At 30.4% G+C, this 57671-nt stretch carries 55 protein-coding genes, 2 tRNA genes, 4 riboswitches and 1 other annotated feature (2 of these 62 running past the window's edge); of the genes, 44 read left to right on the forward strand and 13 right to left on the reverse strand.

All coding sequences use genetic code 11. The annotated features are described in order from the left end of the window. From glmM to metE, 5 genes are all read left to right on the forward strand, one after another. Positions 1 to 824: the 3' portion of a phosphoglucosamine mutase gene (glmM, locus tag MTX53_RS01535; protein WP_244834433.1), read on the forward strand. The gene continues 526 nt to the left of window position 1, outside the view; the window shows 824 of its 1350 coding nt (coding positions 527–1350); its start codon lies beyond the left edge, outside the window; the stop codon is at positions 822 to 824. 165 nt (positions 825 to 989) lie between these two features. Beyond that, positions 990 to 1235 carry a hypothetical protein gene (locus tag MTX53_RS01540; protein ID WP_244834434.1) on the forward strand — a complete coding sequence of 82 codons (246 nt, stop codon included), beginning with the start codon at positions 990 to 992 and terminating at the stop codon, positions 1233 to 1235. Position 1236: 1 nt separating this feature from the next. After that, positions 1237 to 1443, forward strand: coding sequence for a hypothetical protein (locus tag MTX53_RS01545; RefSeq protein WP_244834435.1), 207 nt, complete (start codon positions 1237 to 1239; stop codon positions 1441 to 1443). Positions 1444 to 1799: 356 nt separating this feature from the next. Next, entirely contained in the window at positions 1800 to 2249 is a 450-nt protein-coding gene (locus MTX53_RS01550) for an Hsp20/alpha crystallin family protein (protein WP_244834436.1), read from the forward strand. Positions 2250 to 2303: 54 nt separating this feature from the next. Then, positions 2304 to 2410: riboswitch (SAM riboswitch) on the forward strand. An 81-nt stretch (positions 2411 to 2491) separates the two neighbouring features. Continuing rightward, positions 2492 to 2678, forward strand: a riboswitch (cobalamin riboswitch). 30 nt (positions 2679 to 2708) lie between these two features. After that, positions 2709 to 4997 (forward strand): 5-methyltetrahydropteroyltriglutamate--homocysteine S-methyltransferase, encoded by a 2289-nt coding sequence (metE, locus tag MTX53_RS01555; protein ID WP_244834437.1) that lies wholly within the window; start codon positions 2709 to 2711, stop codon positions 4995 to 4997. 42 nt (positions 4998 to 5039) lie between these two features. On the opposite strand, the gene MTX53_RS01560 is transcribed toward metE, so the two are convergent. Together MTX53_RS01560 and MTX53_RS01565 are read right to left on the reverse strand one after the other, a co-directional pair. After that, a complete protein-coding gene (locus MTX53_RS01560; protein ID WP_244834438.1) occupies positions 5040 to 5198 on the reverse strand; it encodes a hypothetical protein in 159 nt (52 codons plus the stop codon). A gap of 60 nt (positions 5199 to 5258) precedes the next feature. Then, a complete protein-coding gene (locus tag MTX53_RS01565) occupies positions 5259 to 7319 on the reverse strand; it encodes a methyl-accepting chemotaxis protein (protein WP_244834439.1) in 2061 nt (686 codons plus the stop codon). 730 nt (positions 7320 to 8049) lie between these two features. Between MTX53_RS01565 and ilvN the strand changes: the two genes are divergently transcribed. The 9 genes from ilvN to MTX53_RS01610 all read left to right on the forward strand — a co-directional run bounded on the left by ilvN (position 8050) and on the right by MTX53_RS01610 (position 18870). Then, positions 8050 to 8553: an acetolactate synthase small subunit gene (gene ilvN / locus MTX53_RS01570; RefSeq protein ID WP_244834440.1), complete on the forward strand. Its 504-nt coding sequence runs from the start codon at positions 8050 to 8052 to the stop codon at positions 8551 to 8553. A gap of 31 nt (positions 8554 to 8584) precedes the next feature. After that, positions 8585 to 10183 (forward strand): citramalate synthase, encoded by a 1599-nt coding sequence (gene cimA, locus MTX53_RS01575; protein WP_244834441.1) that lies wholly within the window; start codon positions 8585 to 8587, stop codon positions 10181 to 10183. Between the two features lie 16 nt (positions 10184 to 10199). Continuing rightward, positions 10200 to 11468: a 3-isopropylmalate dehydratase large subunit gene (gene leuC / locus MTX53_RS01580; RefSeq protein ID WP_244834442.1), complete on the forward strand. Its 1269-nt coding sequence runs from the start codon at positions 10200 to 10202 to the stop codon at positions 11466 to 11468. Between the two features lie 16 nt (positions 11469 to 11484). Beyond that, entirely contained in the window at positions 11485 to 11973 is a 489-nt protein-coding gene (leuD, locus tag MTX53_RS01585; protein WP_244834443.1) for a 3-isopropylmalate dehydratase small subunit, read from the forward strand. A 207-nt stretch (positions 11974 to 12180) separates the two neighbouring features. Beyond that, positions 12181 to 13263: a 3-isopropylmalate dehydrogenase gene (leuB, locus tag MTX53_RS01590; protein WP_244834444.1), complete on the forward strand. Its 1083-nt coding sequence runs from the start codon at positions 12181 to 12183 to the stop codon at positions 13261 to 13263. A gap of 6 nt (positions 13264 to 13269) precedes the next feature. Then, positions 13270 to 14928, forward strand: coding sequence for a dihydroxy-acid dehydratase (gene ilvD / locus MTX53_RS01595; RefSeq protein WP_244834445.1), 1659 nt, complete (start codon positions 13270 to 13272; stop codon positions 14926 to 14928). A gap of 46 nt (positions 14929 to 14974) precedes the next feature. Next, positions 14975 to 16633 (forward strand): biosynthetic-type acetolactate synthase large subunit, encoded by a 1659-nt coding sequence (ilvB, locus tag MTX53_RS01600; protein WP_244834446.1) that lies wholly within the window; start codon positions 14975 to 14977, stop codon positions 16631 to 16633. 31 nt (positions 16634 to 16664) lie between these two features. Beyond that, positions 16665 to 17678, forward strand: coding sequence for a ketol-acid reductoisomerase (ilvC, locus tag MTX53_RS01605; RefSeq protein ID WP_244834447.1), 1014 nt, complete (start codon positions 16665 to 16667; stop codon positions 17676 to 17678). 250 nt (positions 17679 to 17928) lie between these two features. Continuing rightward, entirely contained in the window at positions 17929 to 18870 is a 942-nt protein-coding gene (locus tag MTX53_RS01610; protein ID WP_244834448.1) for a type I phosphomannose isomerase catalytic subunit, read from the forward strand. A 334-nt stretch (positions 18871 to 19204) separates the two neighbouring features. Here MTX53_RS01610 and MTX53_RS01615 read toward each other — a convergent pair whose 3' ends face one another. Continuing rightward, the gene (locus tag MTX53_RS01615) at positions 19205 to 19573 is read right to left on the reverse strand and encodes a metal-dependent transcriptional regulator (RefSeq protein WP_244834449.1); all 369 of its coding nucleotides are present in this window, start codon (positions 19571 to 19573) and stop codon (positions 19205 to 19207) included. 197 nt (positions 19574 to 19770) lie between these two features. Here MTX53_RS01615 and MTX53_RS01620 point away from each other — a divergent pair, with 197 nt between their 5' ends. From MTX53_RS01620 to MTX53_RS01665, 10 genes are all read left to right on the forward strand, one after another. Next, positions 19771 to 19980 (forward strand): FeoA family protein, encoded by a 210-nt coding sequence (locus MTX53_RS01620; protein WP_348521791.1) that lies wholly within the window; start codon positions 19771 to 19773, stop codon positions 19978 to 19980. A 21-nt stretch (positions 19981 to 20001) separates the two neighbouring features. Next, on the forward strand, positions 20002 to 20229 hold the full coding sequence (locus MTX53_RS01625) for a ferrous iron transport protein A (protein WP_244834450.1): 228 nt from the start codon (positions 20002 to 20004) through the stop codon (positions 20227 to 20229). 75 nt (positions 20230 to 20304) lie between these two features. Further along, positions 20305 to 22503, forward strand: a complete 2199-nt coding sequence (feoB, locus tag MTX53_RS01630; protein ID WP_244834451.1) for a ferrous iron transport protein B — start codon at positions 20305 to 20307, stop codon at positions 22501 to 22503. 19 nt (positions 22504 to 22522) lie between these two features. Further along, entirely contained in the window at positions 22523 to 22699 is a 177-nt protein-coding gene (locus MTX53_RS01635) for a FeoB-associated Cys-rich membrane protein (protein WP_244834452.1), read from the forward strand. Positions 22700 to 22750: 51 nt separating this feature from the next. Then, on the forward strand, positions 22751 to 23212 hold the full coding sequence (locus MTX53_RS01640; protein ID WP_244834453.1) for a transcriptional repressor: 462 nt from the start codon (positions 22751 to 22753) through the stop codon (positions 23210 to 23212). A gap of 50 nt (positions 23213 to 23262) precedes the next feature. Next, complete coding sequence (locus MTX53_RS01645) at positions 23263 to 23835, forward strand: HD domain-containing phosphohydrolase (protein WP_244834454.1); 573 nt, start codon at positions 23263 to 23265, stop codon at positions 23833 to 23835. A gap of 120 nt (positions 23836 to 23955) precedes the next feature. Continuing rightward, positions 23956 to 24750 carry a cobalt ECF transporter T component CbiQ gene (gene cbiQ, locus MTX53_RS01650; RefSeq protein ID WP_244834455.1) on the forward strand — a complete coding sequence of 265 codons (795 nt, stop codon included), beginning with the start codon at positions 23956 to 23958 and terminating at the stop codon, positions 24748 to 24750. A 12-nt stretch (positions 24751 to 24762) separates the two neighbouring features. Then, on the forward strand, positions 24763 to 25590 hold the full coding sequence (locus MTX53_RS01655) for an ABC transporter ATP-binding protein (protein WP_244834456.1): 828 nt from the start codon (positions 24763 to 24765) through the stop codon (positions 25588 to 25590). Between the two features lie 49 nt (positions 25591 to 25639). Next, positions 25640 to 25837, forward strand: a riboswitch (cobalamin riboswitch). 135 nt (positions 25838 to 25972) lie between these two features. Next, the gene (locus MTX53_RS01660) at positions 25973 to 26719 is read left to right on the forward strand and encodes an energy-coupling factor ABC transporter permease (RefSeq protein WP_244834457.1); all 747 of its coding nucleotides are present in this window, start codon (positions 25973 to 25975) and stop codon (positions 26717 to 26719) included. After that, positions 26720 to 27061 (forward strand): energy-coupling factor ABC transporter substrate-binding protein, encoded by a 342-nt coding sequence (locus MTX53_RS01665; RefSeq protein WP_244834458.1) that lies wholly within the window; start codon positions 26720 to 26722, stop codon positions 27059 to 27061. 169 nt (positions 27062 to 27230) lie between these two features. On the opposite strand, the gene MTX53_RS01670 is transcribed toward MTX53_RS01665, so the two are convergent. Next, positions 27231 to 27479, reverse strand: coding sequence for a hypothetical protein (locus tag MTX53_RS01670; protein WP_244834459.1), 249 nt, complete (start codon positions 27477 to 27479; stop codon positions 27231 to 27233). Positions 27480 to 28668: 1189 nt separating this feature from the next. Here MTX53_RS01670 and MTX53_RS01675 point away from each other — a divergent pair. Together MTX53_RS01675 and MTX53_RS01680 are read left to right on the forward strand one after the other, a co-directional pair. Then, positions 28669 to 29946: an IS110 family transposase gene (locus MTX53_RS01675; RefSeq protein WP_244834460.1), complete on the forward strand. Its 1278-nt coding sequence runs from the start codon at positions 28669 to 28671 to the stop codon at positions 29944 to 29946. Between the two features lie 266 nt (positions 29947 to 30212). After that, a complete protein-coding gene (locus MTX53_RS01680) occupies positions 30213 to 30494 on the forward strand; it encodes a DUF2325 domain-containing protein (RefSeq protein WP_244834461.1) in 282 nt (93 codons plus the stop codon). Position 30495: 1 nt separating this feature from the next. Here the strand turns inward: MTX53_RS01680 and MTX53_RS01685 are convergent, their stop codons facing one another. The 3 genes from MTX53_RS01685 to MTX53_RS01695 are packed head-to-tail and all read right to left on the reverse strand — an operon-like array spanning position 30496 to position 33036. Beyond that, on the reverse strand, positions 30496 to 31197 hold the full coding sequence (locus MTX53_RS01685; protein WP_348521793.1) for an SDR family oxidoreductase: 702 nt from the start codon (positions 31195 to 31197) through the stop codon (positions 30496 to 30498). Between the two features lie 17 nt (positions 31198 to 31214). Next, a complete protein-coding gene (locus tag MTX53_RS01690) occupies positions 31215 to 32243 on the reverse strand; it encodes a spore photoproduct lyase family protein (RefSeq protein ID WP_244834463.1) in 1029 nt (342 codons plus the stop codon). Further along, on the reverse strand, positions 32215 to 33036 hold the full coding sequence (locus MTX53_RS01695) for a hypothetical protein (protein WP_244834464.1): 822 nt from the start codon (positions 33034 to 33036) through the stop codon (positions 32215 to 32217). Before MTX53_RS01695 ends, MTX53_RS01690 begins: the two co-directional genes overlap by 29 nt. 251 nt (positions 33037 to 33287) lie before the next feature. On the opposite strand from MTX53_RS01695, the gene MTX53_RS01700 reads away from it, so the two are divergent. From MTX53_RS01700 to MTX53_RS01725, 6 genes are all read left to right on the forward strand, one after another. Then, entirely contained in the window at positions 33288 to 33656 is a 369-nt protein-coding gene (locus MTX53_RS01700) for a DUF2089 domain-containing protein (protein WP_244834465.1), read from the forward strand. A 15-nt stretch (positions 33657 to 33671) separates the two neighbouring features. Then, entirely contained in the window at positions 33672 to 34061 is a 390-nt protein-coding gene (locus MTX53_RS01705) for a hypothetical protein (protein WP_244834466.1), read from the forward strand. A gap of 126 nt (positions 34062 to 34187) precedes the next feature. Next, complete coding sequence (locus tag MTX53_RS01710; RefSeq protein WP_244834467.1) at positions 34188 to 36347, forward strand: HAMP domain-containing methyl-accepting chemotaxis protein; 2160 nt, start codon at positions 34188 to 34190, stop codon at positions 36345 to 36347. Positions 36348 to 36430: 83 nt separating this feature from the next. Further along, complete coding sequence (locus MTX53_RS01715; protein ID WP_244834468.1) at positions 36431 to 37267, forward strand: deoxyribonuclease IV; 837 nt, start codon at positions 36431 to 36433, stop codon at positions 37265 to 37267. A gap of 159 nt (positions 37268 to 37426) precedes the next feature. Further along, a complete protein-coding gene (locus tag MTX53_RS01720; protein WP_244834469.1) occupies positions 37427 to 37618 on the forward strand; it encodes a hypothetical protein in 192 nt (63 codons plus the stop codon). Between the two features lie 294 nt (positions 37619 to 37912). Continuing rightward, complete coding sequence (locus tag MTX53_RS01725) at positions 37913 to 38872, forward strand: CAP domain-containing protein (protein WP_244834470.1); 960 nt, start codon at positions 37913 to 37915, stop codon at positions 38870 to 38872. Between the two features lie 91 nt (positions 38873 to 38963). On the opposite strand, the gene MTX53_RS01730 is transcribed toward MTX53_RS01725, so the two are convergent. The 4 genes from MTX53_RS01730 to thrS form a co-directional block, all read right to left on the reverse strand. Then, positions 38964 to 39953, reverse strand: a complete 990-nt coding sequence (locus MTX53_RS01730) for a hypothetical protein (protein WP_244834471.1) — start codon at positions 39951 to 39953, stop codon at positions 38964 to 38966. Between the two features lie 363 nt (positions 39954 to 40316). After that, positions 40317 to 41345 carry a hypothetical protein gene (locus MTX53_RS01735; protein WP_244834472.1) on the reverse strand — a complete coding sequence of 343 codons (1029 nt, stop codon included), beginning with the start codon at positions 41343 to 41345 and terminating at the stop codon, positions 40317 to 40319. A gap of 194 nt (positions 41346 to 41539) precedes the next feature. Continuing rightward, positions 41540 to 42082 carry a CYTH domain-containing protein gene (locus MTX53_RS01740; protein WP_244834473.1) on the reverse strand — a complete coding sequence of 181 codons (543 nt, stop codon included), beginning with the start codon at positions 42080 to 42082 and terminating at the stop codon, positions 41540 to 41542. Positions 42083 to 42435: 353 nt separating this feature from the next. Then, the gene (gene thrS, locus MTX53_RS01745) at positions 42436 to 44367 is read right to left on the reverse strand and encodes a threonine--tRNA ligase (RefSeq protein WP_244834474.1); all 1932 of its coding nucleotides are present in this window, start codon (positions 44365 to 44367) and stop codon (positions 42436 to 42438) included. A 67-nt stretch (positions 44368 to 44434) separates the two neighbouring features. Further along, positions 44435 to 44691: a binding site (T-box leader), on the reverse strand. A 159-nt stretch (positions 44692 to 44850) separates the two neighbouring features. On the opposite strand from thrS, the gene MTX53_RS01750 reads away from it, so the two are divergent. The 4 genes from MTX53_RS01750 (at position 44851) to MTX53_RS01765 (ending at position 48420) form a co-directional block, all read left to right on the forward strand. After that, complete coding sequence (locus MTX53_RS01750; protein ID WP_244834475.1) at positions 44851 to 46296, forward strand: efflux RND transporter periplasmic adaptor subunit; 1446 nt, start codon at positions 44851 to 44853, stop codon at positions 46294 to 46296. 5 nt (positions 46297 to 46301) lie between these two features. After that, entirely contained in the window at positions 46302 to 47036 is a 735-nt protein-coding gene (locus MTX53_RS01755) for an ABC transporter ATP-binding protein (protein ID WP_244834476.1), read from the forward strand. After that, positions 47027 to 48274, forward strand: a complete 1248-nt coding sequence (locus tag MTX53_RS01760; protein WP_244834477.1) for an ABC transporter permease — start codon at positions 47027 to 47029, stop codon at positions 48272 to 48274. Before MTX53_RS01755 ends, MTX53_RS01760 begins: the two co-directional genes overlap by 10 nt. Before the next feature lie 59 nt (positions 48275 to 48333). Beyond that, positions 48334 to 48420 (forward strand) — tRNA-Leu (locus MTX53_RS01765). Positions 48421 to 48927: 507 nt separating this feature from the next. Here MTX53_RS01765 and MTX53_RS01770 read toward each other — a convergent pair. After that, positions 48928 to 50067 (reverse strand): aminotransferase class I/II-fold pyridoxal phosphate-dependent enzyme, encoded by a 1140-nt coding sequence (locus tag MTX53_RS01770; RefSeq protein WP_244834478.1) that lies wholly within the window; start codon positions 50065 to 50067, stop codon positions 48928 to 48930. A gap of 17 nt (positions 50068 to 50084) precedes the next feature. After that, the gene (locus MTX53_RS01775) at positions 50085 to 51221 is read right to left on the reverse strand and encodes a PLP-dependent aspartate aminotransferase family protein (protein WP_244834479.1); all 1137 of its coding nucleotides are present in this window, start codon (positions 51219 to 51221) and stop codon (positions 50085 to 50087) included. Positions 51222 to 51353: 132 nt separating this feature from the next. After that, positions 51354 to 51461, reverse strand: a riboswitch (SAM riboswitch). Positions 51462 to 51671: 210 nt separating this feature from the next. Between MTX53_RS01775 and MTX53_RS01780 the strand changes: the two genes are divergently transcribed. The 8 genes from MTX53_RS01780 to MTX53_RS01815 all read left to right on the forward strand — a co-directional run. Next, on the forward strand, positions 51672 to 52694 hold the full coding sequence (locus MTX53_RS01780) for an ATP-binding cassette domain-containing protein (protein ID WP_244834480.1): 1023 nt from the start codon (positions 51672 to 51674) through the stop codon (positions 52692 to 52694). Next, on the forward strand, positions 52691 to 53344 hold the full coding sequence (locus tag MTX53_RS01785; protein ID WP_244834481.1) for a methionine ABC transporter permease: 654 nt from the start codon (positions 52691 to 52693) through the stop codon (positions 53342 to 53344). The genes MTX53_RS01780 and MTX53_RS01785 overlap by 4 nt, the downstream gene beginning before the upstream one ends. 65 nt (positions 53345 to 53409) lie before the next feature. Beyond that, positions 53410 to 54252 (forward strand): MetQ/NlpA family ABC transporter substrate-binding protein, encoded by an 843-nt coding sequence (locus MTX53_RS01790; protein WP_244834482.1) that lies wholly within the window; start codon positions 53410 to 53412, stop codon positions 54250 to 54252. Between the two features lie 18 nt (positions 54253 to 54270). Next, positions 54271 to 55608, forward strand: a complete 1338-nt coding sequence (locus MTX53_RS01795; protein ID WP_244834483.1) for an amidohydrolase — start codon at positions 54271 to 54273, stop codon at positions 55606 to 55608. Positions 55609 to 55826: 218 nt separating this feature from the next. Next, positions 55827 to 55901, forward strand: a tRNA-Gly gene (locus MTX53_RS01800). A 327-nt stretch (positions 55902 to 56228) separates the two neighbouring features. Beyond that, positions 56229 to 56504 carry an autorepressor SdpR family transcription factor gene (locus MTX53_RS01805; protein ID WP_244834484.1) on the forward strand — a complete coding sequence of 92 codons (276 nt, stop codon included), beginning with the start codon at positions 56229 to 56231 and terminating at the stop codon, positions 56502 to 56504. After that, positions 56494 to 57123 (forward strand): SdpI family protein, encoded by a 630-nt coding sequence (locus tag MTX53_RS01810; RefSeq protein ID WP_244834485.1) that lies wholly within the window; start codon positions 56494 to 56496, stop codon positions 57121 to 57123. Before MTX53_RS01805 ends, MTX53_RS01810 begins: the two co-directional genes overlap by 11 nt. Before the next feature lie 470 nt (positions 57124 to 57593). Next, positions 57594 to 57671: the beginning of a hypothetical protein gene (locus MTX53_RS01815; RefSeq protein ID WP_244834486.1), read on the forward strand. It continues 603 nt past the right edge of the window; 78 of the gene's 681 nt are visible here — the first part of the coding sequence; its start codon is at positions 57594 to 57596; the stop codon falls past the right edge of the window.

Consider the following 57671-nt stretch of genomic DNA (forward strand, 5'->3'; position numbering starts at 1 on the left):
TTGCACTTGACTGTGCAAATGGATCAGCCTACAAGTCTTCTGTAAAAGCCTTTAGAGATTTAGGAGCAGATGTATTTGTAATAAATGATAATCCTGATGGAACTAATATTAATGAAAAATGTGGTTCAACTCATCCTGAAGAACTTATGGATTATGTAGTTAAAGAGGGATGCGATGTAGGATTTGCTTTTGATGGAGATGCAGATAGATGTCTAGCTGTTGATGAAAAAGGAAATCTTATAAGTGGAGATTTCACTCTTATGTTATGTGGAAGCTATTTAAAAGAGCTTGGAAAGTTAAGCCACAATACAATTGTTGGAACAGTAATGAGTAATTTAGGTCTTGATATAGCTTGCAAGAAACTTAAAATGAATCTTGTAAAGACTACTGTAGGAGATAGATATGTTCTTGAAAAGATGATAAGAGAGGGATATACTCTTGGTGGAGAACAGTCTGGACACATTATCTTCTTAGATTACAATACTACTGGAGATGGGCTTGTTACAGCACTTCAGATTGCTACAATTGTTAAGAAGAAGGGAAAATCATTATCAGAATTATGCTCTATTATGAAAGATCTTCCACAGGTACTTGCTAATGCTGTTGTACCAAACGATAAAAAGGAAGATTATTTAAATGATGATGAAATTCAAGCTGAAATTAAAAAGATAGAAGATTCTCTTAATGGAGTAGGAAGAGTTCTTATAAGACCATCAGGAACAGAACCTCTAGTAAGAGTAATGCTTGAAGGAGAAAATCAAAAAGAAATTGATAAAATGGCTCATAAACTTGCTGATTTAATACATAATAAGTATACTAAGTAAAAGTTTGAACATTTTAAATTGAATATTAATGCTTGCTTTAGCATGATATAAAAAAGAGAATTCATTTGGATTCTCTTTTTTTAACATTTTAAGAAATCTCTTTATAAGTAGATTTAAGTAGTAATATAATTATGATATAAAATTAAAGATAAGGAGTGATTCTGTATGAAATGGAAAGAAGTAAGAGAATTGTATCCTAATCAATTTGTAAAATTTGAAATCTTAGAATCTCACATAAAAGATAATAAAGAATATGTGGATGATGTTGCAGTTATTAAAGCTCTTTCTGATGGAAAAGATGCAAGAAAAGAGTTTATAAATTGTAAAAAAGGTCAATTAGTATACAATACTAAAAATGAAGAATTAATAATACAGTTAGTAAAGCATGTTGGGATTAGAAGAAGTGTATAAAATGAATAATTTGCAATTTAAAGATGGACTATTGTACACTTCAATAATTCTAAAACATGGAGATAAATCTGTTTTAGTAGAGAATGTTATTATTGACAATGGAGCATTTCATACAATTATAGCTACTGATTATTTAGAAAAGATGGATGTTGAATTTTCAGACGATGATGAATTAGTTAAAGCTTCCGGTTATGGTGGAACTGTTTGATATTCTGTAAGGAAAAGAATAGATTATATTTTTTCTTTAGAAAATTATATTGCAGTTAAATGTGTGGATAACTTTTTAGCATAGGGGATATAACATAGTCGCCTTGGCAGTTTTTTTATTTAAATATTAATTTTTATAGACTGTATAGATATTCTTCAAAATACTTAGAATTAGCTAGAAAACACAAGCTAAACTCACATAATCACTATAAATAGAAAAAAACAATAAAAATCCATATTTATTTTACTTTGACTTTCTTTGACCTTAAAAGTATAATGTACTTGTACAAAGGAAATAGATAAAGATCCTAAACAAAAAGTAAAAATTATATTTATATATTTTAAGGAGGTTTTAGTATGTTTGGATTAATACCATTTAGAACTAACAAAAATGAAGAGAAAGGCGTTGCATTTAATGATTTCTTTACTGACTTTTTTAATGATGACTTTTTCTCACCAATGAATATTTCAGATGAAGGAATGAAAAAATTTAATGCAGATGTAAGAGAAACTGATAAAGAATATCTAGTTTCAGCAGAACTTCCTGGAGTAAAAAAAGAGGATATAGCACTAGATTACAAGGATAATAATTTAGTAATAAGAGCAAAAAGAGAAGAAGTCCATGATGAATCAAAGGACAATTATATAAGAAAAGAAAGAAGCTATGGAGAATTTAGCAGACAATTCTATTTTGACAATGTAGACAAAGAAAAAATTTGTGCAAAATTCCAAAATGGAGAACTTCAAATAATTCTTCCAAAGACTGAGCAGAAGGTTGATGACAGCACAAAGATATTTATTAGGTAAAAAATATTATATTGACAATTAAGTTAATGTAAGTATATAATATAGAAAATTAAAAACTTATCAAGAGAGGTGGAGGGACTGGCCCGTTGAAGCCCAGCAACCAATAATAGATTATTATTATATGGTGCTAATTCCTGGAGTGTTTTACTCAGAGATAAGAAGTATTTTCTTAGAATGTGTTGTTAATAATGCACCGGAATTTATTTTCTGGTGCATTTTTAATATATAAAAAGCTTTAAATTTTAATAAAGCGGATATAAGGTGCTTTTAGAAATAAAAGATAATAGGGAATCAGGTTAGAATCCTGAGCAGCACCCACTACTGTATTTTGGACGAAATTTCTATATCCACTGCTTACTATAAAAGCGGGAAGGAGAAAGAGTAGGCTGATAATAAGTCAGGAGACCTGCCTTATATTTAATTTAAGCCCTTGGGGATGAGGGATAAGGAGGAAAAAATATGTTAAAAACAACTATTTCAGGCTATCCAAGGATAGGCAGAAAAAGGGAACTAAAATTTGCTACTGAAAAGTATTTTAAGGAGCAGATAACAAAGGAAGAATTTTTAAAAACATCACAAAATTTAAGGAAAGAGTATTTTATGATACAGAAAAACAAAGGTATAGATATAATACCTGTCAATGATTTTTCTTATTATGATAATATTCTTGATACAGCTTATATGCTTAATGTCATACCGAAAAGATACAAAGATTTAAATCTTGATAATCTTGATACATATTTTGCTATGGCAAGAGGATATCAGAAAGATGGAAATGATGTAACAGCACTTGCTATGAAAAAATGGTTTAATACAAATTATCACTATATTGTACCAGAGATAGATGATTATACAGAGTTTAAGCTTAATGATACAAAAATATTTGACCTTTATGATGAGGCAAAAAAATTAGACATAAATGCAAAACCTGTGATAATTGGACCATTTACGTTTTTAAAATTATCTAAGATTAATACAAAAAGAAGTTTTGAAGATCTTTTAGATAGTCTTGCAGATGTATATTCTAACATATTTGATAAGTTAGATGAAAAAGGTGCATCATACGTTCAGATAGAAGAACCTGAACTTGTAAAAGATATTACAGATGATGAATTTAAACTTTTTAAATCTGTATACTCTAAGATATTTAAAAAGAAATATAAATTTGAGTCTATACTTCAAACTTATTTTGGAGATATAAGGGACATATATAAAAACATTTCTGAATTACAATTTGATATAATAGCTCTTGATTTTGTTGAAGGAAAAGAAACTTTAAACTTAATCAGAAAGTATGGTTTTCCAAAGAATAAAAAGCTTATTGCTGGAATAATTAATGGAAAAAATATATGGGTTAATGATTATAAAAAATCTATTGAAGTATTAAAAGAAATTGAAAAAAATATAGATAGAGACAGAATTATTTTAGGTACAAGCTGCTCACTTTTACATGTACCATATACAGTAAAAAATGAGACAAAACTTGCAGATGAGTACAAAGAGAGCATGGCTTTTGCTGAGGAAAAACTTGATGAACTTAAAGAAATTAAAATTTTAGAAGACAATAAAGATTATGAAAACAGCAGTGAATTTGTTGCAAATGGTCTTATTTTAAAGAGAAAGAGAGAAAATAAGTTATGCTTCTTAAAAGAAGTCAGAGAAAAAATAAAGAATTTAAAACCATCTGATTTTAGAAGAAAAGAAAGTTTTGATACAAGACGTGATTTTCAAAAAGAAGAATTTAACTTACCACTACTTAAAACAACAACAATAGGTTCATTCCCTCAGACAGCAGAGATTAAAAATGAAAGAAAAAAATTTAGAAATGGAATTATAAAAGAAGGAGAATATAATAATTTCTTAAAGAAAAAAATTGATGAAGTTATAAAATTTCAAGAAGATATAGGACTTGATGTTCTTGTACATGGAGAATATGAGAGAACAGATATGGTTGAATATTTTGGAAAACTTCTTCAAGGATTTTTATTTACAGAAAACGGCTGGGTTCAGTCATATGGGACAAGAGGGGTAAAGCCACCTATAATATATGGAGACATAAAAAGAGTAGAGCCTATGACTGTAAAGTGGATAAAATATGCACAAGAAAAGACTGAAAAGCCTGTTAAAGGTATGCTTACAGGGCCTGTCACAATTCTAAACTGGTCATTTAAAAGAGAAGATATTGACATTAAGTCAATAATGTATCAGATTGGTATTGCAATAGGTGAGGAAGTTCTTGACCTTGAGAAAAATGGAATAAAGATAATACAGATAGATGAAGCAGCTTTAAGAGAAAAGCTTCCTCTAAGAAAGAGTGATTGGCAGAAAGAATATCTTGATTTTGCAATTCCTGCATTCCGTCTTACAAATGCAAAGGTAAAAAAATCAACTCAGATTCACACACATATGTGCTATAGTGAATTTAACGATATAATAAAGGCTATTGATGATATGGATGCTGATGTTATATCTATAGAGGCAGCAAGATCAGATTTCTCTATTCTTGATTTTCTAAAAGAAAATAACTTTAGACTTGAAATAGGACCAGGAGTTTATGATATACATTCTCCAAGAGTTCCATCAGAAGAAGAAATAGAAGATGCAATAAAAATAATGCTTTCAAAAATAGATGCTGATAAGCTATGGATAAATCCTGACTGTGGACTTAAAACAAGAGGAACAGAGGAAACTATAAAAAGTCTTAAAAATTTAGTTAATGCAGCTAAAAAAATAAGAGAAGAGCTTTAAAAAAAGGCCTTGCACTAAAATAATTAGTGCAAGACCTCTTTTTTAATAAGTAATAGTGTGTGCTTTTTTATTGCCTGATTTTGCTTTTCCTTGAATTTCAGGAACGGGAGAAACATCATTTTTATCTACGTGATATTTATGATTACTTTCAGTGCCATGTGGATCTTTTACGTTAGGCCTTCTCATGCCAGCTTTAGCCATAACAATCACCTCATCTATAGTATGGGAAATTTAATCAAATATTATTCATCTATTTATAATTTATTTTAATTTAAATTTCTTAACCATATCGGAAAGCACTGTAGAGTTATTTTTATTCTTATCTGATTCTTTTAATATATCAGAATTTTTTTCTCGTATATTCTGCATATTATTGCTTATAGTTGATGAAGATTCTGTTATGGAAAATATAAATTCAGATATTTTATTTATATTATTTTTTATATTAGATACAGAATTTGATATTTTAGAAGAATTTTCTGAATAAGTATCTGCAATTTTCTTAAAATCTGTACCTGCTGATTTATATGAAAGTGTTATATCTATTATGTCTGAATAATTTTTTAGTATATCTTTATCAACAAAATCTAAAAGCTCTTTAGATGATTCAGCAAGTTCTGAGATTGAAGAAAGTGCATTAGTTATATTACTTTTTATTAAAATTACTGCATTTTTAGATTCATCAGAAAGGTTTCTTATTTCATCTGCTACAACTGCAAAGCCTTTTCCATTTTCACCAGCACGTGCGGCCTCAATTGATGCATTTAATGCTAGAAGATTTGTTCTATCTGATATTTCTAAAATACTTTCTGTTATTTCAGAAATATTTTCAACACTTTTTATTTGATCTAATGATTCTTTTAATTTTCCACCGCATTTTTCATATATTTGTTTTATGTTATCTGAGAAGCTCTTAGTATTCTCATAGAAAGTTCCTGCCTGCATCTCAATTTTATCTGCATAAGCTATAGATTTTTTTGCATTTAAGGCAGATGTTGTTGTAGAATTATCAACATTTTCTGTAATAGAATTTACTTCTGACAAAAGAGATGATGATTCCTGAAGGCTTGAAAAAATTTGAGTTGATTTATCAGCTGCTTCATTAAGATCGTTTGAAATAACCGAAATCATATCATCGATTTTAACACTCTTAGAAAATATAGATGAACTTTTTTCTTTTATAGCTGATATTAACTGATTTAAATTAAAAGAACTTAAATTAATCGCTTTAACTACTGTTCCAAATTCATTATTACTTAATGGGTTTACTGTACATGAAAGATTATAATTTGAAAGCTCTCTAGAACAATTTTCAATTAAGCTTAGCTCTTTTTTAAGACTTCTCTTTATTATAACTGATATAAAAGCTGCAACCATAAGTGTTACTATTAAAAAGATTACAAGAGATATACTTATTGATATTATGTCTTTAAACATTTCATAAACTGATGTAACAATAACTATTGACCATTCTGTATTTGGAATCGAAGTAAATGATGCAAGGGAATATGAATTATTCATATTAAGAAACATTGTATCTGTTTCACTAGATGATATCTTTGATAAAAAGTTTTTAGTCTCTTCTAATTCTTTTTCACTATATTTTGAAGCATTTTCTATAAGTGATGATTTGTTTTGAACATAAGACATATCTTTATGTACAATAAAGTTACCATTATTATCTACAATAAAAGCATATCCCTTATCTCCAACTTTAATACTTTGAACAAAATCGTTAATTTCCTGAATATTTATTGCTCCACATAGATGACAGATTGTATTATCTTTATTATCTTTTACAGGGATTACTACTGTTATTACTGATTCTTTTCCATCAGTTTGTATATTAGGTCTTGAGATAAAAGAATCAGTAATTTGAGATTCTTTATATAATTCATCTGAAGAAGCATCTTTTATTTCATTTGTATCTGCATAAAAAGCTTGTCCATCATTTCCTAATATGAAGATGTTATTAAAATCCCATTTATTCATTTCTTCAATTAACAAAGGACGCTGAACTTTCCAGTCCATTGTCTGAATTTCATCAGAATATGCAATATTAAGAAGCTCATTTTTTCTTGATTCAAGCTCTGCATTTATTATTTTGCAGCTATCAATTGTACGGTCTATAAGAGTTTCTCTTGTACTTGAAATTATGCTCTTTGTGAATTTATAGTAAATGAAAAGGGATAGTGAAAGACATATTAAAATGATAGAAGCGGTTACCTCGATTACTATTTTATTAGCAAAACTTATCTGACGTTCTTTCTTTTTCTTCCTTTTTTGATTATTTTTCTTAGATTTTTTTTTGAAAAGTTTCATTTAATCCTCCCCATTATATGCATGTAAAGTGACTTACTAATGACATGTAGAGTAATGTATTAATAAATAGTTTATTAATAATATCATACACATATAATGGTTAAAACAAGATTAAATTGTCATTAAATGTTTGTTAAATTACAAATATTTGATAAACGAATAAAAATTTTCTAATTAAACCAGTTTAATTAAAAATTTAAAAAAATAAATTAATTATTTAGTATATATAAGTTTAATTTTCTTATATTATGTAAAAATATAAAACAAATTAGTGATAATATGCAAAAAAATACAACATAAATATAACAAATTATTAAAATAGTATGATGCAAAAAGGTTAAAATTGCTATTTTAATAAAAAAATAAAAAAACAAATAATCATGTTGACATTGAAGATTTTAAAGAGTAAACTAAAGCCATAAACTTGAACAACAGAATATGTCTTTTAATTTTATAAATGCAATGAAGGAGACAGTTATAAAGCTTAAATAAGTTTTAGAGAGCCAATGCTACGGTGGAAATTGGTACTTATGTTTTTATGATTATCACTCTTGAGCAGATTTCAGAAAGGAAAGTAATTTCTTAGTAAGTTGTGTCCGGTGGCATCCGTTATATGCAAGGGTTTGTTAGAACCTAGTGATATTGGTTAATAAGGCGGAATTATATCCCACTTCTTATGATGTATATCATTAAGGGTGGTATTTTTTTACCAATTTTAGGGGGTGATTGGTTGGAAAAGCATGTATTATCTGTATTAGTTAAAAATTCATCAGGCGTGTTAACACGGGTTAGCAGTCTATTTTCAAGAAGAGGCTATAACATAGAAAGTCTCACAGTGGGGCAGACAGAAAATCATGAAAATTCAAGGATGACAATAACACTTTTTACAGATGAGGATATGTTACAGCAGGTAAAAAAACAGCTTGCAAAGCTTGAAGATGTAATTAATGTTGTAAATTTTAAACCTAAAGATTCTGTTTGCAGAGAGCTTGTACTTATAAAAGTAAAAGCTACAAAAGAAAACAGATCAGAAATCAATGAAACAGTAAATATTTTTAGAAGCAAGATAGTTGATATTTCAAATAGTACAATGACTATTGAGCTTACTGGAAATGAAAGCAAAGTTTCAGCATTTATAAATCTTATGAAAGAAATTGGCATTATTGAGCTTGCAAGAACAGGGGTTACAGCTCTTCAAAGGGGAAATGAAACAATAGATAAAGACACAATTTAAGCAATAAATAATTAAATAAGGAGGGGGCAGCGTGGCTTCAAAGAATGTAAATATATTTGATTCCACATTAAGGGATGGAGCACAAGGCGAAGGAATATCTTTTTCAATTGAGGATAAAATAAAGATTGTAAAGATATTAGATAATCTTAAAGTAGATTATATAGAAGCTGGAAATCCAGGTTCTAATCCCAAAGATATGGAATTTTTTAAACTTTTAAAAGATATCAAATTAGAAAATTCGAAAATTGCTGCGTTTGGTTCAACCAGAAAACCTGAGACAAAGGCTCAGGAAGATAAGAATATCAGGGAACTTTTAAAATCTGAGGTTCAAGATATTGTAATATTTGGGAAGTCATGGGACTTTCAAGTTACTGAAATTTTAAAGACATCTTTAGAAGAAAACTTAAATATGATTAAAGATACGATTTCATATTTATGCTCATGTAATAAAAAAGTTATTTTTGATGCAGAACATTTTTATGATGGATATAAAGCCAATAAAGATTATGCATTAAAAGTTATAGAGGCAGCAGAAAAAGCAGGGGCAGAAACAGTAGTCTTGTGTGATACGAATGGGGGCACTCTTCCACAAGAAATATACTCTATAACAGGGGAAGCTTTAAAAATACTTACTAGAGCAAAAATAGGAATTCACAGCCATGATGATATGGGGATGGCAGTTGCTAATTCAATCATGGCAGTTAGTGCAGGAGCATCACAGGTGCAGGGAACACTTATAGGAATTGGGGAAAGATGCGGGAACGCAAATTTAAGTGCAATAATACCTGCACTTAAATTAAAAATGAAATGTGATGTTATTGGGGAAAAAGAACTTTTAAATCTTACTAAGAGCGCAAGGGGCGTAGCAGAAATATGCAATATTACATTAGATGATAAAGTACCATTTGTTGGAACATCATCTTTTGCACATAAAGGGGGCATGCATATAGATGCTGTTACAAAATTTCCTAAATCTTATGAGCATATAAATCCAGAATTGGTTGGTAATAAGAGAAGGTTTTTAGTATCAGAAGTAAGTGGAAGAAGCACAATATTTAATGAAATAAAAAAACTATTTCCTGAAATAAAAAAGGATAATCCGGCGGTAGTAAAAATAACAGACAGAATAAAAGAGCTTGAATATGAAGGCTATCAGTTCGAAGGGGCAGAAGGAACTGTTGAGCTTATCATGAGAAAGATGGTTGGAAAGTATAAACCGTTTTTCAAGCTAAATCATTTTAAAATAATTGGGGAAAAGCCGGTAGAAAAGCATGAAATGAGTTCGACAGCAGTAATCAATATAGCAGTAGATGGACAAAATGAAATGACAGCAGCTGAGGGCGATGGTCCTATAAATGCACTTGATAAGGCATTAAGAAAGGCGCTTGAAGTATTTTATCCAGAATTAAAAAGGGCTAGGCTTGTAGATTATAAAGTAAGAGTTTTAGACTCGAGAAGTGCTACAGAAGCAAAGGTAAGAGTATTAATAGAATCAACAGATGGGGTAGAGAACTGGACAACAGTTGGGGTTTCAAGAGATGTTGTTGAAGCAAGTTGGATAGCTCTTGTTGATTCAATAGAATATAAACTTATAAAAGATATAGAAAAAAAATTAAAAATGTTTTTTTAAAAAGGAGGAAGAACAAATGGGAATGACAATGACACAGAAGATTTTAGCTTTTCATGCAGGACTTGACAGCGTAAGAGCAGGACAATTAATTGAGGCAAATCTTGATTTAGTACTTGGAAATGATATTACAACTCCGGTTGCCGTAAATGAATTTAAGAAATTTAATGCTGATAAAGTATTTAGCAAAACTAAGATAGCAATAGTTCCAGATCATTTTACACCGAACAAGGATATTAAGGCTGCAGAACAAGTTAAATACGTCAGAGAGTTTTCTAATAAAATGGGGATTGAAAATTTCTTTGAAGTAGGTCAGATGGGTATAGAACATTGCCTTATTCCTGAAAAGGGGCTAGCAGTTGCAGGAGATGCAGTAATAGGGGCAGATTCACACACATGTACTTATGGGGCACTTGGAGCTTTTTCAACAGGGGTAGGCTCAACAGACATGGCAGCAGGAATGGCAACAGGAAAGTGTTGGTTTAAAGTACCTTCAGCATTAAAATTTGTATTAAAAAATAAACCTGCAAAATGGGTAAGTGGAAAAGATATAATTCTTCACATCATTGGAATGATAGGCGTTGATGGAGCATTATATAAATCAATGGAATTCACAGGTGATGGACTTAACTATCTTTCAATGGATGACAGATTTACAATTGCAAATATGGCAATTGAAGCAGGTGGAAAGAATGGAATCTTCCCAGTTGATGAAAAAACAGAAGAATACTTAAAAGAACATGCACCAAACAAAAAGTGGAAAAAATATGAAGCTGATGAAGATGCAGTTTATGACAAAACATATGAAATAGATTTAAGCACTTTAAGACCAACAGTTGCATTTCCACATCTTCCAGAGAATACAAAGACAATTGATGAAAGCGTAGGGGTTAAGCTTGATCAAGTAGTTATTGGTTCTTGTACAAATGGAAGAATGACAGATTTAAGAATTGCAAGAGACATTATAAAGGGAAAGAAAGTTAAGAAGGGATTAAGATGTATTGTAATTCCAGGAACTCAGAAGATATACCTTCAGGCTTTAGAAGAAGGAATCATAAAAGACTTAGTTGAAGCTGGAGCAATTGTTTCTACTCCTACATGTGGACCTTGTCTTGGAGGACATATGGGAATATTAGCAAAAGGAGAAAGAGCATTATCTACTACAAACAGAAACTTTGTAGGAAGAATGGGACACGTTGAATCAGAAGTATATTTAGCAAGTCCAGCAGTAGCAGCAGCATCAGCAATAACTGGAGAAATCACAGATCCAGAGAAAGTAGCTAAGTAAGGGGAGGTTTTTTAAGATGAGCGTAAAAGGTAAAGTATTCAGATACGGAGATAATGTAGATACAGATGTTATAATTCCTGCAAGATATTTAAACACATCAGATCCAAAAGAACTTGCAGCACATTGTATGGAAGACATTGATAAAGAGTTTGTTAAAAAAGTACAAAATGGAGACATCATTGTAGCAGATAAAAACTTTGGATGCGGTTCATCAAGAGAACATGCACCACTTGCTATAAAAACTGCAGGAGTAAGCTGCGTTATAGCTAAGACATTTGCTAGAATCTTCTACAGAAATTCTATTAATATAGGGCTTCCAATATTAGAATGTGAAGAAGCTGTTAATAAAATTGAAGCAGGAGACGAACTTGAAGTTGATTTTTCAACAGGAGTTATTAAGAACTTAACAAAAAATGAGCAATATCAGGGAGAGGCTTTCCCAGAGTTTATGCAAAAGATTATAGACAGCGATGGATTAATTGGATATATAAAAAGCAATAGATAAATGACAATTGACAAATTAGTTTGAAGTAATAAGTTAGAAGAATCATTGGATGCAGGATGTTGACCCCCTGCAACCATGATTACAATTAATAATTGATAATTATTAATTAAGGTAGAAAATCCTATGGATTTTCATCCTTAAATTATCAATTATACATTATACATTATCAATTATTTAGGTTTTATATAAATAAGGGGGATTTTTAATATGAAATGTAAAGTAGCTGTAATTAAAGGAGATGGAATTGGTCCTGATATCGTAAAAGAAGCCGTTAAAGTTTTAAAAACAGTAGGTGAAAAGTTTGGACATAGATTTGAATATGAGTATGTACTTGCTGGAGGATGTGCTATTGATAAATGTGGGGAAGCACTTCCAAAAGAAACATTAGATGTTTGTAAAAATAGTGATGCCGTACTTTTAGGAGCAGTTGGAGGACCAAAATGGGATAATCCAGATGCAAAAGTAAGACCAGAACAGGCTCTTTTAGGATTAAGAGGTGGAATGAATTTATATTGCAATTTAAGACCAGCAGTTTTATATAAACCTCTTAAGAATGCTTCACCATTAAAAGACAGCATCGTTAAAGATGGAATAGATATTGCAATTGTAAGAGAACTTACAGGAGGTATTTATTTTGGAGAAAGAGGAAAAGAAGTAGTAGACGGAGTTGAAACAGCTCATGATACAGAAAAATATAATACAGTTGAGATAAAAAGAATCGTAAAAATCGGTTTTGAAACAGCAATGAAGAGAAAAAAGAAACTTACATGCGTTGATAAAGCAAACATTCTTGAATCTTCAAGATTGTGGAGAAAAGTAATGGCAGAAATGTCAAAAGAGTATCCAGAAGTTTCTGTTAACTATTTATATGTAGATAATGCTTCAATGCAGCTTGTAAAAGATCCTACACAGTTTGATGTTATAGTAACTTCTAATATGTTTGGAGATATTTTATCAGATGAAGCAAGTATGGTAACAGGTTCAATAGGAATGCTTCCATCAGCATCACTTGGAGATGGAACTTTAGGAATGTACGAACCAATACATGGAAGTGCTCCTGATATTGCAGGAATGGGAATTGCAAATCCACTTGCTACAATTTTATCAGCAGCAATGATGTTAAGATACAGCTTTAACCTTGAAGAAGAAGCAAGAGCAATAGAAAAAGCAGTTATGAAAGTGCTTGAAGACGGATATAGAACAGGCGATATAATGAGCGAAGGAAAAAAGAAAGTAAAAACAGAAGAAATGGGAGACTTAGTTTGCCAAAGAGTTAAAGAAGGGAAGTAATTATTTATGAAAAGTGATGTAATGAAAAAAGGCTTAGATAGAGCGGCACAAAGATCACTACTTAGAGCGCTTGGCCTTACAGATGAAGAAATGAAGAGACCTTTAGTTGGAATAGTATCTTCTCAAAGCGAAATAATTCCAGGACATATGAATCTTGACAAAGTAGTAGAAGCAGTAAGAAAAGGAGTCTTAATGGCTGGAGGTACTCCATTTGTAGTGCCTGCCATAGGAGTATGTGATGGTCTTGCAATGGGCCATGGTGGAATGAAATATTCATTAGTCACAAGAGAACTTATTGCAGATTCAGTTGAATGTCTTGCAAAAGCACATGCGCTTGATGCATTAGTACTTGTTCCAAACTGTGACAAGATTGTACCTGGTATGTTAATGGCATCATTAAGAGTTAATGTCCCTTCAGTTATGGTAAGTGGAGGTCCAATGCTTGCAGGTCACTATAAGAAAAAAGCAGTCTCACTTTCATCAATGTTTGAAGCAGTTGGTTCATACGAAGATGGAAAGATGACTAAAGATGAATTATGCGATCTTGAAAAATGTGCGTGTCCAACATGTGGTTCATGTTCAGGAATGTTTACAGCAAATTCAATGAATTGTCTTTGTGAAGTATTAGGTTTAGCACTTCCTGGAAATGGAACTATTCCAGCTGTATATTCAGAAAGATTAAGACTTGCTAAAAAAGCAGGTATGGCTGTAATGGATCTTTTAAAGAAAGATGTAAAGCCAAGAGATATAGTAACAGAAAAGAGTATTTATAATGCACTTAAAGTTGATATGGCACTTGGATGTTCAACAAATAGTGTACTTCATATGACAGCAATAGCACATGAAGCAAAAGTAAATATGAATCTTGATATTATAAATGAATTTTCAGCAAAAACTCCAGACCTTTGTAAATTAGCACCAGCATCAGATGTTCATATTGAAAGATTATATGAAGTTGGTGGAGTTGCAGCTGTAATGAATGAACTTGATAAAAAGAAACTTTTAGATCTTGATACAATGACTGTAACTGGAAAAACTCAAAGAGAGAATATCAAAGGCATATTTGATGAGGAACATGAAGTTGTACGAGACATTGATAATCCATATAGCAAAACAGGCGGAATTGCAATACTAAGAGGAAATTTAGCACCAGAAGGTTCTGTTGTAAAAAGAGCAGGAGTTTTACCTGAAATGCTTAAACATGAGGGACCTGCAAGAGTATTTGATTCAGAAGAAGAAGCAAATAAAGCTATATTTGATAAGAAAATTCAATCTGGGGATGTAATTGTAATAAGATATGAAGGACCAAAGGGTGGACCTGGAATGAGAGAAATGCTTCAAGCAACAGCAGCAGTTGCAGGAATGGGACTTGATAGATCAGTTGCTCTTATTACAGATGGAAGATTCAGCGGAGCTACAAGAGGAGCATCAATTGGGCACGTTTCTCCTGAAGCAGCAGATGGAGGTCCAATTGGACTTATAAAAGATGGGGATATTATTTCAATAGATATAGAAAACGCAAAACTTGAAGTTAAATTATCTGATGAAGAGCTTGCAGAAAGAAGAAAGAATTTTAAGCCTATCGAGCCAAAAGTTAAAGAAGGATATTTAGCAAGATATGCAAAGCTTGTAAGTTCAGCATCAGAAGGGGCAATACTAAAGTAGTAAAGTAATAAGTAATAAAACAATAAGTTTTAAAGGGGTTGAGACGATGTTATTAACTGGAGCAGAAATCCTTCTAAAGTCTCTTATTGACGAGGGCACTGATACAATTTTTGGATATCCTGGGGGTGCAGTATTAAATATCTATGATGAACTTTATAGATATAAAGATAAATTACACCATGTGCTTACAAGCCATGAGCAGAATGCTGCTCATGCAGCTGATGGATATGCAAGAGCAACTGGAAAAGTTGGGGTATGCCTTGCAACCTCAGGGCCAGGAGCAACAAATTTAGTTACAGGAATTGCAACAGCATATATGGATTCAGTTCCTATGGTTGCAATTACTGGAAATGTTGCAGTACCACTTCTTGGTAAAGATAGTTTCCAAGAAGTTGATATAAAAGGAATTACAATGCCTATTACAAAGCATAATTATATTGTTAAAGATGTAAATGATCTTGAGGAAACGATAAAAAAAGCATTTTATATAGCACAAAGTGGAAGACCGGGGCCTGTTCTTATCGATATTCCAAAAGATGTTACTGCAAATAAAGCTGAATATAAAAAGCTTAAGCCAATGGAGATTAGAAGAAAAACAGAGTTTTTAACGGAAGACAAGTTAAAAATAGCAATTGATTTAATAAATGAAAGTAAAAGACCATTTATATATGCAGGAGGCGGAGTTGGAATTTCAGAAGCTACAGATGAGCTTATTGAATTTGCAGAAAAAATAGATGCACCTGTTTCAACATCACTTATGGGGGTTTCATCATTTCCAAATGAGCATAAACTTTATACAGGACTTATAGGAATGCATGGAACAAAAGCTTCAAATATTGCAGCAACACAGTGTGATTTATTAATTGCACTTGGGGCAAGATTTAGCGATAGAGTGATAGGAAGCAAGGAAGATATAAAAAATGCAAAGATACTCCATATAGATGTAGATCCTGCAGAAATTAATAAAAATGTTAAAGTTACAGCATCACTTGTAGGTGATCTTAAAGAAGCACTTTTAAAATTGATGATGCGTGTAAATAAGTCAGAAAAAAAAGAATGGAATGAAAAAATAAATAGTCTTAAAGAAAAGCCAAAAACTAATTTTGGAGACACACTTACTCCAGAATTATTATTTAATAAATTAAATACGTTAAATGATGGAAGCTTTGTGATAACCACTGAAGTTGGTCAACATCAGATGTGGGCAGCACAGAATTTCATATTTAAAAATACAAGAACCTTTATAAGTTCAGGTGGTCTTGGAACAATGGGCTATGGATTAGGGGCAGCTATAGGAGCACAGACTGGACGAATGGACAGAAAAGTGTTTAATATAGCTGGTGATGGAAGTTTCGGAATGAATTGTAATGAGATAGTTACGGCAGTAAAAAATAATCTGCCAATTGTTGAAATTATAATGAATAATAATTGTCTTGGAATGGTAAGACAATGGCAGACATTATTTTATGGCGGTAGATATTCAGAGACCACATTAAATAGGCCTACAGATTATGTAAAACTTGCAGAAGCTTTTGGAGCAAAAGGTATAAAAGTTACTGATGAAAAAGAACTTGATTATGCGTTAAAAGTAGCTCTAAATTCAAAGGGACCTGTAATAATAGATTATTTAATAGACACTGATAAAAAGGTTTATCCAATGGTTGCACCAGGTGCACCAATAAGTCAGATAATGACTGAAAAATAAAAAGCAATAAAAAATAAGGAGGGCATATATTATGCAAAAAATGTATTATGAAAAAGACACAGATCTTAACTTATTGAAAGGAAAGAAAATAGCTGTCATCGGTTATGGTAGCCAAGGTCATGCACATGCTCTAAATCTTAAAGATTCAGGATGTGATGTTGTAGTTGGTTTATATAAAGGAAGTAAATCATGGCCAAAAGCAGAAAAACAGGGGCTTAAAGTTTATACTGCTGCAGAGGCAGCCAAATGGGCTGATATCATCATGATTCTTATAAATGATGAATTACAGGCATCTATGTACAAGAAAGATGTAGAACCAAACTTAGAAGCAGGAAATATGTTAATGTTCGCTCATGGATTTAACATTCATTTTGAACAGATCGTTCCACCTAAGGACGTTGATGTAACAATGATCGCTCCAAAAGGACCAGGACATACTGTAAGAAGTGAATACTTAGCAGGAAAAGGAGTTCCTTGCTTAGTAGCTGTACATCAGAATGCAACAGGAAAAGCATTAGAAATGGCACTTGCTTATTCAAATGCAATTGGAGGAGCAAGAGCAGGAGTTCTTGAAACAACATTTAGAACAGAAACTGAAACAGATTTATTTGGAGAACAGGCTATCCTTTGCGGAGGTGTTTGCGCACTTATGCAAGCAGGTTTTGAAACATTATGCGAAGCTGGATATGATCCAAGAAATGCTTACTTTGAATGTATTCATGAAATGAAATTAATCATAGACTTAATCAACCAGTCAGGATTTGCAGGAATGAGATACTCAATCTCAAATACTGCTGAATATGGTGATTATGTAACTGGACCTAAGATCGTTACAGAAGAAACTAAGAAAGCTATGAAGAAAGTTTTATCTGATATCCAAGATGGAACATTTGCAAAAGAATTCTTACTTGATATGTCAGCAGGTGGTCAGGCTCACTTTAGAGCAATGAGAAGATTAGCAGCTGAACATCCATCAGAAAAAGTTGGAGAAGAAGTACGTAAACTTTACAGCTGGAATGAAGAAGACAAATTAATCAACAACTAAATTTTAAAATAGTAAAATATTTAGAATTTATAATATAAGCTTTCGCTTCAGGCGAAAGCTTATTTTATTTTGCGCAAGTCGCAAAAGACATATAATGAAATTCTGAAAGAATTTCTACCCCATTTGTACTTTGTCACCTGTCCTTTGTCATTTGGTAGAGCAGTTTTTTTTATTTTGTATTAATATTTAAAATCCCTAGAAATATATTTAGTAAAGAATGAATATATTTCAAATAAAGGGGAAATTCACTATGTATCCAATAAAATTTGATAACTTATATTATAAGAAAATCTGGGGAGGAAGAGACTTAAAAAAATTTAGAAGTAATCTTCCAAAAGGTAATATTGGAGAGAGCTGGGATATTGCATGTCACAAAAATGGGATAGGAATAGTTAAAAATGGAGAATATAAAGGGGTAAGGTTTAATGATTTAATAAGCGTTTTAGGAAAATCACTTGTAGGAGATAAAGTATCAGAAAAGAGATTCCCACTTCTTGTTAAAATAATAAATTCTAAAGAAAAACTTTCTGTTCAGGTTCATCCTGGAGATGAGTATGCTATGAGAAATGAAAATGAATATGGGAAAACAGAATGCTGGTATGTTATTGATGCGAAAGAAGGAGCATCAATTATTGTTGGAACGAAGAATTGTTATACAAGAGGTATGTTTGAAGATGCAGCAAAATCAGGAAAACTTTCTAAGTATTTAAATAGAGTTAATGTTAAAAAAGGAGACTTCTTTTTAATAAATAGTGGACTTGTACATGCTATAGGTGAAGGTGTAATACTCGCAGAAATTCAGCAAAATAGTGATATTACATATAGAGTTTATGATTATGATAGAGGAAGAAAGACTAATCTTAAAAAGGCTCTAGATGTAATTGATTTTAATCTTACATGTGAAAATTTAAATAAAGATAGAGAAGTAGAATATGACAATAAAAAAATAACTTTATGTCATAATAAATATTTTGATGTGGAGAAAATAAATGTAAATACAAGCTTTAAAGATATAAGCGAGAGAGAAAGATTTTCTATACTAACATGTGTAGATGGAAGTGGAGTAATTAAGTCAGATGGAGGATACAAAGAAGAAATAAAAGTAGGAGACAGCTATTTAATTCCTGCATATCTAGGTGAATATAGAGTAGAAGGAAAAGCTACTTTATTAAAAAGTTATCCTAATAGATAAAGGGTAAAGTAAATGACAAAGCACAAATGACAAAGGACAAAGAGGGATGTTTCTGCTCAAAATCGCAGAAACCTAAATTAATGTAAAAATTGACAATTGACAATTGACAATTGTGGAAGTTTCTGCTTGAGCGCAGAAACCAAAATATATGAGCTTTCGCTTCAGGCGAAAGCTTTATTTTTTGCGAGAATCGCAAAAAAACATACAATGAAATTCCGTAGGAATTTCCACCTGAATTATCCATTATCCATTATTAATTCTCAATTGCACAGGATTTCCACCACATTTGTCATTTGTCCTTTAACAATTTGTCCTTTAACATGTCATTTGTATTCTATTTCATTTTAGAAATATGTTTTTTTAGAGCATCAAAACTTTCGCTGCTTATAACATGTTCAATTCTGCAAGCATCTTCTGATGCTGTTTTTTCATTTACACCGAGTTTTATAAGACATGAAGATAAAATTCTATGTCTTTCAAAAATCATTTCTGCGATGTATTTACCGGATTCTGTAAAATATATAAATCCTGAATCTGTTACAGTTATGTGATGCTTTTCTCTAAGATTTTTCATAGCAACACTTACACTTGATTTTTTGTAACCAAGCTCATTAGCTATATCAACTGATCGTACAACAGGAAGTTTTTTGCTTAAAATTAATATTGTTTCAAGATAATTTTCTGCTGATTCATTTTGTTTCATATAAACACCTCCTATAGTTAGTCATATGAAATTATAGTTAGTATACCATTAAAATAAGTTTCTTTCAAATAATATTGATAATAATTTATCAATAAAGTTATTGACACGAAACAGAAGTTAGAATATAGTAATTGTATCAAGTGAGAATGATTTTCAGTATTATTAGAAAACAAATTTCAGAAAGAAGATGATTTATTATGCATTTAACTATGGTGAGAACAGGTGAATCAAATATAATAAAAAGAGTTGGAGGATTAGACAAAACAAAAAGATTTTTAGAAAACTTAGGATTTGTCACAGGAGAACCAGTAATTGTTATATCTGCAATTGGTGGAAACATTATAGTAAATGTTAAAGATTCAAGAGTTGCTATTGGCAAAGACATGGCAAATAAGATATTAGTCTAAAAGAAAGAAGGAATTATTTTTATGAAATTTAAAACACTTAAAGAGCTACCATGTGGTATGGAGGCAAAAGTTGTAAAGCTTAGAGGGGAAGGGGCTGTTAAAAAACGTATCATGGATATGGGAATAACTAAAGGAGTTGATGTTTTTGTAAGAAAAGTAGCACCTCTTGGAGATCCTATTGAAATAACAGTAAGAGGTTATGAACTTTCAATCAGAAAAGCTGATGCTCAAATGATTGAAGTAGAATAGTATGTCATTAGGTTAGCTTAGGCTAATTAATAATAGTGTTATAAAACTACGTTTTATATTGGAAGGAGTTAATACATGGAAATTAAAATAGCACTCGCAGGTAATCCAAACTGCGGAAAAACAACATTGTTTAATGCACTTACAGGTTCAAATCAGTTTGTGGGAAACTGGCCTGGAGTAACAGTTGAGAAAAAAGAGGGAAGAATTAAAGGACATAAAGATGTTAAAGTTATGGATCTTCCCGGAATTTATTCATTATCACCTTATACATTAGAAGAAGTGGTTGCAAGAAACTATCTCATTTCTGAAAAACCTGATGCAATATTAAATATTGTAGATGGAACAAATCTTGAAAGAAATCTTTACTTATCAACTCAGCTTATAGAACTTGGAATTCCAGTTGTAATGGCTGTTAACATGGCAGACATAGTGGAAAAAAGAGGAGACAAAATAAATATCTCATCTTTGAAGGACAAGCTTGGATGCGAGGTCGTTGAAATTTCAGCATTAAAAGGTACAGGAATTCAAAATGCAGTAGATAAAATAATATCTGTAGCAGAAAATAAAAAGTATTCTGGTACTGTTCACAAATTTGCACCTAAAGTAGAAAAAATAATTGCAAATGTAGAGGACAAGCTTGGAAACAGTGTACTTGAAAATCAAAAAAGATTCTTTGCTATTAAATTATTAGAAAAAGATAATAAAATTAGTGAAATGATTGATATTAATCCTCCTGATGTATCAGCAGAAATAGGAATACTTGAAAATGAATTTGATGATGATACTGAAAGTATTATAACTAATGAAAGATATGAATATATATCATCAATTATAAATTCATGCTTAAAAAAGACTAGAAAGCAAAAAATGAGTGCTTCAGATAAAATTGATAGAATAGTTACAAATAGATATTTGGCACTTCCTATTTTCGCACTTGTTATGGTTCTTGTTTATTATGTATCAGTAACAACTGTTGGATCAGCAGCAAATGGCTGGGTTAATGATGGAGTATTTGCAGATGGATGGAACTTCCTTGGTATAGAATCCCTTCACGTTTCATCAATACCAGATTTCGTAACTTACGTTTTAGAATCAATTGGATGTGCAGACTGGCTTTCTGGATTAATTATTGACGGAATTGTTGGTGGAGTTGGTGCAGTGCTTGGATTTGTTCCACAGATGCTTGTATTATTCTTATTCCTTGCATTCTTAGAATCATGTGGATACATGGCAAGAGTTGCATTTATAATGGATAGATTCTTTAGAAAATTTGGTCTTTCAGGAAAATCATTCATACCTATGCTTATAGGAACTGGATGTGGTGTCCCTGGAATTATGGCATCAAGAACAATTGAGAATGACAGAGACAGAAAAATGACAATTATGACTACAACATTTATTCCTTGTGGAGCAAAGCTTCCAATAATCGCTCTTATAGCAGGAGCTTTATTTAATGGTGCATGGTGGGTAGCCCCAAGTGCTTATTTTGTAGGAATTATGGCAATTATTCTTTCAGGTATTATGTTAAAGAAAACTAAGATGTTCAGTGGTGAACCTGCTCCATTTGTTATGGAACTTCCAGAATATCATATGCCAACAGTTTTAAATGTTTTGAGAAGCATGTGGGAAAGAGCTTACTCATTCATAAAAAAAGCAGGAACAATTATTCTTCTTTCAACTATTATATTATGGTTCTTAAAGAGTTTTGGATGGGTAGATGGACAGTTTGCAATGCTTGATGAAATGCAGCTTGATCACAGTGTATTAGCTGTAATTGGAAATTATATAAGTGTAATATTTATTCCTCTTGGATTTGGAGATTGGAAGAGTGCAGTTGCAACAGTAACAGGTCTTATAGCTAAAGAAAATGTTGTTGGTACATTCGGTATTTTATATGGATATGCAGAAGTTGCAGAAGATGGAACTGAGATATGGGCAAGCTTAGCTTCTAGCATGACAGCAATTGCAGCTTATTCATTCTTAGTATTTAACCTTTTATGTGCACCTTGCTTTGCAGCTATGGGAGCAATAAAAAGAGAAATGAATAGTCCAAAATGGTTCTTATTTGCAATAGGATATCAAACAGGATTTGCATATTTAGTATCATTATGTATCTATCAAATGGCAATGTTTATAACAACTGGTACACTTGGAATTGGAACTATTGCAGGATTTGCAATAATAATATTCTTTGCTTACATGTTATTAAAACCTTATAAGGAAAGTGACAAGCTTGATGTTAATTTAAGCAGTGTAGCAGCTAATATGAAATAGAAATTAGGAGGTATAATTTATGGGAACAGTTATCGTAGGGTTAATTATTTTAGGAGTCGTATTTCTTATAGTAAGAAAAATGGTTCATGATAAGAAAAATGGCAAGTCATCATGTGGATGCAATTGCGGTTCATGTGGTGGAAGTTGTGGAAGCAATATAAAAGATCAAAGAAATAATATAGTTATTAAAAAATAAGCTTATTGAAAAACTCGCATCAAAGTTAGAGATAGGAGAATTAATTTTAAAATGGAAAATCAGACATATTTAAGGAAGAAGGCACATGATTCTAGAAATTACTGTAGGACGCAGATGCAGAAAAAGGCAGTTATTAGAAAGCTTCAGGAGAGAAAATATCGTATAACAAAACAAAGACTGATGCTTCTTGATATTGTTTTAGAAAATGAATGTGCAAACTGTAAAGAGATTTATTATAAAGCTGTAAAAGCAAATAAAAGTATTGGTACAGCTACTGTATATCGTATGATGAGCGTTTTAGAAGAAATAGGAGCTATAAAGAGAAATAATATATATAAAATTGATTGCAGTATTGAACATAATATAGAGAATGCGTGTGTTGTGGAACTCGATGATGAAAACAAAATATGTTTATCAGCTAACAAGCTTAAAGAAGTTATCTCGCGAGGACTTAAAGTATGCGGATATATAAATAGTGAGGAAATAAAAAGCGTAACTGTTCAAAAAGAGTAGAGAGAAAATTTTATGATATGATCTATAGTATTTGCTTATTAGGAGGTTTAATGATTGACTACCATGAAATAATTGAATGTATTATGAGTGCGCTTGATGCAAAAGATTCATATACAGCCTGTCATTCTCAAAGGGTAAGCGATATGGCGCTTGAAGTGTGCAGGCTATTAGAACTTAGTGAAGATGAAATTGAAAAGATACACATAGCAGCACATCTTCACGATATTGGGAAGATAGGTATAAAAGATGCTATTTTAAATAAAAATGGCAAGTTAAATGATGAGGAATGGGGCGAGATAAAAAAGCATCCTGAAATTGGAGCAAACATTTTAAGTAAATCTCATCATTTAAGAGAAGTTAAAGACATGGTTTTATGTCATCATGAAAGATTTGATGGGAATGGATATCCACTTAAGCTTAAAGGAAAAAACATTCCTTTAGGCTCAAGGATAATAGCAGTATGTGATTCAATAGATGCTATTACGTCAAATAGAAGTTATCGAAAAGCACATGATTTTTCATTTTGCTATAGAGAGATAGAAAAAAATATTGGTATAATGTATGATCCATTAATAGGTGAATGCGTTTTGAGAAATTGGGAGAGAATTATTACTATAAAATAGAAAAAATTCAGGTTTTATTCTTTAATTAAAAGGATAAAGCCTGATTTTTTTATTTGTTATTTTATTATAAGTACCTTAAAATAATAAAGAATGAATATAAATAAAAGGGGGTGATGGTAAATGAAGGCAAATCATAATCATGATGGAGTATATAGAATAGATTATTATGCGTATATGTCACAAATAAGAGGTTTAAACAGCTCATATAAAGTGCTTTTTGGGTTTCTATCGCTTCTTTTCTGTATTATTTTAGATAATGTATATGTTTCACTTTCTGCAATCATAATAATGGGGTTTATTACTGTTTTTATTGGAAAACTCAATTTAAAAAAGTACATATTACTTCTTAAAATTCCATTTATATTTATGATTCTTGCAAGTATTACCGTAGCTATTTCAATATCTCATTATCCATATGGACAGTATAATTTAAATTTTCATTTCTTTTATATTTACACGACAAATGAAAGCATATTAGATATGTTTTATCTTATACTAAAAGCATTTGGTGCAGTATCTTCAATGTATATGATAACTTTATCAACTCCTGCATCTGAAATAATCTGTGTACTTAAAAAAATACACGTTCCAGAAATTATAATTGAACTTATGAATATGATATATAGGTTTATTTTTATACTTATGGATTCTCAAGGCAGAATGAAAAATGCAGCAGAATCAAGGCTTGGATATTCAACATTTAAAGCTGCACTTCATTCATTTGGAAATTCTCTTTCTAATCTTTTAATTGTATCTTTAAAAAAAGCAGATTCGTATTATATGGCAGCAGAGTCACGCTGTTATGATGGCACTATGCACTTTATTGAAGAGGATAAGAGAGTTACAAGTTTAAATATAATACTTTTTTCAGTATATTTTATTTTTCTTATAGCGCTTAAAATATTTTTAAAGTAAGGAGATGAATTTATGGACAATAAGGACATATATATATTAAGAGTTAAGGATTTATGTTATTCATATGATGAGGATAAAGATGTATTAAAAAACATTAATCTTAATATAAAAAAAGGTGAAAAGATAGCAGTAATGGGTTCAAATGGAGCAGGAAAATCCACATTCTTTTTGAATTTAAATGGTGTTTTAAGAAAATCTTCAGGGCAGATATTTTTTAAAGATAAAGAGATAACCAAAAAAGATGTTAATGAGCTTAGAAAAAATGTAGGAATAGTATTTCAAGATGCAGATAATCAGATAATTGCATCGACAGTTCTTGCAGAAGTTTCATTTGGACCTATGAATTTAAAACTTCCAAAAAATGAGGTAAAAAAAAGAGTAGACATGGCACTTTCTTATATGAATATAAGTGAATTTAAATTAAGACCGCCGCATTATTTAAGTGGAGGAGAAAAAAAGAAAGTTACTATTGCAGATATAATTGCTATGAAAAGTAAAGTCATTATATTTGATGAACCTACAGCATCACTTGATCCATTAAATGCACAGATGCTTGAAAATGTTCTATCAAAACTTGCAGATGAAGGGAAAACTCTTCTTATTTCAACACATGATGTTGATTTTGCATATAGATGGGCAGAAAGGATAGTTGTATTTAGTGATGGAAAAATAATTGCAGATGATACTCCTGTTAATATTTTTAAAAATAAGGATGTTATTAAAGAAGCAAATTTAAAAAAGCCAATACTTTTAGATGTCTATGAGTCTCTTTTAGAAAAAAATATTGTTAAAGAGAATATTTATCCAAAGAATATAGAGGAATTTAAGGAGATGATATGAAATAATTAATTGACAATATTGAAGTTCTTATTATACAATTAAAATCGTATAATTTAATAATATAGAGGGTGCCTGTGAAAAAAAATTTTTTACAGGATAATAGGGAAAAAGGTGAAATTCCTTTACGGTCCCGCCGCTGTGTAAGTGTAGCTTATTTTTGATGCCACTGAAATTAATATATTTTGGGAAGGCTATTTAAGTGCATGATACTTGAGTCAGAAGACCTGCCCACTATAGCGCATGATTTTAAGTTACGAGCGATGACTTAAATATCAAAGAAACCTTTTAAAAGAAAATTTTTAGGGGGTTATTTTGTAATGCCAGTTTAATGAGTGGGAATCATTAGATTTATGGCATTATTTTATTTTAAGGGGGAATAAAAATGGAAAAAAATAAAAAACTATTAAGGTTTTTAACCGCTCTTATTATCTCATTTTCAGTAATTCCATCAGCTTATGGAATGCATATCATGGAAGGATACCTTCAGCCCAAATTTTGTGTATTATGGGGAGTTATCTGTATACCTTTTTTAATTGCAGGATTTGTATCATTAAAAAAGACACTTAAAACAGATAGAAAATCTATAATACTTATTGCGATGGCAGGTGCATTTATTTTTGTACTTTCATCTCTTAAGATACCATCTGTAACAGGAAGCTGTTCACATATGACAGGAACAGGACTTGGAGCACTTTTATTTGGACCATTTGCAGTAAGCATACTCGGAATTATCGTACTTATTTTTCAGGCAATTATGCTTGCCCATGGTGGAATAACAACACTTGGAGCAAATACTTTTTCAATGGCAATTGCAGGACCGATATTATCTTATGTATTATATATTTTATTAAAAAAAGTAAAAGTAAACAGAAAAGTATCAATATTTATAGCAGCAGCTTTAGGTGATCTTTTTACTTACTGCGTAACAAGTTTTCAATTAGCGATAGCTTATCCATCTCAAAATGGAGGAGTTTTAGCATCTGTTTTTAAGTTCTTAGGAGTTTTTGCACCTACACAAGTTCCACTTGCAATTATAGAAGGAATACTAACAGTAATTATAATTATAGGACTTGAAACATACGCAAAATCTGAACTTTCAGCTATTGGGTTTTTAAAGGGGGAGAAATAGATGAGTAAGAATAAGAAGACAGTAATAACATTATTAATACTTGTAGTGCTTATAGCTATGGTGCCTCTTTTCACATTAAAAGGAGCAGAATTCTCAGGCTCTGATGATGCAGGAAGTGAAATGATAGAAGAAATAAAAGGCGACAAATATGAACCTTGGTTTACACCAGTTTTTGAAAAAGCTATAAACGGAGAACTTCCAGGAGAAGTTGAAAGTCTTTTATTCTGCATTCAGACAGGAATAGGAGTTGGAGTGTTTTCATTCTTTATGGGAAGATTCGTTGAGAGAAAGAAATGGACAGACCTTGCAAATGACAAAGCACAAAGGACAAAGGACAAATAAAAGGACAAAGGACAAATGACAAATGACAAAGATGGTTGTTTCTGCTCAAAATCGCAGAAACCTAAATTAATATAAAAATTGACAATTGTGGAAGTTTCTGCTTGAGCGCAGAAACTTGAATATATGAGGGGCTGTTGCACTAAAAAATTAGTGCGATAGCTCCTTACTCTTATTTGTTAGGATTTGGAGGTAATATAGTTGGTTCGTTATAACCTAATTCTACCAAAGCAGATTTTGCTTCTGCAAGTTCTGCTTTTAAATTAGAAACAGTTCTTCTAAAGTCTACTTCTTTTATTGCATTACTAATAGTTGACTGAGAAACTTTCATTAATACTCCAATAGCAGTCATACTATAGTTCATTTCTTTATTAAGTATGTAAGCCATTAATTTATGTTGATCTGTTAGTTTTGATTTCATAGCTAAAAGCTCCTTTTTTAAAAAATTATTTATAAATATTTGATATTATCGAATAATATTAAATATTTATGTCTGATTCAATTATATAACAAATAAACGGAAAGTCAATTATTAATATATTATTTTTTATTTCTAAAGGATATATTATACAAAGTGAGCTATTGGTATGTTCATTTTTTATATATTTATTTGATTTATATATAAAAAATACACTTATAAAAAATAAGAATACTTTAATAAAGCATCGTTAATTATAAAAAAGAATATAAAAAATTACAAAATGAATATAGTGATTTAAAATTAGAGGTTGCTGTTTTACGAGATTTATTATTTAATTTGTTTATTTTATTTAAATATTTGGTATAATATAAATAAGAAAAGCTTAGTAACTGCGAATTACTAAGCTAATCCTAGAACGTTTTTAGTTTTAGGGCCATTAGATTTATTTAATTTATATTAGAAAATAGACACTACATTTTGTTTGATGGGGTGTCTTTTTACGTTGCCTTAAAATTTATTTTAAAACCTTTTATGTTAAATTATAGGTTAAATTCACAATATTGTGAATTGACAATCCAAAGGACAAAGGACAATTGTGGATGTTTCTGCTCAAAATCGCAGAAACTTTATATTTAGCTTTCGCTTCAGGCGAAAGCTTTATTTTTTTGCGAGAATCGCAAAAAAACATACAATGAAATTCCTGCGGAATTTCCACCACATTTGTCATTTGTCCTTTGAAAGTTTGTCATTTGTAGTTGTCCTCGTATAATAGGTTTGTAATAAGAAATTTTCTTATTATAAACCTATTTTTATTATATAGAATAAAGAAAGTGTCTTTTTTCCTATGGGAGTTCTCCCGATATTTTGTTACTCATTCTTATCTGCTTTCTAAATCTATATTTCAAAAAAATATTTATAAAGAATTATCCTAATGTTAAAATATCCGTAATGGAAATTAACAAAGGTTACAGCCGCATTTGTCCTGCAAAACATTATGTTATTGCCTTTAAAGCTTGCTGCCTAATCAGAATATCAAATTCTGCTTACACAAATGTTGCATCTCCTACCGTAGCCGCCAGCAAGGTATTTCGGTTTGGATGAATGCTGATTACGCGAGGGTTCAGTTAATATTCTGAATTAGGATAATTCCTTTTTAACTTCCTTATTATATTTGAAAGGTGGTGATTTTATGAAGAATATAAATTACTTATCAACGCTATTTGTAGGAATTGATATAAGTTCACGAGAAAATGTTGTTTCTGCTTTAAATTTCAATCAAGATTTTTTAATTAAAATGAAAGCGGTCGCGAATACGCAGACCGGTGCAAAGCAGCTTGAAACTATGCTTGTTGATGTATTAAAAAATAATATTTATAGATCTGTAATAATTGGATTAGAATCTACTTCGTTTTACGGAGTTCACATCGCTAATTTTTTATCAACAAGTGAAATATTAATGCCATATAAACCATATGTTTATTGTTTAAATCCAAAGGAGATTGCTAACTACAAAAAATCATTTAATGACCTCAATAAAAATGATGGTATAGATTCATTTGTAATTGCTGATTTTGCAAGGGTTGGGAGAATACATATCGAACCATGGCATGGCTCTCAATATCTTGCTTTGCAAAGACTTACAAGACATAGGCTTCATATAGCAAATTCCTTAACAAGAGAAAAAACCTATATGCTTTCAAATGTATTTCTCAAATTTAGTGAATTTGCTTTATTAGATGATGAAAAGCATCCTTTTTCAGACAAATTTGGAGCAACTGCATCATCAATATTAACAGAATTTTTGTCTACTGAAGATATCGCAAATACTCCCATGGAGGAGCTTGTGAATTTCGTAAATAAAAAAAGCCGAAAACAAATTTCTAATCCTGAACTTACTGTTGAAATTCTGCAGCAAGCGGCGCGAAACTCGTATCGGCTTGATAAATGTTTATATGAACCCCTTACAACTTCTATTGCCTGTTCTTTTAACTGTATTCAGGCATTTCAAAATCAACTAAAAACTATTAACAGAGCTATCGAAAAAACTGTAAAGGGTTTAAATGCTAACGAATATCAAATCTTGATGTCAATCCCTGGATTTGGTCCTGTATACTCTAGTGGTATAATCGCCGAACTAGGTAGCATAAAAAACTTTCCTAACAATGATACCGTTGCAAAATATGCCGGTATCGTATGGAAGGAAAATCAATCCGGTAGTTTTAAAGCTGAAAAAACACCTATGAGCAAAGCTGGTAACAGATATTTGCGTTATTATCTTATAGAAGCTACTACAAGTGTCATAAGACACATTCCGGAATATGAAAAATTCTATAAAAAGAAATACGCTGAAGTTACTACTCATCAACATAAACGAGCACTTGCGTTAACATCTCGTAAATTAATTCGTTTGATTTTTGGATTGCTGGCTAAAAATCAACTCTATTCTGCAGATAGTGTAGATAGATAACTTAATACATAATTTGGCGAACATACATTCCCGCCAGACTGTATGTCTATTAGTGTTGACTTTTTTTATAAAAATTATTCAAAATTATTTTCATTTTTCTCTTGACCTATTACCAAATTGCTTTAACAATTTGTCATTTAGTACGTACATTCTCAATTGCAATTTTTCATTTGAAAAAACTTAATCATTAATAACATTGACTAAAAACGCTATGTTAGGTATTATTAATATGTGTTAGAGATAACTAACCTGAAAGGAGAATATCTATGAGTGTTGTAATAATTGGAGGACATGACAGGATGGTCTGTCAATATAAGAAAATATGTAAGGATCATAAGTGTAAGGCGAAGGTATTTACAAAAATGCCTGGAAATCTTAAAGGTCAGATAGGAAGTCCTGATCTTATTATATTATTTACAAGTACGGTGTCGCACAAGATGGTAAGATGTGCAACAGCTGAAGCAGAGAAGAGAAATGCGTCAATTGTAAGAAGCCATACAAGCAGTCAGAATGCTTTAAATGAGATTCTTCAAAAAGTCTGTATGTAATTTATTTTTTGGAAATCATATGTTTTTGAGGGCGCAGTGTAATATCTGTTGAAAGTATGTTTGAGCGCATATTCAAAATAAATTCTACAGCGTCTGCTATATCATCAGGGTTTAAAAATGTATCTAAAGATAAACCTTCTTTAAAATCTGCGTTTCTATAGAAATTGCTTTTTGTTATGTCTGGATGTATTGTGACTATTTTTACTCCATATTTTCTATTTTCATCAAAAAGGCTTTCTGAAAAATGGGTGAGACCAGCTTTTGAAGCACCATATGCACATCCATGAGGACTTGTCTTTTTAGCTTCTATTGATGATATATTTATTATATATCCTTTATTCTTTTTTAAAGTACGCATTAAAATTTGTGAAAGTATCATTGGAATTTCAAGATTTATTGTTACTATTTCATGTATTTTTTTTAAGTTTAACTCTTCGTGAAGTCCAAAATAGCCTATACCTGCATTATTAACGAGAAGAAAAACAGGTGATTTCTTATTTATATTTTTTACAGTATCTATAAAAAAGTGGACATCAAGCATATCACATTTTACCTTTATAAAATTTTCATCATCTACATCTGAATTTGAAAAATCTCTTCCTACTGCATAGACTTTAAAGCCTAAAGACAAAAGCTTTTTTGATATACTTAAGCCAATTCCTGATGAACCCCCTGTAACTATTGCATTTTTCAAAAAAATCATTCCTTTCTTTTAGTTTATTAATTATTTAAAAAGTCATCTGTATAGATTTTATTTTTATCTATATATTTACTAACAATATAGGAGATATATGATATCATTTTTGTGGATAACTTCTTATTATATGTGCACATTTTATTTTTTGTTTCAAATGGATAATTTAATATTACAGAATCAAATCTTGCCTTTCTCATTATTTTAAGATAATATGAGGAAACTCTAAAAACGCCTATGCTTACATCATAGATTTTATCTTTAGGAAGAACTTTAAATGTTTTTTCAATAAGATTTTTATAATTTTCCTGCCAATTTTTTAGATATAAAACGGGATCAAAGCATATCCTAACATTAAAGCCCTTATCTATCGCTTTTTTTGCACTTAAAAGTCTTTCATTTAATGATGGAGTTTTAGATTCATAATTTTTTGCAATTGTATCTGGTGATAAAGTCCATGCAAGAATTACATTATCTGATGGAGGGACATCTTCTATAGAATTAAAATTTGCACTTTTTGTTCTAAGTTCAATTTTTAAAGCCTTATTTTTCTTTGCAAAGTTTATCCATTGTCTTGCGTAATGAAGCACATTTTCAAAAGCGAGAATATCAGTATCATATGAAATACATAGATATACTGGATGCTTTTTTAAAAGAGCACTTGTTTCATTAAATATATCTTCTATATTTACAAATATGACGATATCTGCTGATGGATACATACCTTGAAGATAGCAGTATTCACAGTTATAAATGCAGTTTTTCATGCTTGATGTATAGTAAAAATATACATTTCCAAAATCATCACAAAACCTTGCACCTTTGTATATAATATTATCAGTTTTTACTGCAAGTATAAGGCTTGGACTTTGTTTTTGAAGATAAAAATCTTGATGGCTTCTTGAAAAGATATCTTTATAGTGGTCTATTATTACTTTTTCAGAAGATTTAAAGTAGGATAATATCTTCTTAGTATTTGGATGATTAAGAGCTTTTTTTTCAATATAAATATGAGAAAAATATTGATTAAATATATCTTTGTTTAATTTTTTCAAGGATGATTTTTCCCTCCTTTTTGCATCCGCATTTTAAATTGGATAATGAATCTGTTATTTTAAAAACACCCTTAGATTTTAAATTATTATATTTTATAATGCGTTTTAGCTCATTTTCCATACTTGATGAAAACTTGAGATTGCAGGAGATAGTGTCTATAGTTTTTACATCATCTTCTGATAAAATGTTAGTCTTATATGAAAAATCATTATCTAATTTATTTAAAAATGTAATTATTTTATCAGAGTTTTTATAAATAAGTGATTTTACCTTTTCTATATCTTTCTTAATAGAATCATTAAAAAAGTCAGATACTATTTTTATAAAAAATATCTGATACGTTTTAAAAAAGTAAGAAGCTGATTCATAAATTCCGCTGCTTTCCATATCGGCAAGAGAACATGATACTGTATCATCTTTTTTTACTATAGTAGAAAATGTCTCTATATCACTTTCTTTAAATGGATGTTTAAATAATACATCAGTATAATATGATTTTTTAGTATCATTATCAATTATCTTATTTATAAGAAAAGCATCACCTTCATTATTACAATTTTTAGAGCCGCATAAGCCTATATTAAAAATAAAATCTGATGGAGATGGATTTCTCTTTGTAAGAATATAAGTTAAACATATACTAGCTTTTATTTTTCCACATCCAGTTATAATAAGAAGAAAATTTCCACCATAAAAAAGCTGAAATTTTGTTATAGAAGTATCTTTCTTTAAATTAAGCTTTTTTATAAAAGGTTCTGCTTCTGCATACATAGATGTACATATATAAATCATAAAATTTAATGTTACCTGTTTTTACAGTAACTAGCTCCTTTCCTATTTTTTAGATATTCTATAGCTTAATTATAGCATTATCATTTTTTAAAGTCTTTAATATATCTATAATTAATATAAAACTTAAATACAGATATAAAAACGGCATAAATAATTAAAAATATTAATATGATAATTAAATATATTGATTAGAAATATTTACAAAATATATTAATAGTGTTAAATTATAAATAAAGATTGGGGGGATAATTATGTATAAAGTAATAAATAAATGTCCAGTCTGCTCTGGAAATCTTAAGGTATTAAAGCTTAAATGTGACAGCTGTAATACTGTTATTGAAAATGAATTTGCATTATCTAAATTTGATTATTTAAATAGTGAGCAGCTTTATTTTATTGAGATATTTATAAAGTGCAGAGGAAACATAAAAGATGTTGAAAAAGAACTTAAAATATCTTATCCTACAGTAAGGTCAAAGCTTGATGAAGTAATAGAAGCACTAGGATATAATGTGAAACCTGAGAAAGAAAAAGATGAATATAAAAAAAGCATACTGGATGCACTAGAAAATGGAGAAATAACTGCATCTGAAGCTATAGAGAAATTAAAAGAAAATTAAAAGAGGTGATTTTTTATGAGCAAAGATATGGATCAAATTTTAAAAATGCTTGAAGAAGGAAAAATTACGGCTGCAGAAGCTAAACAGCTTATTGAAGCAATTTCAAAAAGTCAGAATAGTATAATTGAAGTAAAAACTGAGAAGAAGAATTATAATGACAGATTCTTAAAGATAAAAATGATAAGTGATGATGGTAATAAGTTAAATTTTCAGCTTCCTGTAAAAACTATAAAAGCAATATTAAAAATTTCAGGAAAGCTCCCAATACAGGCAGAAGGAATAAATGGAATTGATATGGCAGATCTTATAAGTACAATATCAGAATCATTTGAAAATGAAACTGTTGGAGAAATTTTAAATATCACATCTAATGATGGAAATGTAATAAAAGTAGTAATAGAGTAAATTAAAGTTAATTAATTTACTTATTGGAAAAAAGTGATATAATGTATCTATATTATATTACGCAAAGAGGCGCTGATAATCTTTTTAGATTATTAGTGCCTCTTTTAGTTTTAGGGGGCAGGGCTTATGAAATTAAGGGTAAAATTGGAACATTTTTTATATGGTGGGCTTGAAGAACATTCAAAAAAGGTGTTTGAGGGGATTTCAAACGGAAGAAAAAAAGCACTTTACAATTGGTTTGATGATAAGTGGGTACAAGTTAATAACATTAAAGAGTCGCTTACAGCACTTCAAAATGATAAAAGTGTCATAAATAAATATTTAGAAGAAGTAGTAAAAAAGTACGAAGATTTTTGTGAAATCTTTGTTATTGACACAAATGGAAAAGTTAAAGTTTCTTCATGTGCTAAACATAGAGATTCTAATATGTCTGATTTAGAGAACCTTAAAAAAGGAATTGAAGGGAAAAAGTTTATGTATGGACCATACATAGATGAGCGTACACTTGATGCAGATATAAACGAAAAGAAATTTTTTGACGAAGTTACTCTTATGTTTTCAGTTCCATATGAAGATGAAGAAAATGAAAAGAGAATATTATGCTGCAGAGCGTTAAATGATGATATGAGTAATGTAATTCAGGATGAGGACACTCATATATATAAAAATTCAGGGGACAATTATCTATTTATGGTAAAGTCAAACAGACAGATAGAAACTGGAGCTGCAATTTCACGAAGCAGGTTTGAGGATAATTTAAAAGAGGGTGTTAAGACTGCAAAGTGGGGCGAAGTAAAGGTAAAAAATCATACTGAATTTGAAATAGTATTTACAGATCCCAAAACAAAAAATCTTCATATGGGAATAAAAAATACTATAAGTAATGGACAAAACATGGATGTATGGCCTGGCTATCCAGATTATAGACACATCTTAGTTGGAGGAAAAGGAACTTTAATAAATCCTCCAAATTCTGATGAAGTCTGGGGTATGATGTGTGAAGGCGATATTGATGAGATTTATGATTTTAAAGGAATTAATCTTTATATACCTCTTTTAATATCATCATTTACAGGAATTTTACTTATTTTAAATAATTTAATAAAGAAATTTATGGATTCATATAATGTATTTTCTGATTTTATAACATGGATTTTAATTTCAGTTTTCTGTATTTTTATATGTAGAAAATTTATTGTTTCTCCTTTAAATAAAACAGTAGACATACTTCAAGATATAGCAGAAGGTGAGGGAAACCTTACAAAGAGAGTAGATAAGATGTCAAAAGATGAAATAGGAGAACTTTCAAGATGGTTTAATAAATTTATAAACAGTCAGATGACAATGCTTAAACGAGTAAAAAAATCTTCAAAGGTAACAAAAAAATCGGTAAGCGTAGTTTCTAATATATCTACAGAGATACATGATGCAATAACAACCGTATATGACACTATAGTAAGTCTTCTTGAAAACTTTAAAAATCAGAATAGCGTATTTCAGAATATGAAAAATAAGTTCTCTGATATTTCTTCATCAATTCAGGAAATGGACAGCCTTATTATTGAAATGTCACAAGTTATTCAAAATACAAATAATAGTTCTAAAGAAGCTAATAATAATGCAGTTTTATCTCTAAAGAGCATGGAAAATCTTGAAAAAATAATAAAAAATACTGTAAGTTCTGTAACTGAACTTCAAAAACATTCAGATAAAATAACAAAGGTAATAAGTACAATAGAAGATATAAGCAGACAAACTCAGATGCTTTCTCTTAATGCCTCTATAGAAGCTGCAAGAGCAGGGGAAAGTGGAAAGGGATTTACAGTAGTTGCAAAGGAGATATCAAAACTTGCACTTGAAACAGAAAGTGCAACAAATTCAATAAGAGATGTAATAAATAATGTACAAAATCAAACTGAAAATACATGTATTTATGCAGACAAAATAGATAAAAATGTTTACGTATCTATACAAGGAGTAAAAGATACAATAAGTTTATTTTCTGATGTAAATAATGATATTAATATGATATCTGACTCAATGAAATCAATATCTTCTGTTACATCAAAACAGAGCAGTGATGTAAATGATGTACTTGTTAGAGTATCTGAAGAGGCTGAAAAAGCAAATAGAGTCACAAAAGATAGCTCAAAAGATAGTAAAGAGTCACTAAAAAAGGTAAAAAATATGCTTGAAAATATAAAACAGCTAAAAAAGGCAACAAATGCACTTTACTATTCATCAGATAATATGGAAGAAATAGTTGAAGGCTTTAAACTTAAGTAGTTACGGTGACATTAAACATTTTAAAATAGCACTATTTGGGATATAATAAAATATGTACTATAGAGTTTAATGGAGGGATAAATATGCTTAATATAGGTTGTCATCTGTCAGCATCAAAAGGATTTAAGAATATGGCAGAAGAGACAGTAAAAATAAATGGAAATACATTTCAGTTTTTTAGTAGAAACCCAAGAGGTGGAAGCAAGGCAAAAGAAATTGATATGGACGATATTGCTCAATTTTTAAAAATAGCAAAAGAAAATCACTTTGCAAAGATACTTGCTCATGCACCATATACAGTAAATGCGTGTTCAGCAAATGAAAAAACTAGGGAATTTGCTATTTCTGTACTTTCAGATGATTTAGACAGAATGGAAATTCTGCCAGGAAATCTTTACAATTTTCATCCTGGAAGTCATATAAAGCAAGGAGCTGAAGTAGGAATAGAATATATAGCAGAGGCGTTAAATAAAGCTTTAAAAAAGGAGCAGACTACAAAAGTTCTTCTTGAGACAATGGCTGGAAAAGGAACAGAAGTTGGAAGAACCTTTGAAGAGATAAGAAGCATAATGGATAAGGTTGAGCTTAATGATCACCTCGGGGTATGCCTTGATACATGCCATGTTCACGATGCAGGGTATGATATAGTAAATAATCTTGATGAAGTTCTTGAAAAGTTTGATAAAGTAATAGGTCTTGATAGACTTTGTGCAATACATTTAAATGATAGCAAGAATCCATTTGAAAGTCATAAAGATAGACATGAAAAAATAGGTGAAGGATATATAGGAATTGAAGCTATTGAAAGGATAATAAATCATCCTCTTCTTAGAGATAAACCATTTTTCTTAGAAACACCAAATGATATTGATGGATATGCAAAAGAGATTAAAAAACTGAAAAGTTTATATAAGGAATAAAGGAAAAGGACAAATGACAAAGGACAAAGGACAAATTAAAGGACAAAGGACAAATGTGGAGATTTCTGCTTGGCGCAGAAACTTTGAATATATGAGCTTCCGCTTTTTTAGGCGAAAGCTTTTGTCTTTTAAAGAATTAAAAAAGGGAGATGTTTCAATATGAAGAAGAATAAAATATATATTTTAAGTATAGTAAATCTTATAATAACAGTTGCTATGATTGCTACTAGTCGTTTAAGTGATAGAATATCTAATGATATGTTTGATAATTTAATGATTATATATGAAATAGGTTATTTTTGTGTAGCAATAATAGCTATTATTATTGTATACATAAGTAGAAGAAAGTAAAATTTTAAAACATAAAACTTTAAAATAGCTAAAAAATCCAACAATTAATACATAAAATAGAATATAAGAAAACACTATACTAAATGAGGAAAAATAATACACATAAATTATAAAAAAAGTAAGTAAATTACAGATTTATGATAGAATTTGAAAGCATAATAGAGAAGATTAAGTCTAATCGTGTTTAAATGGAGTTTATGCGTATGATATATTTTTTAGCCTATGTTATTATATGGCTACAGGGCGGAAGACAGTCCCCCTAAAAAATACATAAGGATAAAAGGAGAAAAACTAATGAAGAGAAGTATGTTACTCAAAAGTATAAGCGCAGCAGTTCTAGCAGGAACAATTGTTATATCGACTCCATTAGGAGTATCTGCACAGTGGAGACAGATATGTGATAATACTAGTTGCTCTGCACAAAATGATACTAAGACAAATTGTTTAAAAAGTACAAATGGAAAAGTATGTTATCTAAATAGTCAATGTGCAATTAAAGATGGAAAAATTAAAGTAAATGGATATACAATTGATTTATCATCATTTACATGCAAATCCGGAAACTGCACAAACAAATCAGATAAAAATAATACTGATACAGTTAAAAATATAACTACTACAGAAGATGCAATTACAACAACAACTACTACTGATGATACTTCAGATAAAAATGGTACTGAAGAAGTAAATACTGATAAAACAGTGGACACTACTGTAAAGGATACCACTACAAAGACTACTACTACAGTAGAAACAGAAGATACAAATGTAGAGGACAAAGCAGCAGAAACTACTACCGAAGATACTACAAATAGTCAGTATAAAGATGCAAGTGGACTTCCAAGCGTTACTAAAAAATATGATGTTGCTATTCAAAACAGTGCTGAAAATAAAATACTTGAATTAATGAATGAAAAGAGAGTAGAAGCAGGATTAAAGCCATTAACAATGGATAACACTTTATTAGATGTTGCAAGATATAAGAGTAATCACATGATTCAGCTTAACTACTTTAGCCACACTAATCCTGATGGAACAAACTGGACAAGCTGGTTAAAAAGTATAGGATATTCATATACTACAACAGCAGAGAATATTGCATATAACTCATATGATGCTGTAGAATTATTTAATCAATGGTGGAATTCAGCAGGACATAGACAAAATATGATGAATCCATCATACACAAAAGTTGGAGTTGGAGTTCTTTATGGAGACGGAAAATACATGGGAACACAAACATTCTCTAATTAATTAAAGAATGGGCTAGTACAAAACTTATTTTGATACCAGTCTATAAAAAAGGCAGATTCAATTTATGAATCTGCCTTTTTTATGATTATTTTTATTGTAAAGAGCCATCTGCTCCTAAAGTATAACCACTGATATTGCAATTACTTGCCATTTCACCGTTTGAATAGAAGTAGTACCATGCTCCGTTTATCTTCTGCCAACCTGTTCTCATTTTACCGTCAGTTCCTAAGTAATACCATTTATGAGTTTGAGTTGAATTATATAAATCTTCTTGATACTGCATAAAATCAGTAGAATGAGAATTACCGAATAAACCTGTTATTTTATAAGTGTCTACCCAACCTGTTTTCATTATTCCTAGTTCTTGTATATTATTATGGTCTTGGTAATCTTGTTCTCCCTCTTCATTAATAAATGGAGTAGTCCATTCTTTCATTGGAGTAAATAAATACCAGCTATTATCTACCTTTGCCCAGCCTATCTTCATTCTTCCATCTGCTCCGATATAGTATTTAGAATTTCCAATAGTAAACCATCTGTTTGTCTGCATTACACCATCTATTAAGTAATACCAAGTTCCACCATATGCTACCCAACCTGTTACTTTTGCTTTATCCATGAATGTTGCTATCCATTCACCTTTTTCATTCTTTTTCCATATAGGTGTTTCCCACGCATGAGTTGTTCCTACTTGTGATATTTGTCTTAATAACTCTGTTAATAAACATTCACCATAATCTCCATAATAAGTTGCATACCCGTTTTTTGTTTCTACCCAGTTATGTGAAGCTATCCCCTCTACATCAGTTGTATAATAGCCCTCTATATGAGGTAAATAATTATAATGTGCCTCATTAGGTACACCCCCCTCTGCACAGTTAACTTCTTTAGTTCCAAAATCAAATACTACTCTATCTTCGTAGGATGAATCAGTTGCACGTATAGGCTCACACATTCTTCCATAAGTATGAAGTGTTGCTGCACTGACTGGAGCTGAATTAAATAAACCCATTAAACCTGCACTTGCAAGTGCCATAGACATTGTTTTTGCTACATTTTTCTTTATATTATTTCTTTTCATAATTTACCCCCTAAAACAAAATACATAATAAGAAAAAAATTCTAATATATAGAAAAATTATATCACTCTTCTTTTTTGTATTCAATTAGCATAGGGTAGATAAGAACATTATTTCATTATAGCGGGGCATTTTTTAGCTGTATTTGATTTTTTGAAAGACTAGAGAAAAGATAGAGACGCAGAGAAGAAATATTTGATTCAGTTTTTGTTTTATTATAAAAAAATAGATATTTCGTAGCGGAGACTCTATCTTTTCTCGTAGATTAGTAACAATTAGTTTGAAATTAAGTCTATCAAAGCCCCGCCGACAAATTTTTTACTATAATAATAAATACAAATAGTTAATATAAAAATAGATTAATTTTACTGTAAAGAACCATCTGCTCCTAAAGTATAACCACTAATATTGCAATTACTTGCCATTTCACCGTTTGAATAGAAATAGTACCATGCTCCGTTTATCATCTGCCAACCTGTTACCATTTTACCGTCAGTTCCTAAATAGTACCATTTATGTGTTCTAGTTGCTTTCCATAGTTTTTGCTGTTTTACTGTATAGCATGGATCGTCTTCTATTAAGCAGACTTCACCAGTTTTATCGTCTAATATACCTGTATTACCAGCTAAGCCAGTTACATCATATGTGTCTAGCCAACCTGTCTGCATTTTTCCTATTTCTTTTGCGTTATTATATGAATATACATCTCTATCCCCATTTTCGTCTATAACTGGGGTAACCCATTCTTTGTATGGAGTAAAGAAGTACCAATTATTATCTATCTTTGCCCAGCCAGTTTTCATCTTACCATCTGTGCCAATATAGTATTTTGAATTGTCTATTGTAAACCATCTATTTGTCTGCATTACACCATCTTCAAGGTAGTACCAATGTCCACCATATGCCACCCATCCTGTTACTTCTTTTCTATCTATAAATGTTGCTATTTTTTCTCCTTTTTCATTCTTTTTCCATATAGGCGTTTCTTTTGCATGAGTTGTGCCTAGCTGCGATAGAAGTCTAAGTTCATATGTTAATGTTTTTTCTCCAAAATATCCATAATAATTTGCTTTACCATCTCGTATTGGTTCATAGCTATGAACTGCTTCACTTTCTATGCCTGTCTGATAATATCCCTCTACATTTGGTAAATATTTTAAATTTGACTCGTCTGGAATTAATCCCTCTGGACAGTCTACTTCTTTTTCTCCAAAGTCAAACGTTATTCTATTTTCATAGCATACCTCATTTGGAACAATATCAGTCATTTTGCCATAAGTGTGTAATGTTGCTGCACTTACTGGCACAGCATTAACTAAAGTAAAAAAGCCTGCTCCAGCTAGTGATATTGACATTGTTTTTGTTATACTTTTCTTTATTGAAATTTTTTTCATAAATTACCCCTTTAAAACAAATGTATATAGTAAGAGGATATTATAATATGTATAAAATTATGACACTTTCACTTTTACTATTGTATTAAATAGAGTAGAGAAGAAGATTATAATATTTATATAAAAACAAAAAATGACCATATCAAAATAATTTTTTATAATCATTTTGATACAGTCATTTTTATATTTAAAAACTAAAGTTTTTTATTTTTATAATCTTCTATTATTTTATAAATAGTTTCAGAAGTTGTATCAGAAGTTTTATAGCCTAAAAGTTCAACTACTTTTTTTAAGCTTTCCTCTGAATTTGTTTCAATTTCAAGATAGGGAAATGGACAGAAACTTTTTTCGTTTATATCAATTTCAACTAGAGAATCAAAAATTCTGTAGCTTTCTCGATATTTTTTTATAGACTGATTTAGGCATAGACCGAGTGATTTAAATATCCCTTCACCAGCTTTTTTATTTTCTATTATAGTTTCATTCTCGTCCATAACTTTAAATTTGCCCTGTGAAACTATTTTTTTAGTAGTCATATAATAGATAGTTTCATTATGTAAATGGTCATAAATTGTTCTTATTCTTGCATATCCTTTTTTATTTAAAAGCCTTTTATCTTCAAAATCATAAATATCATTTATCTGATCTTCAACTTTAACTTTCTCTGCGTTATTATCTGTTAATATTTTTCTTATGTTATCTACATTTATATCTATAAGTCTTGTCTCAAATTCCATAAAACCACCTTTTAGAATTGATAATTAATAATGAATAATTGATAAAATAATTGACAATTATCAATGGACAATTGTGGATGTTTCTGCGAAGGCGCAGAAACTAAAATTTAGTTTAAATGACAAAGGACATACTAAATGACAAAGGAAAAAGGACAAATGACAAAGATGGAAGTTTCTGCTCAAATCGCAGAAACTAAAATTTATTTAGCTTTCGCTTCAGGCGAAAGCCTTAGTATTTTGCGAGAATCGCAAAATACCATACAATGAAATTCCGTAGGAATTTCCACCTCATTTGTCATTTGTCCTTTGAAAGTTTGTCATCTGTAGCTGTTCTTTAACAGTTTGTCATTTTACTAAAGAGCTTTGGTAGCAATTTCCTTAAGAACTCTTCCGATAAAGTCGTCAAGCTTTTGAGCTCCTTCATCATCGTTCTTTCTGCTTCTTACAGAAACTTCGTTATTTGCTGCTTCTTTTTCGCCGACAACTAACATGTAAGGAACTTTTTCAAGTCTTGCTTCTCTTATCTTGTAGCCGATCTTTTCAACTCTTGTATCAAGTTCACATCTTATTCCGCTGTCTTTAAGATTCTTAGTTACATTTTCAGCGTAATCCTTGTATTTATCAGATATAGGAAGAACTTTTACTTGTACTGGTGCAAGCCATGTTGGGAAAGCACCTGCATATTTTTCAATAAGCATTGATAATGTTCTTTCATAGCATCCGATTGAAGATCTGTGGATTATATAAGGTCTCTTCTTTTGACCATCTTTGTCTGTGTAAGTCATATCAAATCTTTCAGCAAGAGCAAAGTCTATCTGAATAGTGAATAATGTATCTTCTTTTCCATGAACGTTCTTGCACTGAAGGTCAAGCTTTGGACCATAGAATGCTGCTTCATCATCTGCTTCAACATAGTTTATATTTAAATGATCAAGAATTTGTTTCATAACCTTTTGAGTGTGATCCCATGCTGCTGGATTGTTTATATACTTTTCAGCATTGTTTGGATCCCATTTTGAAAATCTATAAGTGATACCCTCAGTCATTCCTAAAGTATCCATTATGTATTTTATAAGTTCAAGTACAGATTTAAATTCTTGTTCTAATTGTTCTGGCATACACATGATATGTGCATCAGCTAATGTAAATTGTCTTACTCTTGTAAGTCCGTGCATTTCTCCTGATGCTTCATTTCTGAATAATACAGAAGTTTCATTGTATCTTAAAGGAAGATCTCTGTAGCTTCTCTGTTTTGATTTGTAGATGCAATACTGGAATGGACAAGTCATTGGTCTTAATGCATATACTTCATCATCTTTTTCTTCATCACCTAAAACAAACATGTCTTCTTTATAATGATCCCAGTGTCCTGAAACTTTATATAAATCGCTCTTAGCCATTAAAGGAGTTTTAGTTAAGAGATAGCCTCTCTTTTCTTCTTCATCTTCAACCCATCTTTGAAGAAGTTGAACAATTTTAGCACCCTTTGGCATAAGAAGTGGAAGTCCTTGACCTACTAATTCGTTAGTTGTGAATAATTCAAGTTCTCTTCCAAGTTTGTTATGATCTCTCTTAGCAGCTTCTTCTAAAGCTTTTAAGAATTCATCAAGTTGAGATTTCTTTAAGAATGCTGTTCCATATATTCTAGAAAGCATCTTATTTTTCTCGTTTCCTTTCCAGTAAGAACCAGAAGTTCTTGTAAGCTTTATAGCCTTTACGTTTTTAACGCTCATTAAATGAGGGCCTGCACAAAGATCTGTGAAATCTCCAATTTTGTAGAAAGAAATAACTTCTCCTTCAGCAAGATCATTTATAAGTTCAACTTTATAAGGTTCATCTTTCATAAGATCTAAAGCTTTGTCCTTTGGAAGTTCAAATCTTTCAATAGAAGGATTTTCCTTTATTATTTTCTTCATTTCTTTTTCGATTGCTACTAAATCATCAGTTGAGAAAGAACCTTCTTTATCAAAATCATAGTAGAATCCAGTATCAATTGATGGTCCTATTGCAAGCTTTGCTTCAGGGAATAATCTTTTTACAGCATATCCAAGTACATGTGATACTGTGTGTCTTATTGTAGCTAATCCTTCCTCTGAATCAGCAGTAAATATTTCAAGGTTAACATCTTTATCTATTATAGTTCGAAGGTCTTCGGTCTTTCCGTCTACCTTTGCGCAACATGCGTTCCTTGCTAAACCTTCGCTTATTGATTTTGAAATGTCTAAGATAGAAAGCTCTTTATCAAATTCTTTAACTGAGCCATCTTTTAAAGTAACTTTAATCATTTAAAAAACTCCTTTCAGAAAATTATCATTTATTTATTTATATAATAAAAAAATTCGTCTCTAAAAAATTAGAGACGAATTAGAATATCCGTGGTTCCACTCTGATTACCTTATTAAAAAATACACGCAAAAATAAAAGCGCAGCATTTTTAGCATAAAGCTTAAATAAGGTCACTTAAAAAAATATCGTAACGTGATAAAAACGGGTGTTATTAAGACCGCTCAGAGGTGGTTTTCAGTCTGAATATATTTGAATGCTCGCACCAAAATACATCTTCTCTTTGAAATATAATTACAGCTTACTGTCCTCATCAATGTTTTTTCCTATTCATGTTAGCTTTATTATAACATTTTAAAAGACGATGTCAACATAAAAATACTTAACAAAAATTAAGGAAAATTTTAGTTAAGTGTAATGTTTATTTCATATTAATAATTTATACTATATTTATGAAATAAAATAAATGCGGGGGATAGATATATATGCATAGTTTAAAAATTGGGAAATTAAAAGGCATACATTTTAAAGGGATAAGTTCTAATAAAAAAGAAAATAAAAAGAATAAACCAAAAAAGAAGATAAAAAAGAGATTTATTTTACTTGGAATAGTTTTAGTAATTATTTTAGCTATTATAATTAAATCGTTTATTATGCCAAAGCCATTAAAGGTGGCTGAGTGTTCTTCTCTTTCACGAGGCAATATAAAAACAAGCATAAGTGTTACTGGAAACATAAAAGCTAAAGATTCTTATGATGTATATACAAAGCTTAATAATTCTATAAAAGAAGTAAAGGTAAAAGAAGGCGATGAAGTTAAAAAAGGAGATGTACTTGCCATTTTAGATTCATCAGAACTTGAAAAGGATCTTGAACTTGCAAAAGAGCAGGCAGGAACATTTGAAAATGCAAATAAAATAAAAGCAGATGCTGCACTTAATAAATATAAAAATGCGAAAGAATCTGATACAGAGATAAAAAATGCACAGGAGTCTGTAAATTCTGCCTTAAATAATGTACATAGTAAAAAGAAAATTTATGAGCAGAATAAAATTTTATATGATGCAGGAGCTGTTTCAGAAAGTACACTTGATGAAAAAGAAAATGATTATAACAATGCAGAAAGTGAACTTTCAAAAGCAGAAAATGCACTTTCACAGGCAAAATCAAATTTTAATAACTCTATAACAGATGCAAAGTCAGCTTATGATTCTGCTATAAATGATGCAGATGACAAAAGTAAAGACATATCTATAGAAAAACAGGAACTTGAGATTGAAAAATGCACAATAACAGCACCAGAGGATGGAACAGTTGTAAAAGTTAATGCAAAAGTGGGCAATCCTGCAGCAGGAACACTATTTACAATTGAAGATTTAAATCATAAAGAAGTTACAGCTTCAATAAAAGAAATTGATAGACCAGATATAGAAGTTGGACAAGACGTTGAGATAAAAACAGATGCAACAGATGATGAAGTTATTCCTGGAAAAATAATAAGTTTAGATAAATCCATTCAAAGTGGAGCAAATATGATAACTTCTATGCAGTCTCAGGGAGGAGATAATAAAAATGGAGCATCTGCTTCAACTACTTCTTCAGGGTTTATGGCTAAGATTTCAATAGATGAAGATAATGAAAATATTTTATCAGGAATGAGTGCAAGACTTAATATAATAATAAATAGTAAAGATGATGTTTTAAATGCATCGTCAGATGCGATAGTTGATGATGATGAAGGAACATGCGTTTATGTAGCACAGAAAAATGAAGAAGGTAAATATATTGTAGAAAGGATTGCTGTAAATATAGGAATAGAATCTGATTTTTATACAGAAGTTTCTGGTGATGATTTAGAAGAAGGAATGCTTATAATAAATGATCCATCAAATGTTAAACCTTCTGATGTGATAGAAGTTTCTAAGGAGTAGATAATATGAGTAATGTAATTGAAATGAAAAATATTTCTAAGAGCTACCATGTTGGATCTGAAACTCAGCTTGATATATTAAAAGATATAAATATGACTGTAAAAAAAGGTGAATTTGTATCTATAATAGGTCCTTCAGGTTCTGGTAAAAGTACACTTATGAATATTATAGGTGCACTTGATAGACAAACTGAGGGAACGTATATTTTAGATGATTCTGATATGAGTGAAGTTTCAGATGATGGCTTATCAGATATAAGAAACAGCAAGATAGGATTTGTATTTCAGACATTTAATCTTATTCCAAGAAGCACTGCACTTAAAAATGTTGAGCTTCCAATGCTTTATGCAGGTGTTCCATCAAAAGTGCGATCTAATAGGGCAAAAGAACTTTTAAAGCTTGTAGGAATGGAAGAAAGAATGTTTCATCAGCCAAATGAATTATCAGGTGGACAGAAACAGAGGGTTGCTATAGCAAGAGCACTTTCTAATGATCCTGAAATAATACTTGCAGATGAACCTACAGGAGCACTTGATTCTGCTACAGGAAGACTTGTTATGGATATATTTCATAAAGTGCATGAACTTGAAGGAAAGACGATAGTTTTAATAACGCATAATAGAGATCTTGCAGATGAAACAGAAAGACTTATCACAATAAGAGATGGAAGGATCGTATCTGAAGAGAAAAATGAAAATTATAAAAAAAGATATGAAGATGGTGATAAAAAATGTTTCTAAAAGAAAATATAATGCTTGCAATAGCAGGAATAAAAGCGAGTAAGATGCGTTCATTTTTAACAATGCTTGGAATAATAATAGGAATATCGTCTGTAATAGGAATTGTTTCTATAGGAAATGCAATAACATCAACAGTATCTGCAAAACTCGACACAATGGGCGCTAATAATATGGAAGTTGAAGTCGCACAAAGAAATCAGAATCAAAATGAAGGTTATTATTTAAACCCTGAAGATAGTGATTTGCTTACTAAAAGTCAGATAGATAATTTACAAAATGTGTTTTCAGATAGAATAAAAGCTGTATCAATGGAATATATACAGGGAACTGGAAAAGCAAAAGACGAAAAACTATATGCAAATGTAAGAATTAGAGGCGTTAGTACAGGCTACGAAACAGTTCAAAATGTAAAGATGATAAAGGGAAGATTTATAAATGAAAGAGATGTAAAAGGAGCAAAAAAAATAGCTGTAATATCAGATAAATTTGCAAATAATATGTTTAAAGACAAAAATCCTTTAGGAAAAGAGATAAAGGTTTATGTTGATGATAATATAGAAACATATCAGATAGCAGGTGTCTATAAATATGAATCAAATTCACTTTTGGGTGGAGGAGGCTCAGTAAGCGAAAAAGATGTTACAACAGATTTATATGTACCAGTAACTCTTGGGAAAGATGATAAGAATTTTGCTTATTTTTCACTTACACCAGTTGATAATGTTGATGCTCAGAACCTTGTAAAAGATATTGAAAAATATGGAGATAAATTATATAAAAATAATAAGAAATTCAATTTGAAAGTATTTAATAATAGGGAAGAGGCACAGAGTATAACAAAAGTTCTTTCAACTATATCTATTGGAATATCAGTAATTGCTGCAATAGCCTTATTAGTTGGAGGAATAGGAGTTATGAATATCATGCTTGTTTCTGTTACTGAGAGGACAAAGGAGATAGGAACGAGAAAAGCACTTGGTGCAAAGAGCAGCCAGATAAAAATGCAGTTTATAACAGAGTCAGTTATAATATGTACAATTGGAGGAACAATAGGAATAATACTTGGAGTTATGGCAGGAATAGTGACTTCACTTCTTTTAAAATCACCTATATCAATATCTATTCCAGCAGTAATTATAAGTTTTACCTTCTCAATGGCAATAGGAGTTTTCTTTGGATATTACCCTGCAAAAAAGGCAGCATCACTTGATCCTATTGAAGCTCTAAGATATGAATAAATAAAAAAATATTAAAAAAGACTTGAAAAATTAAAATAAAAATACTATAATAAGCTTATGCAGATGTGGCGGAATCGGCAGACGCGCTAGATTAAGGGTCTAGTGACTGAAAGGTCGTATGGGTTCAAGTCCCTTCATCTGCACCAAGCAGAGTATTTTATAGACTGTTTTTAATGAGTTATTAAAAACAGTCTTTTTTGTATATTAGTGATAAAATAAATATTATATAGTGTAGGGTCAAAAATGCATCCAAATTCGTGGCTTATATTGTTTTGTGCTGTAGTAGCTACTACAATAGCTATTGTTGTTGCTAACCAAAAGAAATAATTATTATAGAGAGTTATGAGTATAATTCCCTTAAATGATAGTTAAAATACACATATAAAAACAGTCTTTATACTAAATGACAAAGGACATACTAAAGGACAAAGCACAAATGACAAATGACAAAGGGGGATGTTTCTGCTCAAATCGCAGAAACTAAAATATATTGAGCTTTCGCGTTCAGGCGAAAGCTTTTATATTTTGAGAGAATCTCAAAATACATAAAATGAAATTCCAACGGAATTTCCACATTCTTTGTCATTTGTCATTTAACAGTTTGTCATTTGTACTGTCCTTTGTACTAAGTCTAGATAAAACTAGTGATATACTTATATTTCATATATTGCTGCAGAAAAATTTTTAATCAAATCATGTATGTCTTCAAGACCTACAGAAACTCTTATTAAAGTATCTGAAATACCAAGTTTTTCTCTTTCTTCTCTTGGAATTGAAGCATGGCTCATCTTAGCAGGATATGAAACGATTGTTTCCACACTTCCAAGACTTACTGCAACAGCAACTCCTTTAATATTATTTAAAAAATGTTCAGTAGTTTTAAAATCTTTGAATTTAAATGATAACACAGCTCCGGCTCCAGATGATTGTGAAAAATGAAGTCTTTTATATTTACATGAATTAAGACCAAGGTAATATACTTTTTCAATTTTTTCTTGCTTTTCAAGCCATAAAGCTAATTTATAAGCATTAGATTGAAGCGCATCCATTCTTACCTTTAATGTCTTTATTCCTCTTATGAGAAGATAACAGTCCTGTGGGCCTAAAATTGCACCAAAAGTATTTTGAATCTGATATATTCTGTCTGCAAGATCACTGTTATTTGTTGTAACAAGACCGCTTACAACATCACTATGTCCTCCTAAAAATTTTGTAGCACTATGAATAACGATATCTGCTCCTAATTTTAAAGGCTTTTGAAAATATGGAGACATGAAAGTATTATCAACTATTGTAATTGCATTATGTTCTTTTGCAATGCTTATTGCACTTCTAAGGTCAGTAACTTTTAAAAGAGGATTAGATGGAGTTTCAAGGTAAATAGCTTTAGTATTTTTTTTGAAAGCAGAAACAATTTCATTTGTATTAGTTGCACTGACAAAAGTAAATTCTATATTAAATCTTGAAAATAATTTACTAATAGCTCTATATGTACCGCCATAAACGTCACTACATACTATAATATGATCTCCTGCTGAAAAAATTGAGAATACAGAGCATATACCCGCAATTCCAGAAGAAAAGGCAAAGCCTCTTTTTCCTCCTTCAAGCTGTGCTATTAAATTTTCAAGAGCTTCTCTTGTAGGATTCCCTGAACGTGAATAATCATATTTGCCAAAATTATTTATATCAGATTGATGAAAAGTAGATGTCTGATATATAGGAGTGTTTACAGCTCCTGTTAATGGATCAATATCGCCATTATAGTGAATTAAATTTGTTGCAAAGTTCATTTTTAACACCTCATTTTCTATAAATTTATTGCATTTTTAAGATCATTAATTAAGTCATCTGAATCTTCAATACCTACTGATATTCTTAAAAGGAATTCATCAATTCCTAGACGTTTCTTTATATAATCTGGTACATCTGCATGTGTCTGTGTATATGGATATGTAATTAATGTTTCAACTCCCCCAAGACTTTCTGCAAAGCTTATTATTTTTACGTTATCAAGTATTTTTTTTACCATATATTTATCTTTTACTTTAAAAGAAATGGTAGAACCAAAACCGGATGATTGTTTAGCGTTAGTTTCATATCCATCGAAATCCTTAAGACCAGTGTAATAGACTTTACTTACATTAGGATCAGTTTGTAAAAAATCAGATATTTTAATAGCATTTTGCTGTGACTTTTTAAGACGTATAGATAAAGTCTTTATTCCTCTTAAAAGAAGCCATGAATCAAAAGGAGAAAGTATAGCTCCTGTTGTCATTTGAATATTTTTTAATTTCTTATATAAAAACTCCTTATTTGTAACAATAAGTCCTGAAAGGGAATCATTATGTCCAGATAGGTATTTTGTTCCACTATGGATAACAATATCAGCACCTAAATTTAATGGCTTTTGATAAAATGGAGTTAAAAAAGTATTATCAACTAATAATATCAAATTACTCTGAATTGAGATATCAGAAACAGCCTTTATATCAGTAACTTTTAAAAGAGGATTAGAAGGTGTTTCGATAAAAATAGCCTTAGTATTAGGTTTTATTGAATTTTTTATTTTCTTAGTATCTGTTGTATCTATAAAGGAGCAAGTAATTCCGTATTGTGAAAAAGTATCGTTAAAAAGCCTTACTGTTCCTCCATATAAGTCGTCTGATAAAATTATATGATCTCCTGAGTTAAATAAATGTATACAGCATGTAATAGCAGCAACACCAGAAGAAAAAGCAAGACCGTATTTACCATTTTCAAGCTTTGCAATTGTTTTTTCAGCTTCTTCTCTTGTTGGATTTGTGTCTCTTGAATAATCGTATCCTGTACTTTTATTTAATCCTAAATGTTTAAAAGTAGCAGTTTGATAGATTGGAAAACTTATTGCACCAGTTTTTGTATCACCATTTGATATTCCGTGTACAATTAAAGTTTCAAAATTCATAAAATCATCTCCTAAATTAAATTTTATTTAAACATAGTATTTCTCAAAATGAATCGATAAATAAAAAATTGATTTATGGAGGGAAATAAAAAAATCGCTTCCCTGAAAAGAAGCGAAATTAATTCTACAATTTTCTCATCTTTCAGGATAATCCTGCAGGATTTAGCACCATTAAAATAAATTGCATTTTATGGTTGCTGGGTTTCATAGGGCCAGTCCCTCCACCGCTCGTAATAAGAAATAAATATTTAATTATTAAATATCATTATACAGTTAATATTATTAATGTCAATAAAATAATTTATAAAGATATAAATTTTAAAGGAGAAATATTTGACAAAATCATAAATAGGAATTATAATTCAAAACATACAATTTATACATGAGTAATTTTATGGGAATTGTAAGAATAAGATTTATAATGATTAAATATCTGGGAGGGGTGCATAAATGATCAAGCTTGAAAAAGTAGAAAAAATATTTAAAAGAAAAGATGTTAAAGTAGAAGCGCTTAAAGGAATTACTTTTAATATTGATAAAGGTGATATATTTGGAGTAATAGGATTTAGTGGTGCTGGAAAAAGCACTTTATTAAGAACGATTAATTATTTAGAGAAGCCTACAAGCGGAAAAGTAATAGTTAATGGTAAAAATCTTGCTAAATTAAATAAAAAAGAACTTAGAGATTTAAGAAAACAGATTGGAATGGTATTCCAACATTTTAACCTTCTTAATTCTAAAACTGTATTTGATAATATTGCTATTGCTCTTATCTTAAATAAAACACCTAAGTTTCAAATAGAAAGTAAAGTTAATGAACTTCTTAAATTTGTAGGACTTGAAGATAAGTCTAAGGCTTATCCTGATGAATTGTCAGGAGGTCAGAAACAGAGAATAGGAATAGCTAGAGCGCTTGCAACAGATCCTCTTATACTTTTATGCGATGAGGCAACATCGGCTTTAGATCCTGAAACTACACAATCTGTATTAGAACTTTTGAAGAAAATTAATAAAAAATATAATATAACAATTTTAATTATTACTCATGAAATGAACGTAATACGTGAAGTCTGTAATAAAGTTGCAGTAATGGAAAAAGGGCAGATAATTGAAGAAGGAAATTTAATTGATATATTTGGAAATCCTAAGAAACAGACAACAAAGAATTTTGTAAGAACGGTAGTACATGATGATGTTCCAAAATCAATATTAGAGGAATTTGATTTTCATGATATTAATAAAAAGCTTCTTGAAGTAAAATTTTTAGGAAAAAGCGCAAAAGAATCAATAATTGCGGATGCATCAGCTAAAGCTGGCGTAAATATGAATATACTTTATGCAAATTTTACTGAACTTTCGAAAGATATTTTAGGATATATAACTATTGAAGCAGAAGGAGAAAAAGAAAATATTGATAATGCAATAAATATTATAAAAGATAAAGGAGTTAAAGTTAGGGAGGTAGTTTTATGATGAATGTAAGTTATTATCAGATAGTTAAAGCTGTATTAGAAACTCTTGAAATGGTAAGTGTATCTTTACTAATAGGATCTTTATTAGGAATACCGCTTGGAATACTCCTTGTAATAACAAATGCTAAAGGAATAATAAAAAATAAGGCAGTATCACTTATTTTAAATAATGTTGTAAATATTGTACGTTCGATTCCTTTTATTATTCTGCTTGTTGCAATTGTTCCATTTACAAAGCTGATAGTTGGTACATCCATAGGTACAGAAGCGGCTATAGTACCACTTATTGTTTTCATAATTCCTTATATAGCAAGGCTTGTTGAGAATTCGCTTTTTGAAGTAAGTGGTGGAATACTTGAGACGGCAGAAGCGATGGGGGCTACAACATTCCAAATAATCTGGCACTTTCTATTGCCGGAAGCACTTTCATCATTAATACTAAGCATTACAACTGCTACAATAGGACTTATAGGTGCAACTGCTATGGCTGGAACTATAGGAGGTGGAGGGATAGGAGATATTGCAATATCATATGGTTATCAGAGGTTTAATACAAAAGTTATAGTCCTTACTGTAGTTATATTAGTTATTTTTGTACAACTTATTCAGAATTTTGGGAACTATTTATCTGCAAAAATAAGAAGGCATTAATTTTTTATAAATAAATATGACTATTTTGATAAGAATAATTAAAAATAAAGAGGGGGAAAATAATTATGAAAATGAAAATACTTAGAAAAATTTTAGCAAATGCAGTATTGGCTGTTATGGCAGTATCATTAGCAGGATGCGGACAGGCTTCTTCTAAATCTGATTCTTCAGATAAAAAAACTATTACAGTAGGAGTATCACCAGGGCCATATAATGAATTATTTGATTCAGCTGTAAAACCTATACTTGAGAAAGAAGGATATACAATTAAATCTATTGATTTTTCTGATCTACTACAATCAGAAGTTGCAATTACAGAAGGAAAAGTAGATTTTAATGTTGCTCAGCACACAGCTTATGCTGAAAATTACAACAAAGAAAATAATGGAGATTTGGAAGCTATAGTTCATATACCAACAGTACCAGCGGGAATATTTTCAAATACACACTCGTCACTAGATGAAGTAAAACAAGGTCAAAAGGTTGCAATTCCACAGGATCCATCAAATGCAGCAAGAGCATATAGACTTCTTAATAAAGCTGGATGGATTGAGATAGATGATAGTGCAAATCCTACAACACTTACTAAAAATGATATAAAAGAAAATAAATATGATTTAAATATAATTGAGATGGATTCGGCTCAGATTCCACGTTCATTGGATGATCTGGATTATGCAATTATTCCTGGAAGTGTAGTTTATTCTTCAAAAATTGATGCGGATAAATCACTTCTTCATGAAGATGTTGCTAAAGATTTAGAGCTTGTAGTTGTCGTAAGTGAAAAAAATAAAGATTCTAAATGGGCTCAAGATATAGTATCTGCCTATAAATCAGATGAATTTAAAAAGTATATGGCTGAAAATAATAAAAATGATTATTGGTTTATTCCAGATGAACTTAAATAGATATAAAGAGGCGCAAAAATGGATAAAATTGAACAAAAAATAATAAAATTAATAGATGACAATAGTGATAAAATAATAGAATTTGCAAGAGATATATTATCGCATCCAGAACTTGGCTATAAAGAAAAAAGGACAGCAGAGAAGGTAGCTGAAATTCTTAAGAAAAATAGTGAATATGTAGAAGAAAATCTGGCAGTCACAGGGGTTAAGGCTTATTTAAAGAATAAAAAAACTGAGGATATTAATGTAGCTCTTATAGGAGAACTTGATGCTGTAGTATCTCCTGAAAATAAAAATGCTGATAAAGTAACAGGAGCATGTCATGCGTGTGGGCATAATGCTCAGCTTGCTGGAATAATAGGTGCATCCTTTGCACTTGCAGATAATGAAATAAAAGATGCACTTAATGGAAATGTAACTTTTTTTGCTGTACCTTCGGAGGAATATGGAGAAGTAGAATATAAACTATCCCTTAAGGAGAAGAATATTATAAAATATGGAGGAGGAAAGTGTGAACTTATAAGAATAGGTGCTTTTGATGATATAGATATATCTGTTACACATCATATATGCCCTGGAAAATATGATATAATAACAAGCAATAATACAAATAATGGATTTGTATCAAAGGTGACAAGATATAAAGGAAAAGCATCTCATGCAGCAGCAGCTCCTCATCTTGGAGTAAATGCAGTGAATGCAGCATCTATAGGTTTAGGTGCAGCTTCATATCAGAGAGAAACTTTTAGAGACGAAGATAACGTAAGAGTTCATTCTATAATAACTAAGGGTGGTGGAATTGTTAATGTAGTACCTGATGAAGTTATAATAGAAAGTCTTGTACGTGCAAATAATATGGATGCAATAGAAGATGCAGACAGAAAAGTAAACAGAGCATTTAAATCTGGAGCTATGGCAGTTGGAGGAAAAATTGAGATAATAACTTCCCCAGGATATCTTCCCATAATACCATTAGATAATGAACCTAAAATAATTTATGATATAGCAAAAAATGTTTTAAATATTGATAAAATAAAGAGAAATGATAAGAATTTTCACAGCTCAGGTTCAACAGATGTTGGAGATTTAACTTATTTAATGCCAGTATTAATGTTTGAAACAGGAGGGGCTATTGGTGGACTTCACTCAGGAGAATTTGAGATAGTAGATGAGACTACAGCTTATATTACTACAGCAAAAATAATGGCATTAACAGCATACAGGCTGTTAAGAAATAAAGCAGAAGAAGCAGTAAGGATAAAGAATGATTTTAAGCCTACATTTACTACTCAGCAGTATAGAGATTATATGGATAAATTTGAAAATGTAATAGAAGAAGATTATTCTAGCTTATAGTTTATAATAAAAATTTTATTAACATTGTTATATATGTTTAAGAATTTTATGATAATGTAAAAATTATAAAAGAGTAATTAAAAAAGTTAGGATAAACGTATAAAATTACAAAGTTTAATGCGTTTGTCCTTTGAAAGTTTGGCATTTGTACTGTTCTTTGAAAGTTCTTTACAAAATAATAAAAAAGGTATATCATAAAATGGAATTATTAAGTATATGCGGCAGTGACTCAATGGTAGAGTGCCACCTTCCCAAGGTGGACGTTGCGGGTTCGAATCCCGTCTGCCGCTCCAAAACAATTTCAAATAACATACTAAATGACAAAGGACAAAGGAAAAAGGACAAATGACAAATGGGGATGTTTCTGCTCAAATCGCAGAAACTAAAATATATTGAGCTTTCGCTTTAGGCGAAAGCTTTGTTTTTTGCGTTAAAACGCAAAAAACATAAAATGAAATTCCTCAGGAATTTCCACATTCTTTGTCATTTGTCATTTAACAGTTTGTCATTTGTATAGTTATCTATTTTGAAAAAAATCTAAATAGATATTGCTTTTTTAAATGCTAGATGATAAAATCTATTTAGAAATATTTCTAAATACTTTGAAGGAGGTGTTCGTTTTGGGATTTCCTGAAACATTTAAAGCGCTTTCTGATCCTGTAAGACGTAAAATATTAGTCATGCTTCGAGATGGCAAGATGTCTGCGGGGGATATAGGAAAGTCTTTTGATATGACAGGCGCAACAATTTCATATCATTTATCACAGCTTAAAAAAGCTGGCTTAATTATAGAAAGCAAGTACAAAAACTTTGTATTCTATGAGTTAAACACTTCAGTTTTTGAGGAATTAATGGCGTGGTTTTCACAGTTTGGAGGAAAAATAAATGAAAAATAAATCAATGATATTATCAACTATAATATGTCTTTCACCAATTATTTTGTCAGTTATATTTTATAACAGGCTTCCAGATATGGTCGCTGTTCATTTTAATAATGAAGGTATAGCAGACGGCTATATGCCAAAAGCTATTGCAGCATTTGGAATGCCTGTATTTTTGGCTGTTTTAAACATATATTCTTGGTTTATGGCTGATAAAGATCCTAAAGGCAAGAATGCAGGGAAAGCTTTGAAAGGTTTTTTAAGATGGATAATTCCTATAATTTCAGTTGTTTTTGTACCAATTACTCTTATTATGTCAATTGGAAAAAACATACCAATCGTTTTTGTTTCACAATCACTTGTAGGTGTGATAATCACAATTATTGGTAATTATCTTCCAAAGTGTAAGAGGAATTACACAATCGGTATTAAACTTCCATGGACACTTAATAGCGAAGATAATTGGAATAAAACACACCGTTTTTCTGGATTCATCTGGGTAATTGGTGGAATCATAATTCTTTTTAATTCATTATTAAGCATTTCAAGTTTTGTTATGATTGGAACTCTTGCAATTCTTGTTATTGTTCCTTTTATTTATTCTTATATGATTTATAGAAATGAAGAGAAATAATTACATTAATTGATAATGAGAAAATGGATAATTGATAATTGTGGAGGTTTTTGCTTGGGTGCAGAAACTAAAATTAAGTAAAAATTGACAATTGACAAATGGGGTTGTTTCTGCTCAAAATCGCAGAAACCCCAAATTAAATGACAAAGTACAAATGACAAATGACAAATCAGGATGTTTCTGCGTAGGCGCAGAAACTAAAATATATTAAGCTTTCGCTTCAGGCGAAAGCTCATTTTTTTGCGAAAAAACGCAAAAAACATAAAATGAAATTCCGCAGGAATTTCCACATTCTTTGTCATTTGTCATTTAACAGTTTGTCCTTTGCATAGGATTTCCACCTCATTTGTCATTTGTCCTTTGAAAGTTTGTCCTTTGATAATGTGTTGACATTTTATCTACTTTGCAATACAATATAGTTAACAGCTACATTGTATTGCAAAGTAGTAAAAATAAAAGGAGAGATAATAATGCGTACAAACGACTATGTAAAAGAAATAAATAAATACAGCTCAATTCTTAGTGAGGAAAATAATGATAAATTCAGC

Source organism: Clostridium sp. BJN0001, assembly GCF_022869825.1.
Classification (GTDB): domain Bacteria; phylum Bacillota; class Clostridia; order Clostridiales; family Clostridiaceae; genus Clostridium.

Bases quoted from the DNA above. Each gene is read 5' to 3' on its own strand.
- MTX53_RS01540 (WP_244834434.1), top strand. From the start codon at position 990: ATGAAATGGAAAGAAGTAAGAGAATTGTATCCTAATCAATTTGTAAAA.
- MTX53_RS01545 (WP_244834435.1), top strand. From the start codon at position 1,237: ATGAATAATTTGCAATTTAAAGATGGACTATTGTACACTTCAATAATT.
- MTX53_RS01550 (WP_244834436.1), top strand. From the start codon at position 1,800: ATGTTTGGATTAATACCATTTAGAACTAACAAAAATGAAGAGAAAGGC.
- metE (WP_244834437.1), top strand. From the start codon at position 2,709: ATGTTAAAAACAACTATTTCAGGCTATCCAAGGATAGGCAGAAAAAGG.
- MTX53_RS01560 (WP_244834438.1), bottom strand. From the start codon at position 5,198: ATGGCTAAAGCTGGCATGAGAAGGCCTAACGTAAAAGATCCACATGGC.
- MTX53_RS01565 (WP_244834439.1), bottom strand. From the start codon at position 7,319: ATGAAACTTTTCAAAAAAAAATCTAAGAAAAATAATCAAAAAAGGAAG.
- leuC (WP_244834442.1), top strand. From the start codon at position 10,200: ATGGGAATGACAATGACACAGAAGATTTTAGCTTTTCATGCAGGACTT.
- leuD (WP_244834443.1), top strand. From the start codon at position 11,485: ATGAGCGTAAAAGGTAAAGTATTCAGATACGGAGATAATGTAGATACA.
- leuB (WP_244834444.1), top strand. From the start codon at position 12,181: ATGAAATGTAAAGTAGCTGTAATTAAAGGAGATGGAATTGGTCCTGAT.
- ilvD (WP_244834445.1), top strand. From the start codon at position 13,270: ATGAAAAGTGATGTAATGAAAAAAGGCTTAGATAGAGCGGCACAAAGA.
- ilvB (WP_244834446.1), top strand. From the start codon at position 14,975: ATGTTATTAACTGGAGCAGAAATCCTTCTAAAGTCTCTTATTGACGAG.
- ilvC (WP_244834447.1), top strand. From the start codon at position 16,665: ATGCAAAAAATGTATTATGAAAAAGACACAGATCTTAACTTATTGAAA.
- MTX53_RS01610 (WP_244834448.1), top strand. From the start codon at position 17,929: ATGTATCCAATAAAATTTGATAACTTATATTATAAGAAAATCTGGGGA.
- MTX53_RS01615 (WP_244834449.1), bottom strand. From the start codon at position 19,573: ATGAAACAAAATGAATCAGCAGAAAATTATCTTGAAACAATATTAATT.
- MTX53_RS01620 (WP_348521791.1), top strand. From the start codon at position 19,771: ATGCATTTAACTATGGTGAGAACAGGTGAATCAAATATAATAAAAAGA.
- MTX53_RS01625 (WP_244834450.1), top strand. From the start codon at position 20,002: ATGAAATTTAAAACACTTAAAGAGCTACCATGTGGTATGGAGGCAAAA.
- feoB (WP_244834451.1), top strand. From the start codon at position 20,305: ATGGAAATTAAAATAGCACTCGCAGGTAATCCAAACTGCGGAAAAACA.
- MTX53_RS01635 (WP_244834452.1), top strand. From the start codon at position 22,523: ATGGGAACAGTTATCGTAGGGTTAATTATTTTAGGAGTCGTATTTCTT.
- MTX53_RS01640 (WP_244834453.1), top strand. From the start codon at position 22,751: ATGGAAAATCAGACATATTTAAGGAAGAAGGCACATGATTCTAGAAAT.
- MTX53_RS01645 (WP_244834454.1), top strand. From the start codon at position 23,263: ATGATTGACTACCATGAAATAATTGAATGTATTATGAGTGCGCTTGAT.
- cbiQ (WP_244834455.1), top strand. From the start codon at position 23,956: ATGAAGGCAAATCATAATCATGATGGAGTATATAGAATAGATTATTAT.
- MTX53_RS01655 (WP_244834456.1), top strand. From the start codon at position 24,763: ATGGACAATAAGGACATATATATATTAAGAGTTAAGGATTTATGTTAT.
- MTX53_RS01660 (WP_244834457.1), top strand. From the start codon at position 25,973: ATGGAAAAAAATAAAAAACTATTAAGGTTTTTAACCGCTCTTATTATC.
- MTX53_RS01665 (WP_244834458.1), top strand. From the start codon at position 26,720: ATGAGTAAGAATAAGAAGACAGTAATAACATTATTAATACTTGTAGTG.
- MTX53_RS01670 (WP_244834459.1), bottom strand. From the start codon at position 27,479: ATGAAATCAAAACTAACAGATCAACATAAATTAATGGCTTACATACTT.
- MTX53_RS01675 (WP_244834460.1), top strand. From the start codon at position 28,669: ATGAAGAATATAAATTACTTATCAACGCTATTTGTAGGAATTGATATA.
- MTX53_RS01680 (WP_244834461.1), top strand. From the start codon at position 30,213: ATGAGTGTTGTAATAATTGGAGGACATGACAGGATGGTCTGTCAATAT.
- MTX53_RS01685 (WP_348521793.1), bottom strand. From the start codon at position 31,197: ATGATTTTTTTGAAAAATGCAATAGTTACAGGGGGTTCATCAGGAATT.
- MTX53_RS01695 (WP_244834464.1), bottom strand. From the start codon at position 33,036: ATGATTTATATATGTACATCTATGTATGCAGAAGCAGAACCTTTTATA.
- MTX53_RS01700 (WP_244834465.1), top strand. From the start codon at position 33,288: ATGTATAAAGTAATAAATAAATGTCCAGTCTGCTCTGGAAATCTTAAG.
- MTX53_RS01705 (WP_244834466.1), top strand. From the start codon at position 33,672: ATGAGCAAAGATATGGATCAAATTTTAAAAATGCTTGAAGAAGGAAAA.
- MTX53_RS01710 (WP_244834467.1), top strand. From the start codon at position 34,188: ATGAAATTAAGGGTAAAATTGGAACATTTTTTATATGGTGGGCTTGAA.
- MTX53_RS01715 (WP_244834468.1), top strand. From the start codon at position 36,431: ATGCTTAATATAGGTTGTCATCTGTCAGCATCAAAAGGATTTAAGAAT.
- MTX53_RS01720 (WP_244834469.1), top strand. From the start codon at position 37,427: ATGAAGAAGAATAAAATATATATTTTAAGTATAGTAAATCTTATAATA.
- MTX53_RS01725 (WP_244834470.1), top strand. From the start codon at position 37,913: ATGAAGAGAAGTATGTTACTCAAAAGTATAAGCGCAGCAGTTCTAGCA.
- MTX53_RS01730 (WP_244834471.1), bottom strand. From the start codon at position 39,953: ATGAAAAGAAATAATATAAAGAAAAATGTAGCAAAAACAATGTCTATG.
- MTX53_RS01735 (WP_244834472.1), bottom strand. From the start codon at position 41,345: ATGAAAAAAATTTCAATAAAGAAAAGTATAACAAAAACAATGTCAATA.
- MTX53_RS01740 (WP_244834473.1), bottom strand. From the start codon at position 42,082: ATGGAATTTGAGACAAGACTTATAGATATAAATGTAGATAACATAAGA.
- thrS (WP_244834474.1), bottom strand. From the start codon at position 44,367: ATGATTAAAGTTACTTTAAAAGATGGCTCAGTTAAAGAATTTGATAAA.
- MTX53_RS01750 (WP_244834475.1), top strand. From the start codon at position 44,851: ATGCATAGTTTAAAAATTGGGAAATTAAAAGGCATACATTTTAAAGGG.
- MTX53_RS01755 (WP_244834476.1), top strand. From the start codon at position 46,302: ATGAGTAATGTAATTGAAATGAAAAATATTTCTAAGAGCTACCATGTT.
- MTX53_RS01760 (WP_244834477.1), top strand. From the start codon at position 47,027: ATGTTTCTAAAAGAAAATATAATGCTTGCAATAGCAGGAATAAAAGCG.
- MTX53_RS01770 (WP_244834478.1), bottom strand. From the start codon at position 50,067: ATGAACTTTGCAACAAATTTAATTCACTATAATGGCGATATTGATCCA.
- MTX53_RS01775 (WP_244834479.1), bottom strand. From the start codon at position 51,221: ATGAATTTTGAAACTTTAATTGTACACGGAATATCAAATGGTGATACA.
- MTX53_RS01780 (WP_244834480.1), top strand. From the start codon at position 51,672: ATGATCAAGCTTGAAAAAGTAGAAAAAATATTTAAAAGAAAAGATGTT.
- MTX53_RS01785 (WP_244834481.1), top strand. From the start codon at position 52,691: ATGATGAATGTAAGTTATTATCAGATAGTTAAAGCTGTATTAGAAACT.
- MTX53_RS01790 (WP_244834482.1), top strand. From the start codon at position 53,410: ATGAAAATGAAAATACTTAGAAAAATTTTAGCAAATGCAGTATTGGCT.
- MTX53_RS01795 (WP_244834483.1), top strand. From the start codon at position 54,271: ATGGATAAAATTGAACAAAAAATAATAAAATTAATAGATGACAATAGT.
- MTX53_RS01810 (WP_244834485.1), top strand. From the start codon at position 56,494: ATGAAAAATAAATCAATGATATTATCAACTATAATATGTCTTTCACCA.